59 protein-coding genes and 2 pseudogenes (1 of these 61 cut by a window edge) are annotated in these 54,808 nt (G+C 63.9%); 30 read left to right on the top strand and 31 right to left on the bottom strand.

Going from position 1 to position 54,808, the window contains the following annotated elements; genetic code table 11:
* The 3 genes in view from P9236_RS17300 to P9236_RS17290 are tightly spaced (at most 12 nt apart) and all read right to left on the bottom strand, a layout consistent with a single transcriptional unit that may run on beyond the window.
* Positions 1-331: the start of an alanine racemase gene (locus P9236_RS17300; RefSeq protein ID WP_278075852.1), read on the bottom strand. It extends 806 nt beyond the left edge of the window; the window shows 331 of its 1,137 coding nt (coding positions 1-331); it begins with the start codon at positions 329-331; its stop codon lies off the left edge, out of view.
* Positions 328-1,608: a D-arabinono-1,4-lactone oxidase gene (locus tag P9236_RS17295; protein WP_278075851.1), complete on the bottom strand. Its 1,281-nt coding sequence runs from the start codon at positions 1,606-1,608 to the stop codon at positions 328-330. The genes P9236_RS17300 and P9236_RS17295 overlap by 4 nt, the downstream gene beginning before the upstream one ends.
* 12 nt (positions 1,609-1,620) lie before the next feature.
* A complete protein-coding gene (locus tag P9236_RS17290; RefSeq protein ID WP_278075850.1) occupies positions 1,621-2,805 on the bottom strand; it encodes an MFS transporter in 1,185 nt (394 codons plus the stop codon).
* Positions 2,806-2,924: 119 nt separating this feature from the next.
* Between P9236_RS17290 and P9236_RS17285 the strand changes: the two genes are divergently transcribed.
* Positions 2,925-3,545 (top strand): TetR/AcrR family transcriptional regulator, encoded by a 621-nt coding sequence (locus P9236_RS17285; RefSeq protein ID WP_278075849.1) that lies wholly within the window; start codon positions 2,925-2,927, stop codon positions 3,543-3,545.
* Between the two features lie 87 nt (positions 3,546-3,632).
* Here the strand turns inward: P9236_RS17285 and P9236_RS17280 are convergent, their stop codons facing one another.
* Positions 3,633-4,529, bottom strand: a complete 897-nt coding sequence (locus P9236_RS17280; protein ID WP_278075848.1) for a LysR family transcriptional regulator — start codon at positions 4,527-4,529, stop codon at positions 3,633-3,635.
* A 104-nt stretch (positions 4,530-4,633) separates the two neighbouring features.
* Here P9236_RS17280 and P9236_RS17275 point away from each other — a divergent pair, with 104 nt between their 5' ends.
* The 3 genes from P9236_RS17275 (at position 4,634) to groL (ending at position 7,704) form a co-directional block, all read left to right on the top strand.
* Positions 4,634-5,395: an SDR family oxidoreductase gene (locus P9236_RS17275; protein ID WP_278075847.1), complete on the top strand. Its 762-nt coding sequence runs from the start codon at positions 4,634-4,636 to the stop codon at positions 5,393-5,395.
* Between the two features lie 297 nt (positions 5,396-5,692).
* A complete protein-coding gene (gene groES, locus P9236_RS17270) occupies positions 5,693-5,989 on the top strand; it encodes a co-chaperone GroES (RefSeq protein ID WP_040975262.1) in 297 nt (98 codons plus the stop codon).
* Between the two features lie 62 nt (positions 5,990-6,051).
* Positions 6,052-7,704 (top strand): chaperonin GroEL, encoded by a 1,653-nt coding sequence (gene groL, locus P9236_RS17265; RefSeq protein ID WP_278075846.1) that lies wholly within the window; start codon positions 6,052-6,054, stop codon positions 7,702-7,704.
* 144 nt (positions 7,705-7,848) lie between these two features.
* Here the strand turns inward: groL and P9236_RS17260 are convergent, their stop codons facing one another.
* Positions 7,849-8,457 (bottom strand): TetR/AcrR family transcriptional regulator, encoded by a 609-nt coding sequence (locus tag P9236_RS17260; RefSeq protein WP_278075845.1) that lies wholly within the window; start codon positions 8,455-8,457, stop codon positions 7,849-7,851.
* A 108-nt stretch (positions 8,458-8,565) separates the two neighbouring features.
* On the opposite strand from P9236_RS17260, the gene P9236_RS17255 reads away from it, so the two are divergent.
* The 3 genes from P9236_RS17255 to P9236_RS17245 are packed head-to-tail and all read left to right on the top strand — an operon-like array spanning position 8,566 to position 10,439.
* A complete protein-coding gene (locus tag P9236_RS17255; RefSeq protein WP_278075844.1) occupies positions 8,566-9,576 on the top strand; it encodes an NAD(P)-dependent alcohol dehydrogenase in 1,011 nt (336 codons plus the stop codon).
* 22 nt (positions 9,577-9,598) lie between these two features.
* The gene (locus P9236_RS17250; protein WP_278075843.1) at positions 9,599-10,033 is read left to right on the top strand and encodes an OsmC family protein; all 435 of its coding nucleotides are present in this window, start codon (positions 9,599-9,601) and stop codon (positions 10,031-10,033) included.
* Positions 10,034-10,052: 19 nt separating this feature from the next.
* Positions 10,053-10,439, top strand: coding sequence for a nuclear transport factor 2 family protein (locus P9236_RS17245; RefSeq protein ID WP_278075842.1), 387 nt, complete (start codon positions 10,053-10,055; stop codon positions 10,437-10,439).
* A gap of 75 nt (positions 10,440-10,514) precedes the next feature.
* Here P9236_RS17245 and P9236_RS17240 read toward each other — a convergent pair whose 3' ends face one another.
* Both P9236_RS17240 and P9236_RS17235 read right to left on the bottom strand, forming a co-directional pair.
* Positions 10,515-11,030, bottom strand: a complete 516-nt coding sequence (locus tag P9236_RS17240) for an OsmC family protein (RefSeq protein ID WP_278075841.1) — start codon at positions 11,028-11,030, stop codon at positions 10,515-10,517.
* Positions 11,031-11,084: 54 nt separating this feature from the next.
* Positions 11,085-11,510: a GFA family protein gene (locus tag P9236_RS17235; RefSeq protein ID WP_278075840.1), complete on the bottom strand. Its 426-nt coding sequence runs from the start codon at positions 11,508-11,510 to the stop codon at positions 11,085-11,087.
* 378 nt (positions 11,511-11,888) lie between these two features.
* Here P9236_RS17235 and P9236_RS17230 point away from each other — a divergent pair, with 378 nt between their 5' ends.
* Entirely contained in the window at positions 11,889-12,920 is a 1,032-nt protein-coding gene (locus P9236_RS17230) for an AraC family transcriptional regulator (RefSeq protein WP_278075839.1), read from the top strand.
* Here P9236_RS17230 and P9236_RS17225 read toward each other — a convergent pair.
* The 6 genes and pseudogenes from P9236_RS17225 to P9236_RS17200 all read right to left on the bottom strand — a co-directional run bounded on the left by P9236_RS17225 (position 12,917) and on the right by P9236_RS17200 (position 17,043).
* On the bottom strand, positions 12,917-13,528 hold the full coding sequence (locus tag P9236_RS17225) for a LysE family translocator (protein WP_278075838.1): 612 nt from the start codon (positions 13,526-13,528) through the stop codon (positions 12,917-12,919). The two genes, P9236_RS17230 and P9236_RS17225, sit on opposite strands and share 4 nt — an antisense overlap.
* Before the next feature lie 258 nt (positions 13,529-13,786).
* Positions 13,787-14,125: pseudogene (locus P9236_RS17220) on the bottom strand (YkgJ family cysteine cluster protein); the annotation flags it as partial.
* A 197-nt stretch (positions 14,126-14,322) separates the two neighbouring features.
* Positions 14,323-15,093 (bottom strand): SRPBCC domain-containing protein, encoded by a 771-nt coding sequence (locus tag P9236_RS17215; RefSeq protein WP_278075837.1) that lies wholly within the window; start codon positions 15,091-15,093, stop codon positions 14,323-14,325.
* Positions 15,093-15,428, bottom strand: a complete 336-nt coding sequence (locus tag P9236_RS17210; RefSeq protein WP_278075836.1) for a metalloregulator ArsR/SmtB family transcription factor — start codon at positions 15,426-15,428, stop codon at positions 15,093-15,095. The genes P9236_RS17215 and P9236_RS17210 overlap by 1 nt, the downstream gene beginning before the upstream one ends.
* Before the next feature lie 87 nt (positions 15,429-15,515).
* Complete coding sequence (locus P9236_RS17205; protein WP_278075835.1) at positions 15,516-16,271, bottom strand: SDR family NAD(P)-dependent oxidoreductase; 756 nt, start codon at positions 16,269-16,271, stop codon at positions 15,516-15,518.
* Between the two features lie 112 nt (positions 16,272-16,383).
* A complete protein-coding gene (locus P9236_RS17200; protein ID WP_278075834.1) occupies positions 16,384-17,043 on the bottom strand; it encodes a glutathione S-transferase family protein in 660 nt (219 codons plus the stop codon).
* 222 nt (positions 17,044-17,265) lie between these two features.
* Between P9236_RS17200 and P9236_RS17195 the strand changes: the two genes are divergently transcribed.
* Complete coding sequence (locus P9236_RS17195) at positions 17,266-17,445, top strand: CsbD family protein (RefSeq protein WP_278075833.1); 180 nt, start codon at positions 17,266-17,268, stop codon at positions 17,443-17,445.
* Positions 17,446-17,477: 32 nt separating this feature from the next.
* Here the strand turns inward: P9236_RS17195 and P9236_RS17190 are convergent, their stop codons facing one another.
* Positions 17,478-18,608 (bottom strand): metallophosphoesterase, encoded by a 1,131-nt coding sequence (locus P9236_RS17190; RefSeq protein ID WP_278075878.1) that lies wholly within the window; start codon positions 18,606-18,608, stop codon positions 17,478-17,480.
* Between the two features lie 264 nt (positions 18,609-18,872).
* Between P9236_RS17190 and P9236_RS17185 the strand changes: the two genes are divergently transcribed.
* A complete protein-coding gene (locus P9236_RS17185; protein WP_278075832.1) occupies positions 18,873-19,466 on the top strand; it encodes a hypothetical protein in 594 nt (197 codons plus the stop codon).
* 61 nt (positions 19,467-19,527) lie between these two features.
* Here P9236_RS17185 and P9236_RS17180 read toward each other — a convergent pair whose 3' ends face one another.
* Complete coding sequence (locus P9236_RS17180; RefSeq protein WP_278075831.1) at positions 19,528-20,187, bottom strand: TetR/AcrR family transcriptional regulator; 660 nt, start codon at positions 20,185-20,187, stop codon at positions 19,528-19,530.
* A 248-nt stretch (positions 20,188-20,435) separates the two neighbouring features.
* On the opposite strand from P9236_RS17180, the gene P9236_RS17175 reads away from it, so the two are divergent.
* Positions 20,436-21,206, top strand: coding sequence for an NIPSNAP family protein (locus P9236_RS17175; RefSeq protein WP_278075830.1), 771 nt, complete (start codon positions 20,436-20,438; stop codon positions 21,204-21,206).
* Between the two features lie 66 nt (positions 21,207-21,272).
* Here P9236_RS17175 and P9236_RS17170 read toward each other — a convergent pair whose 3' ends face one another.
* Positions 21,273-21,752: a sulfocyanin-like copper-binding protein gene (locus P9236_RS17170; RefSeq protein ID WP_278075829.1), complete on the bottom strand. Its 480-nt coding sequence runs from the start codon at positions 21,750-21,752 to the stop codon at positions 21,273-21,275.
* 179 nt (positions 21,753-21,931) lie between these two features.
* Complete coding sequence (locus P9236_RS17165; RefSeq protein ID WP_278075828.1) at positions 21,932-22,903, bottom strand: LysR family transcriptional regulator; 972 nt, start codon at positions 22,901-22,903, stop codon at positions 21,932-21,934.
* A 103-nt stretch (positions 22,904-23,006) separates the two neighbouring features.
* Between P9236_RS17165 and P9236_RS17160 the strand changes: the two genes are divergently transcribed.
* The 4 genes from P9236_RS17160 (at position 23,007) to P9236_RS17145 (ending at position 26,574) form a co-directional block, all read left to right on the top strand.
* The gene (locus P9236_RS17160; protein WP_278075827.1) at positions 23,007-23,486 is read left to right on the top strand and encodes a cupin domain-containing protein; all 480 of its coding nucleotides are present in this window, start codon (positions 23,007-23,009) and stop codon (positions 23,484-23,486) included.
* Between the two features lie 136 nt (positions 23,487-23,622).
* Positions 23,623-25,020 carry a class II fumarate hydratase gene (fumC, locus tag P9236_RS17155; RefSeq protein ID WP_278075826.1) on the top strand — a complete coding sequence of 466 codons (1,398 nt, stop codon included), beginning with the start codon at positions 23,623-23,625 and terminating at the stop codon, positions 25,018-25,020.
* A gap of 508 nt (positions 25,021-25,528) precedes the next feature.
* Complete coding sequence (locus P9236_RS17150) at positions 25,529-25,951, top strand: DoxX family protein (protein WP_278075825.1); 423 nt, start codon at positions 25,529-25,531, stop codon at positions 25,949-25,951.
* A 200-nt stretch (positions 25,952-26,151) separates the two neighbouring features.
* Positions 26,152-26,574, top strand: a complete 423-nt coding sequence (locus tag P9236_RS17145) for a DoxX family protein (protein ID WP_278075824.1) — start codon at positions 26,152-26,154, stop codon at positions 26,572-26,574.
* 22 nt (positions 26,575-26,596) lie between these two features.
* Here P9236_RS17145 and ppx read toward each other — a convergent pair whose 3' ends face one another.
* Positions 26,597-28,132, bottom strand: coding sequence for an exopolyphosphatase (ppx, locus tag P9236_RS17140; RefSeq protein WP_278075823.1), 1,536 nt, complete (start codon positions 28,130-28,132; stop codon positions 26,597-26,599).
* The gene (locus P9236_RS17135) at positions 28,129-30,324 is read right to left on the bottom strand and encodes an RNA degradosome polyphosphate kinase (RefSeq protein ID WP_278075822.1); all 2,196 of its coding nucleotides are present in this window, start codon (positions 30,322-30,324) and stop codon (positions 28,129-28,131) included. The genes ppx and P9236_RS17135 overlap by 4 nt, the downstream gene beginning before the upstream one ends.
* Before the next feature lie 237 nt (positions 30,325-30,561).
* Between P9236_RS17135 and P9236_RS17130 the strand changes: the two genes are divergently transcribed.
* The 3 genes from P9236_RS17130 (at position 30,562) to P9236_RS17120 (ending at position 33,194) form a co-directional block, all read left to right on the top strand.
* Positions 30,562-30,807: a zinc-finger domain-containing protein gene (locus P9236_RS17130; RefSeq protein ID WP_278075821.1), complete on the top strand. Its 246-nt coding sequence runs from the start codon at positions 30,562-30,564 to the stop codon at positions 30,805-30,807.
* 28 nt (positions 30,808-30,835) lie between these two features.
* A complete protein-coding gene (locus P9236_RS17125; RefSeq protein ID WP_278075820.1) occupies positions 30,836-32,056 on the top strand; it encodes an FAD-dependent monooxygenase in 1,221 nt (406 codons plus the stop codon).
* 377 nt (positions 32,057-32,433) lie between these two features.
* Positions 32,434-33,194 (top strand): IS5 family transposase gene (locus tag P9236_RS17120; RefSeq protein ID WP_278075819.1). Its coding sequence is split into 2 segments (ribosomal slippage): positions 32,434-32,773 and positions 32,773-33,194, totalling 762 coding nucleotides; the frame shifts between segments, so codons are not numbered across the junction.
* Positions 33,195-33,357: 163 nt separating this feature from the next.
* On the opposite strand, the gene P9236_RS17115 is transcribed toward P9236_RS17120, so the two are convergent.
* From P9236_RS17115 to P9236_RS17100, 4 genes are all read right to left on the bottom strand, one after another.
* Positions 33,358-34,161 carry an amino acid ABC transporter ATP-binding protein gene (locus P9236_RS17115; RefSeq protein ID WP_059186423.1) on the bottom strand — a complete coding sequence of 268 codons (804 nt, stop codon included), beginning with the start codon at positions 34,159-34,161 and terminating at the stop codon, positions 33,358-33,360.
* 77 nt (positions 34,162-34,238) lie between these two features.
* A complete protein-coding gene (locus P9236_RS17110; RefSeq protein WP_278075818.1) occupies positions 34,239-35,396 on the bottom strand; it encodes an amino acid ABC transporter permease in 1,158 nt (385 codons plus the stop codon).
* Between the two features lie 4 nt (positions 35,397-35,400).
* Positions 35,401-36,588 carry an amino acid ABC transporter permease gene (locus P9236_RS17105; RefSeq protein WP_278075817.1) on the bottom strand — a complete coding sequence of 396 codons (1,188 nt, stop codon included), beginning with the start codon at positions 36,586-36,588 and terminating at the stop codon, positions 35,401-35,403.
* A 63-nt stretch (positions 36,589-36,651) separates the two neighbouring features.
* Positions 36,652-37,680, bottom strand: coding sequence for an amino acid ABC transporter substrate-binding protein (locus tag P9236_RS17100; protein WP_278075816.1), 1,029 nt, complete (start codon positions 37,678-37,680; stop codon positions 36,652-36,654).
* 558 nt (positions 37,681-38,238) lie between these two features.
* Between P9236_RS17100 and P9236_RS17095 the strand changes: the two genes are divergently transcribed.
* From P9236_RS17095 to P9236_RS17065, 7 genes are all read left to right on the top strand, one after another.
* Positions 38,239-39,408 (top strand): cystathionine beta-lyase, encoded by a 1,170-nt coding sequence (locus P9236_RS17095; protein WP_278075815.1) that lies wholly within the window; start codon positions 38,239-38,241, stop codon positions 39,406-39,408.
* A gap of 216 nt (positions 39,409-39,624) precedes the next feature.
* Complete coding sequence (locus tag P9236_RS17090) at positions 39,625-40,710, top strand: HPP family protein (RefSeq protein ID WP_278075814.1); 1,086 nt, start codon at positions 39,625-39,627, stop codon at positions 40,708-40,710.
* A gap of 90 nt (positions 40,711-40,800) precedes the next feature.
* Positions 40,801-41,505: an RNA polymerase sigma factor gene (locus P9236_RS17085; protein WP_278075813.1), complete on the top strand. Its 705-nt coding sequence runs from the start codon at positions 40,801-40,803 to the stop codon at positions 41,503-41,505.
* 325 nt (positions 41,506-41,830) lie between these two features.
* Positions 41,831-42,355, top strand: coding sequence for a DUF4142 domain-containing protein (locus P9236_RS17080; RefSeq protein ID WP_278075812.1), 525 nt, complete (start codon positions 41,831-41,833; stop codon positions 42,353-42,355).
* Positions 42,352-42,660 (top strand): cupredoxin family copper-binding protein, encoded by a 309-nt coding sequence (locus P9236_RS17075; RefSeq protein ID WP_278075811.1) that lies wholly within the window; start codon positions 42,352-42,354, stop codon positions 42,658-42,660. The genes P9236_RS17080 and P9236_RS17075 overlap by 4 nt, the downstream gene beginning before the upstream one ends.
* 148 nt (positions 42,661-42,808) lie before the next feature.
* Positions 42,809-43,393, top strand: a complete 585-nt coding sequence (locus P9236_RS17070) for a TetR/AcrR family transcriptional regulator (RefSeq protein WP_278075810.1) — start codon at positions 42,809-42,811, stop codon at positions 43,391-43,393.
* 58 nt (positions 43,394-43,451) lie between these two features.
* A complete protein-coding gene (locus tag P9236_RS17065; RefSeq protein WP_278075809.1) occupies positions 43,452-44,168 on the top strand; it encodes a hypothetical protein in 717 nt (238 codons plus the stop codon).
* On the opposite strand, the gene P9236_RS17060 is transcribed toward P9236_RS17065, so the two are convergent.
* On the bottom strand, positions 44,106-44,975 hold the full coding sequence (locus tag P9236_RS17060; RefSeq protein WP_278075808.1) for a tetratricopeptide repeat protein: 870 nt from the start codon (positions 44,973-44,975) through the stop codon (positions 44,106-44,108). The two genes, P9236_RS17065 and P9236_RS17060, sit on opposite strands and share 63 nt — an antisense overlap.
* Positions 44,976-45,171: 196 nt before the next feature.
* On the opposite strand from P9236_RS17060, the gene P9236_RS17055 reads away from it, so the two are divergent.
* The 4 genes from P9236_RS17055 to P9236_RS17040 all read left to right on the top strand — a co-directional run bounded on the left by P9236_RS17055 (position 45,172) and on the right by P9236_RS17040 (position 49,083).
* Positions 45,172-46,032, top strand: coding sequence for a xanthine dehydrogenase family protein subunit M (locus P9236_RS17055; RefSeq protein ID WP_278075807.1), 861 nt, complete (start codon positions 45,172-45,174; stop codon positions 46,030-46,032).
* Positions 46,032-46,508 (top strand): (2Fe-2S)-binding protein, encoded by a 477-nt coding sequence (locus P9236_RS17050; protein ID WP_278075806.1) that lies wholly within the window; start codon positions 46,032-46,034, stop codon positions 46,506-46,508. The genes P9236_RS17055 and P9236_RS17050 overlap by 1 nt, the downstream gene beginning before the upstream one ends.
* A gap of 3 nt (positions 46,509-46,511) precedes the next feature.
* Entirely contained in the window at positions 46,512-48,776 is a 2,265-nt protein-coding gene (locus P9236_RS17045; protein WP_278075805.1) for a xanthine dehydrogenase family protein molybdopterin-binding subunit, read from the top strand.
* A 61-nt stretch (positions 48,777-48,837) separates the two neighbouring features.
* The gene (locus P9236_RS17040; protein WP_278075804.1) at positions 48,838-49,083 is read left to right on the top strand and encodes a MoaD/ThiS family protein; all 246 of its coding nucleotides are present in this window, start codon (positions 48,838-48,840) and stop codon (positions 49,081-49,083) included.
* A gap of 33 nt (positions 49,084-49,116) precedes the next feature.
* On the opposite strand, the pseudogene P9236_RS17035 reads toward P9236_RS17040, so the two are convergent.
* Positions 49,117-49,302, bottom strand: a pseudogene (locus tag P9236_RS17035) (DUF488 domain-containing protein); the annotation flags it as partial.
* Positions 49,303-49,940: 638 nt separating this feature from the next.
* On the opposite strand from P9236_RS17035, the gene P9236_RS17030 reads away from it, so the two are divergent.
* A complete protein-coding gene (locus P9236_RS17030) occupies positions 49,941-50,651 on the top strand; it encodes a hypothetical protein (protein WP_278075803.1) in 711 nt (236 codons plus the stop codon).
* 89 nt (positions 50,652-50,740) lie between these two features.
* Here the strand turns inward: P9236_RS17030 and P9236_RS17025 are convergent, their stop codons facing one another.
* The 6 genes from P9236_RS17025 to P9236_RS17000 form a co-directional block, all read right to left on the bottom strand.
* On the bottom strand, positions 50,741-50,896 hold the full coding sequence (locus tag P9236_RS17025) for a DOPA 4,5-dioxygenase family protein (protein ID WP_278075802.1): 156 nt from the start codon (positions 50,894-50,896) through the stop codon (positions 50,741-50,743).
* Between the two features lie 40 nt (positions 50,897-50,936).
* Complete coding sequence (locus P9236_RS17020) at positions 50,937-52,199, bottom strand: hypothetical protein (protein WP_278075801.1); 1,263 nt, start codon at positions 52,197-52,199, stop codon at positions 50,937-50,939.
* Positions 52,183-52,587 carry a hypothetical protein gene (locus tag P9236_RS17015; RefSeq protein WP_278075800.1) on the bottom strand — a complete coding sequence of 135 codons (405 nt, stop codon included), beginning with the start codon at positions 52,585-52,587 and terminating at the stop codon, positions 52,183-52,185. The genes P9236_RS17020 and P9236_RS17015 overlap by 17 nt, the downstream gene beginning before the upstream one ends.
* Before the next feature lie 340 nt (positions 52,588-52,927).
* The gene (locus tag P9236_RS17010; RefSeq protein ID WP_278075799.1) at positions 52,928-53,191 is read right to left on the bottom strand and encodes a DOPA 4,5-dioxygenase family protein; all 264 of its coding nucleotides are present in this window, start codon (positions 53,189-53,191) and stop codon (positions 52,928-52,930) included.
* Between the two features lie 16 nt (positions 53,192-53,207).
* Positions 53,208-54,089, bottom strand: a complete 882-nt coding sequence (locus tag P9236_RS17005) for a metal-dependent phosphohydrolase (protein WP_278075798.1) — start codon at positions 54,087-54,089, stop codon at positions 53,208-53,210.
* Between the two features lie 110 nt (positions 54,090-54,199).
* Positions 54,200-54,637: a DOPA 4,5-dioxygenase family protein gene (locus P9236_RS17000; protein WP_278075797.1), complete on the bottom strand. Its 438-nt coding sequence runs from the start codon at positions 54,635-54,637 to the stop codon at positions 54,200-54,202.
* Positions 54,638-54,808: the final 171 nt, after the last annotated feature.

Raw genomic sequence — 54,808 nt, 5'->3', positions numbered from 1 at the left:
CGCCGCCCCTAGTGAGCGCGGCGCCGGCCGCACCGGCCGGCATCGGCTTGCCGAAGAGCAGTTCGCCCTCGGGAAAGGCGTCGAGCACGGCCTGCGTCACCGGCGGGTGGAAGGTCATGAAGCGGTTGGTTTCAAGCGCGCTCGCAATATAGGAAAGCAGCGGCAGGCAGGGCAGCGACTTGTCGACGAGGCGCACGGCAAGGCCCGGCGCCAGCCTTTCCTTCACCAGCGCGATGTTGGCGTCCAGCCGGTCACGGTCGAGCACCAGACAGGGCCGAAAGATATCGGCCGCCTTCAGCGCCTTCGACAGCTCGGCGAAATAGGCGCTCATAACTCGATGCCGAACAGGCCGGCCATGTAAGGCGACACGAGACGGTTCTCGGGGTCGATGTCGCGTCGCACCGCCATCGCATCGACCCAGCGCGGATAGAGCTTTTTGAAGTCCGCCGCCTTCAGGTTGTGCATCTTTCCCCAATGCGGCCTGCCGCCATATCTCAGGAAGATCGGCTCGGCGGCGCGCATGAATGGCAGCGGGTCGTTCGCCGCATCGTGGTGGATGGCGATCGAGCAGGTCAGCCTCTTGTGGAAGGGCGAGAGCCAGAATTCGTCCGGCGCGACCGAGCGCACCTCCATCGGGAAATAGACTTCCGGAAAGTGCTTTTCCGTCAGCGCGATGATCTCGGCCAGCGCCTTCGGACCGTCCTCGTAAGGCAGGTGGTACTCCATCTCGTTGAACCGGGTGCGGCGGTCGCTGACATAGACGTTGAGCCAGTCCTGCACATAGTCCTCGGACGGCACCTTTCTCACCGCGCCCCTGATCAAGGCGCGGCGCAGCGACGGCAGCCAGCGCAAAACGGTGCGCAGCTTGCGCAACGTCGCCAGCCCCTCCTCGTCGTCCTCGGTGGGCCGCGGCGTGGGCGCGGCGTCGCTTAGATCGCTAGCTATGAATTGCGCGTAGCCGGAAAACGGGATGTAGTAGAACTCGGCCGAACGGTGCGCGGCCATCATCGTCTCGAAGCTTTTGAGCATGTCGCCGATCGGCAGCACCCATTTGCGGCGGCGCAGCCGGTAGGTCGCGATGTTGTTCATTGTCACTTCGGTGAGCACGCCGAAAGCGCCGAGCGCGACGCCTGTGGCATGGATCATATCCGGATCCCCTGCCCGGCTGTATTCGCGCAGTTTTCCTTGTCCGTCGACGAACTGCACCGTCTCGAGCTGCGTGTGATAGGCGCCCAGCGTCGGACCGGAGCCGTGCGTCGCCGTGCCGAGAGCGCCGCCGATCGCCTGGCGGTCGATGTCGCCCATATTGGGAAGGCCCTGGCCGATGTCTTGCAGGATCTGCATCAGCGCGCCGAGGCGCGTGCCCGCCCTCACCCGCGCCCGGTTGGCGCCGGCGTCGTGCGAGACCAGCCCCTCGATCTTCTCCAGCGAGACGATGGTGCCGTTCGACTGCACCAGCGGCGTGAAGGAATGGCCGGCGCCGGCAACCCGCAGCGGACCGGGCGCCGAGCGCACCAGCTCGGCCAGCTCGCCCGCATCGGCGGGGGTAGCGATGAGCTGGGGGGCGGCTGTTACGAAACCCGACCAGTTGCTCCAGGAATTCGCCATCGTCACCTCCGCTCAGGCTGGAACGCGCCGCCGCCCGGCCAGCACGAAAACGCCGAGCAGCGCCACGCTGGCCAGCGCGCTTGCCGCGGCGAATTCCGGCACCGGCCAAAAATTCTCGCCGTCGATCAGCAGCGACGCGGCGATCGGGCCGATGGCGAGGCCGAAGAGCTGCGCGGCCGGCACCAGGAGCACCGCCGTTCGCGTCTCGTCGGCGGTGATCGCCATGCGGATCTGATAGGGCACGATGAAGAGCAGGATGAAGCCCATCACCAGCACGACAGCCCAGAAGACCGAAAGCTCGGGGCCGGACGCGAGGACCGCCGAGCTGATCGCAGCCACAGCGCCGATGCCGGCGATGGCGAAGCGGTAGTCGATACGCGCTTCGAACACGGTCGCGGTCATGGCGCCCACCACCTGCGCGGCGAGGCTTGCCGAGACCATCAGGCCGACGGTGCGGCCGTCGATACCGAACTCGGCGCCGAGCGGCTCGAGGAAGGCCCAGACGGCGCCGAAGAACATGAAGTAGCAGAAGATCGACAGCAGCGCGGCGATGGCCGGCACGGTGAGCACGTTGGAAAGATGCTCTTCCTTCGGCAGATCGGCATAGTCGTCCGGCACGATCCATGCGGCGATAAGCGACAGCAGGCAGACGATGCCGAGTGCGATGAAGCCGCCGGCAGAGCCAGCCGCAGGCACCGCATAAAGCGCGAGCAGCAGCGCCAGCGCGCATTGAGCCAAGGTCTGCAGCGTGACGAAATAGCCGCCGATACGCTCGGCTCGGCGCGAGCGGGCGATCAGCTCGGTGGCGACGGCGACCAGGCCGCCCTCGGCAAGGCCTGCGAGCATGCGCGCGCCGATCAGCGCATTGGGACTTCCAGCATAAGCCGTCCAGAAATTGGCGAGCGCCAGCAGGATGAGGAGCAGAGCGCTCTTCCAGCGCATGTTGCGAGCCGGCAAGAGCATCGCCACGATCGCCGATCCGATGGCGATCGCGATCATCTCGGCGGTGGCGACCAGTGCCAGTTCGTCGCCGGTGACATGGCCTTCCGCGTAGAGCGCGCCGAGCAGCACTGGCTGGAGTCCCAGGATGAGCAGGCCGACCGAACCGATCCACAATGCCGAGGCGAGTTGCAGGCCGGTCGGATTGCCGACCAGCCAGTCGCCGTTTTCGGCTTGCGCGACATCGGTGACGGTCACGAAGCGCCTCCCTTGCAGCCCGAATGAAAAGCTGACAAGTTGTCAGCATTTCACGAAACTGATACTTGATCAGTTTCCTGTCAACCGAGAATTCACAGCTCTCGCGAGAGATTTGGTGGATGAGAGAAGCAAAGGCGACGGAACCCAGGCGCAGGCCGAAGCAGGAGCGCAGCCGCGAGCGCATCGATGCGATCCTCGCCACGACCATGCGGCTGATCGGCGAGAAAGGCATCGACGCGGTGACGATGAAGGAAGTCGGCGCGCTGGCCGGCGGGCCGATCGCCACGGTCTATCATTACTTCCCGAGCAAGTCGGCGATCCTGGCCATGCTCTACGAGCGCTTCTCGGAAGAGAGCCGCGCGCGGCTCTCCGAGATCATCGCTGATGTGCGGCACCGCGACGACGTGATGCCGGCTGCGGACCGGCTGCTCGACGACTATCACGGCCGCGTCGCCGGAGATCCTGCGATCCAGGACCTGCAGAACGCGATCCAGGCCGACAAGGCGCTCAAGAATCTCGACATCGCCGAAACGAGGCGACAGGCGGAGATGTTCTGCGATCATGTCAGCCCGCTGATCGAGCCGGAGCGGCGCGAGGCTTTCGCACGCATAGTCTTCCTCATCTTCCAGCTCGCCGGCGGCGTCGTGCGGCTGGCGCTGACCCAGGACGAAGACGAGGGGCGGCGCACGATCGAGGACTACCGCTCGATCATCCATGCGCAGCTGCGGTTGTTTTTGTAGAACAGTTCGCAGCCCGCAAACGCCGGCGCTCACCCCCCTCTGGCCTGCCAGAGAGGGGTGTAGTCCCTCCAGCGTCAATAAGATCGCTCACGAATCCAGCTTCGGTCCGAGAATCTCCACCAGCCAGTCGACAAACACCCTCACCCTTGGCGACAGTTGCCGGCTGCGCGGATAAAGCACCGAGATCGGCGTCGGCGTCGGCGGAAAATCCGAAAGCACCTCGACCAGCCGCCCGGCCGCGATATCGTCCGCATATCGAAGTTTTGGCGCCTGGAACAGGCCGAAGCCCAGCCGGACCAGCGCAGCACTGGTATCCGAATTCGACACCGTGACCCGCGACGGCAGCACGATCTCGCGGACCTTGCCGTCGACGGTGAATTCCAGCGGCATCACCTGCCGGGTGCGGGAGGAGATGAAGCCGATCATCATGTGACCGGCCAGATCGTCCGGCGTGCGCGGCACGCCGTGGCGTTCGAGGTAGGCGGGGCTCGCGACGGTGATCTCGCGCGCGATGCCGAGACGGCGCACGATCATGTCGCTGTCGGGAAGTGTGCCGGCCCGGATGACGCAATCGACGCCTTCGCGCACGAGATCGACAAAGCGGTCGCCTTCGCCGATATGCACCGTCAGGCCCGGATGTCTGGCGAGCAGCGCCGGCAGTTCCGGCAGCAGGAAGGTGCGCGCCATGTGGCCGTTGACATCCACACTCAGCCTTCCGCGCACCTCATGCGCTCCGAAGCCGCCTTCGGCATCCTCGATATCGGCGAGGATGCCGATGCAGCGCTGGTAATAAGCCTCGCCGTCGAGCGTGGTCGTGACGTGGCGCGTGGTGCGGCGAAGCAATTGCACGCCGAGCCGCTCTTCGAGCTGCTTGATCGCGGCGGTGGCGCTGGAGCGCGGCAGGCCAAGGTCGGCGGCAGCCGCGGTGAAGCTTCGCCTTTCCACGACGCGGGTGAAGAGTCGCATGCTGTCGAACCTGTCCATCGATGATTGTTCGCATAATCTGAATAGAGTTGGCAATCCTGGCCAGATTATATCGCTCACTCAGCCGAATATATGGATCTCCATCACAAAGAGGAGATTTCACCATGGCCATTCGCCCCATCGCTCTCATCACCGGCGGCAGCCGCGGCCTCGGCCGCAACACCGCGCTGAACCTCGCCCGCAAGGGCGTCGACGTCGTCCTCACCTATCGCTCGCGCGCCGACGAGGCGAAGACCGCCATCGCCGAGATCGAGGCGGCCGGCGGCCGCGCCGCGGCGCTCGAGCTCGACACCGGCGCCGTTGCCAGCTTCCCCGCTTTCGCCGCGGCGCTGAAGAAGACGCTCAGGGAAATCTGGCAGCGCGACCGCTTCGACTATCTCGTCAACAATGCCGGCACCGGCCTGCGCAAGCCGATCGCCGAGACGACGGAGCAGGAATTCGACACGCTGATGAACATCCACCTCAAGGGCGTGTTCTTCCTCACCCAGGCGCTGCTGCCGCTGATCAACGATGGCGGCCGCATCATCAACATCTCGAGCGGGCTGGCGCGCTTCTCTGTCCCGGGTTCGGCCGCCTATGCGATGATGAAGGGCGGCGTCGAGGTGTTCACGCGCTACCTCGCCAAGGAACTGGCCGCCCGGGGCATCACCGCCAACACCGTGGCGCCCGGCGCGATCGAGACCGATTTCAACGGCGGCCATGTGCGCGACGACGCCGAGATCAACCGCATGGTGGCGAGCGTCACCGCGCTCGGCCGCGCCGGTGTCGCCGACGACATCGGCCCGATGATCGCCTCGCTGCTGTCGGAGGACAATCGCTGGGTCAACGCCCAGCGCATCGAGGTGTCCGGCGGCATGAACATCTAACGCGGACTTATCCGCTCCGGTCCGCCCGTCATTCGCATCGCGCCGTGCTTCGCCGCTGTTTGCCGGCTAAACACGGCGCTTCTATTTTGACGGCACCTGCGATCCGACTTTTTCGGCATAGTGTCATGGCGAGAAAAATTTCGCGCCGTTGCCCCTTGCAACGCGCCTTGACACTCGCAAGCCGCCAGCCTATTTCAGCGCCACGTTAGCACTCGCCCCAGGTGAGTGCTAACTTATATCCGGCGACCTCGCCGGATGGAGGAACAGTTCTCACCGTTCTCATTCGAGGAAGACAACATGGCAAAGTCCAAGTTCCGCCCGCTTCATGACCGCGTGGTCGTTCGCCGGGTCGAATCCGAATCCAAGACCGCCGGCGGGATCATCATCCCGGATACGGCGAAGGAGAAGCCGCAGGAAGGCGAGATCATCGCCGTCGGCTCCGGCGCTCGCGACGAAAGCGGCAAGCTCGTGCCGCTGGACGTCAAGGCCGGCGACCGTGTCCTGTTCGGCAAGTGGTCGGGCACTGAAGTCAAGCTCAATGGCGAGGACCTTCTGATCATGAAGGAATCCGACATCATGGGCATCATCGGCTGATCATCGGCCTCTCCATCAACTGAATTTTCGGGCTCTGTCCGAGCCCCTGTCAGGAGCTAACTATGGCTGCAAAAGACGTAAAATTCTCCCGCGACGCCCGTGAGCGCATGCTGCGCGGTGTCAACATCCTCGCCGACGCGGTGAAGGTGACCCTCGGTCCGAAGGGCCGCAACGTCGTCATCGACAAGTCGTTCGGCGCGCCGCGCATCACCAAGGACGGCGTCACCGTCGCCAAGGAGATCGAACTCGAAGACAAGTTCGAGAACATGGGCGCGCAGATGGTGCGCGAGGTCGCCTCGAAGACCAACGACATCGCCGGCGACGGCACGACCACCGCGACCGTTCTCGCCCAGGCCATCGTCCAGGAAGGCAACAAGGCCGTTGCCGCCGGCATGAACCCGATGGACCTGAAGCGCGGCATCGACCTCGCCGTCGGTGAAGTCGTCACCGCTCTCGGCAAGGCGTCGAAGAAGATCAAGACTTCCGAGGAAGTCGCCCAGGTCGGCACGATCTCGGCCAATGGCGACGAGTCGGTCGGCAAGATGATCGCGGAAGCGATGCAGAAGGTCGGCAACGAAGGCGTCATCACCGTCGAGGAAGCCAAGACCGCCGACACCGAGCTGGAAGTCGTCGAAGGCATGCAGTTCGACCGCGGCTACCTCTCGCCCTACTTCGTCACCAACGCCGACAAGATGGTCGCCGATCTGGAAGACGCCTACATCCTGCTGCACGAGAAGAAGCTCTCCAACCTGCAGGCCATGCTGCCGGTCCTGGAAGCCGTCGTTCAGACCTCGAAGCCGCTGCTCATTATCTCGGAAGACGTCGAAGGCGAGGCTCTGGCCACGCTCGTCGTCAACAAGCTGCGCGGCGGCCTGAAGATTGCCGCCGTCAAGGCTCCGGGCTTCGGTGACCGCCGCAAGGCCATGCTGGAAGACATCGCCATCCTCACCGGTGGCCAGGTCATCTCGGAAGACCTCGGCATCAAGCTCGAGAACGTCGGCCTCAACATGCTCGGCCGCGCCAAGAAGGTGTCGATCTCCAAGGAGAACACCACCATCGTCGACGGCGCCGGCAAGAAGGCCGAGATCCAGGGCCGCGTCGCCCAGATCAAGCAGCAGATCGAGGAGACCACCTCGGACTACGACAAGGAGAAGCTGCAGGAGCGCCTGGCCAAGCTCGCGGGCGGCGTCGCGGTGATCCGCGTCGGCGGCGCGACCGAGGTCGAGGTCAAGGAAAAGAAGGACCGCGTTGACGACGCTCTGAACGCGACCCGCGCGGCCGTGGAAGAGGGCATCGTCGCCGGCGGCGGCGTCGCCCTGCTGCGCGCTTCGGGCAACCTCAAGGCCACCGGCGCCAATGCCGACCAGGAGGCCGGCATCAACATCGTTCGTCGCGCGCTGCAGGCTCCGGCCCGCCAGATCGCGGCCAACGCCGGTGCCGAAGCCTCGATCGTCGCTGGCAAGATCCTCGAGAACAAGGGCGGCACCTTCGGCTTCAACGCCCAGACCGGCGAGTATGGCGACATGATCGCCATGGGCATCGTCGACCCTGTCAAGGTCGTGCGCACCGCTCTCCAGGACGCGGCCTCGGTCGCCGGCCTGTTGGTCACCACCGAGGCCATGATCGCCGAGGCTCCGAAGAAGGAAGCCGCCGGCGGCATGCCGGGCGGCATGCCTGGCGGCGGCATGGGTGGCATGGGCGGCATGGATTTCTGAGGAAATCCATAAGCACGCCCATCAACTAACAATGCTCAAGCCCGCAAGCGGGCTTGAGTGGCGGCATGGATTTCTAATCCAGGCTATCTGGCTAATGCATACGGAAAGGGCGCCGAGCGGCGCCCTTTTTGCTAGGGCCGCTGCTTACGCGGCGCCCTCCGCCTGCTGCGCAGCCTTACCGGCCAGCACTGCGGCTTCAACCAGCGCAGCGACCTCGTCGGCAACCGTCGAGACCGGCGTGCGGTCGCGGGTGGCGCGGGCGATCACCATCAGGCCCTCGAGCGAGGATTCGACCAACAGCGCCAGCGCCTGCGCGCGCCGCTCCGGCACCCCTGCCCTGACGAATGCCTGGCGCAGCAGGCCGATCCACTGCTCGAAGGCGGAGCGGCAGATCTCGGCCAGGTCCGGAACATCGTTCGGCGCGTCGAGCACGACGGGCGCGACCGGACAGCCGAGCGAGAACTCGTTGTCCTCCAGCATGCGCGCGACCGACTGATAGATGTGATGGACGGCAACGGCTGGATCGCTTTCCTCTGACAGCGCCGCGCCCAGCCGCTCGGTCACATCGGCGACGCTGGCGCGCGTCACCTCGATGACCAGTTGGTCCTTGCCGCCCGGGAAGTGGAAATAGAGCGAGCCGCGCGGCGCGCCGCTGGCGCTCAGAATGTCGTTGAGGGAGGTGCCGTGATAGCCGCGCTGCCTGATGAGCAGCGCCGTCGCCTCGATCATGCGGGTGCGTGTGTCCGTCGCCACATCAACCTCAATGTCAACCTCTGTCAGGAGTGCGCATTATAGGGCTTGCCGAGAATATGACAATCGGTCTACATAATATGTAAATCGGTCTACATACTGGAGGCGAAAATGCGAACCTATCGACTGGAGGGGCAAGGCGGCATCGACAAACTGTCGATGCGCGAGGAGCCGGCGCCTGAGCCTGGGCCGCATCAGATCGTCGTGCGGGTACGCGCCACCTCGCTCAACCGCCGCGACACGATGATCCTCAACGGCACGTATCCGCTGACGCCGCAGCCCGGCATCGTTCCGCTGAGCGACGGCGCCGGCGAGGTGACGGCGATCGGCGACGGCGTCACACGCTTTGCGGTCGGCGACCGCGTCACCGGCAGCTATTTCGCGCGCTGGGTCGACGGCCGCATGCATCCGGGCGTCGTCGACCAGCTCGGCTGCACGCTGGACGGCATGCTCTCGGAATATGCCCTGCTCGACGAGCAATGGGCCGTGCGGTTGCCCGACCATCTCTCATGGCAGGAGGGTGCCACCTTCACCTGCGCCGGGTTGACCGCCTGGAGCGCGCTGACCGCCGCCGAGATTCCGAAGCCCGGACAATGGGTTCTGGTCATCGGCTCAGGCGGCGTCGCAGTGTTCGCGGTGCAGTTCGCCAAACTCATGGGCTGCCGCGTCGCCGCCGTCACCTCGCGCGACGAGAAGGCCGACAGGCTGCGGGCGCTTGGCGCCGACCTCGTCATCGCCGCGGCCGAAACACCGGAATGGGGCATGAAGCTGCGCGAGGCGACCGGCGGCATCGACCTCGTCGTCGAGACCGGCGGTCCGGCCACCTTCGCGCAATCGCTGATCGCAAGCTCCCTTTACGGACGCATCGTGCTGCTCACCGTGCAGGACCAGAAAGGTAGGTCGGTCGAGATTCCAGGCCCCGTCTACCAGCGCAGCCTCGCCACCATAAGCCGCATCTTCGTCGGCAGCCGCAGCGCTCTCGAGACGATGCTCGCCGCCGTCGCCACGCATCGGCTGAAGCCCGTCATCGACGGGATCTTCCCCTTCGCCGAGGCGCGCGAGGGCTACCGCCATTTCCAGCGGGGCGACGTCTTCGGCAAGGTCGTCGTCGACGGCGCCTGACCGATCAGAGAGGAGAACAGCAATGACGATCCGCGACGCTTCGGCCGAATGGCAAGGCACGCTCAAAGAGGGATCCGGCCGGTTGCGGCTGGGCAGCGGCGTGTTCGAAGGTGCCTATTCCTTCCCATCCCGCTTCGAGAACGGTCCGGGCACCAATCCGGAGGAACTGATCGCGGCCGCCCATGCCGGCTGCTTCTCGATGGCGCTGAGCGCCATTCTTGGCCGCGAAGGTCACATCCCGGCGAGCATCCACACGATTGCCAAGGTGCATCTGGGCGCCACCACGGCCGGGCCGACCATCACCCGCATCGAACTGGAGACGGAAGCGCGCGTCGCCGGGCTGGCCGCGGATGATTTCGAGCGGCTCGCGCAAGCCGCCAAGGCGACCTGCCTGGTCTCGAGGGCGCTGGCCGGCGTCGCTGCGATCACGCTCAAGGCGAGCCTCATAGACAGCTGAAATGGAAGGAGAATATCCAATGACCCAGGAATTGGTCCTCGACGTCGCCACGGCCAAACGCTCTGCCGAAACGGCCGAGATCATGCGGCGCTACAACGACGTCTTCCAGCGTCACGACCCGTCCGCGCTCGTCGAACTGGTGGCGGATGACTGCGTGATCGAGAACACGACCCCGGCGCCGGATGGCGCCCGCCGGACCGGCAAGGCCGCCTGCGTCGAGCTGTGGTCGGCGATCGCCACCGCGCCCGGCACGCGCTTCGATCTCGAAGAAACTTTCGTCGCCGGCGACCGGGCGACGATCCGCTGGCGCTTCTGGAGGGCCGACGGCAACTCGCTGCGCGGCGTCAACCTGATGCGCGTCGCGGACGGACGGATCGTTGAAGCCATGGGCTATGTGAAGGGATAGGGCCTGGCGCGGAAGGCCGCGCTCGGGCCCCGCCCGAAATCCCCCCGCCAAGGTCAGGATTCCGGGCAACTCGCTTTACCGCGCGATCCTGTTGAGCTTCACGAAGGTCTTGGGGCTGCGCTGGATCGTCTGGAAGATCACGCAGTAGCGGTCGGTGAGCTCCATCAGCTGGGTCAGCCGGTTTTGCGGAGCGTCCGTCTCGATGTCGAAGCGCAGGCGGATCTCCTTGAAGCCGACCGGCACGCCTTCGGTGACGCCCAGCGTGCCGCGAAGATCGACGTCGCCCTCGGCGGAGATTTCGGCCGACTGGATCGGAATCTCCAGCACGGCGGCGGCAGCCCGCATCGAGACGCCGGCGCAGGCGATCAGCGCCTCCAGCAGCATGTCGCCCGAGCAAAGCTCCTGCCCACTGCCGCCGGCCTTCGGATGGATGCCTGCCAGAGCGAGGCCGCGGCCGGTCTCGACCTTGCATGTCACCTTGGAGTCGTCGGCGCTGCCCTTGGCCTTCAGCGTGAGAAGCGCCGCCCGGGCATCCTTGCGATAAAGATCCTTGATCGGCTCCTGCGTGGCGCGAAATGTCGCGATGTCCATGCATATTCTCCTGTCGTTGAGTGTGGTTCGTGGAGGTCGTGCGTCATCGCCGGGCTATTCCGGCAGGCTCACGCCGGAGCCGCCGAGCTCGACCGGAAAATCCTTGAGCTTCGGCAAGCCGTCCTTCATCGGCAGGACCGTCTCGGCGTAATTGACATGGACGCCCGGCGTGAATGCCACCGTCGGTATGGTGGCCGCATAGACGTCGACCAGGCCGAGCGGCGGGTGATCCGTCATCAGATGACCGCCGCATTTGGTGCAGAATTGGCGCTCGCTCATCTTCGACTTCCCGAAGCCGGACAGGAACTCGGCACCCTTGGTGACCTTGACGTTCTGCGGCTTCCACAACGTGAAGGCGTTCACGGGAGACGCCGACCACGAACGACAGGAACTGCAGTGGCAATAGCCCATCGCCTCGGCGGTTCCGTGCACTTCGATCTCCACGGCGCCGCAAAAACACCCGCCCTTGTGTACCGTCATGACTTACATCCTTCCTTGAGTTCGATTGCGCTCGAGCGTCCGGTTTGGGGACGAAGCTCGGCACCGGCAGGGTTTAAAGCTTCCGGCCACGAACGGAATGACGCGGCGTCCGCCTCGCTTGACAGCGCGTCCGGAACTCGAAAGGGATGTCGCGCGGCTAGAGCGTTTCACCGTTTCACGGAAACGGCGAACCGCTCTATCTTCTTGTTTTGACGCAATTCCGGACGGAAAACCGCTCACACTTTTCCTGGAATTGCTCTAGAGCGTTTCACCGTTTCACGGAAACGGCGAACCGCTCTATCTTCTTGTTTTGACGCAATTCCGGACGGAAGACCGCTCACACTTTTTCTGGAATTGCTCTAGCGGGACTTGGGTGGAATGGCCGGGGACGCTCTGTCTGACCTGTTGAAAACGGTGCGCCTTACCGGTGCGACGTTCTTCGACATCGAGGCTCAGGACCCATGGGCGGTCTGCTCGCCCGCCCCTGCTGCGATATTGCCGAGGATCCTGCCCGGCGCGGACCACCTGATCTCCTACCATGTGCTCACCGAGGGCCGCTGCTTTGCCCGCATCATCGGCAAGGAGGCGATTCCCGTGGAGGCCGGCGAGGTCGTGGTCTTCACCAACAGCGACCCGCATATCATGTCGAGCACGCCCGACGTTCGGGCCGATCCGCCGACCGCGGATGTGCTGGAGATCGCGGCCGCCAGCCAGACGCCGTTCCCCATCAACTTCGTCAAGGACGGATCGTTGTCGGCTCGCCTGGTGTGCGGCTATCTCGCTTGCGACGCCCTGCCCTTCAATCCGCTGCTCGAGGCGCTGCCGCCGGTCATCAAGGCCGGGGACGTGAAGGGCGATGGCGGCTGGCTCGGCCAGTTCATCAAGCTCGCCGTATCGGAGGTCGCGGAAAAGCGGGCGGGCAGCGAGACCGTGCTGACCAAGCTCAGCGAGCTGATGTTCGTCGACGTCCTGCGCCGCTACGTGGAATCGCTGCCGCCGCAGCAAACCGGCTGGCTGGCGGGCCTGCGCGATCCGCATCTGAGCAAGGCGTTGGCGCTGATCCACGACCGACCGGCGCATAACTGGACGGTGGAGGCGCTGGCGCGGGAAGCCGCGCTGTCGCGCACAGTGCTCGCCGAACGATTCACCAGGCTCGTCGGCATGCCGCCGATGCACTATCTTGCCAAATGGCGTATGCAGATCGCCTCTGAGCTGCTCAGCGCCGGCAACATCAACGTCGCGAGCATCGCCGCGGATATCGGCTACGAATCCGAGGCGGCGTTCAGCCGAGCCTTCAAGAAGATGATCGGCGTGCCGCCCTCGGCCTGGCGCCTTGGCGTTCGGCCCGCGCCTGGTTTCGGAAGCCTCGTCGCTTCCGAAACCGATGGCGAGCCGGCCGCTGCGAATTAGCGATCCGCCAGCGCCAGCTTGGCGCCGAGCATCACGAAGGCGCCGGCGAAGGTGCGGCGCATCCAGGTCAGCACCATCGGCCGCGACACGACGTGGCTGCGCACCGAGGCGGCGAACACGCCGTAGATCGCGAAGACGACGAAGGTCATCAGCATGAAGACGCCGGAGAGCTCCAGCATCTTGCCGAGCGCGTGCGGCTCCCCGATGCTGACGAATTGCGGCAGGAAGGCAAAGAAGAAGATCGACAGTTTCGGGTTGAGGATGTTGATCAAGATGCCGGAGGTGACGATCCTGGCGGCGGAGCGCGGGGCGACGTTCTCGTCGACGCTCAAGCCGCCTTTCTCCTTCAGCGTGTTCCAGGCCATGTAGAGCAGATAGGCGACGCCGAGATATTTCAGCGTCTCGAAGGCGACGGCGCTGGTGTGCAGCACCGCGGCAAGGCCGGTGACGGCGGCCGCCATATGCGGGATGATGCCCAGAGTGCAGGCGAAGGCGGCGACGATCGAGGCGCGCGCGCCGCGCGAAAGGCCGGCGCTCAGCGTGTAGAGAACGCCGGTGCCGGGCGAAGCGACGATAATCAGCGACGTCAACAGGAATTCGATGCTCACGGTTTCCTCCACGGCCCTGCCCGCGCGGCAAGGTACCGGGAGGTGTGAAGCTGGGCAAGCGGGCGCGAGAGCGTAATCTCCCCCCAAGTGGGGGAGATGGCCGGCAGGCCAGAGGGGGCGCGAAGGATCGCTACCTCTGCCCTCTTGGCCGAGAATCTACTCCGGTGTGCGACGGAAGCTCAGTTGAGACGCCGGCGGGACAGCGCCCTCCTCTGCCCTGCCGGGCATCTCCCCCACGAGGGGGGAGATTGGCAGTTCGAGCGCCAGCCCATACGCCGCCCTTGCCATCAGGCAGTCGTCGCCGCCGGGCATGCAGGCGCGGCAGACATGCGGGCGGACTTCGTAGATCGCGCAGGCCGTTCCCTTGCCCACCTCGCCGCCAAGCGCGGCACAGCGGCCGCCCTCGCAACGCATGCCGGACTGATCGGCGGCGACCAGCTCTTGCGGGATGCGATCCAGCTCGGCATCCTCCTCGGTGGAGAAGCGCGGCCAGTCGGCCGAATAGGCGCAGCAGGCGCCGCAGCTCTGGCAGTCGAAGGCGGCGGATGCGTCCGTCAGGCTCAGGAAGGAATGGTCGTGCGGCAAGGCGATCCTCATGTGGGCAGTGCCTTTAGCACAGAGCCCGGAAACGCGCCCACGCCGACCGAACAAGATTTTTTTATTTTGCCGGGAACCCTTTCGCCGGCTGCGAGTTTTGGCCCTGTCGCTAGCAGTTCACGAGCAATCGAGAAAGGCTGACGACAAAGACGCCTCCCGCGCCGTGAAAAGCGCGAGAGGCGTTTTTGCTTTCGGCCTCACATGATCGTGCTCATCATCGGCAGGATCTCATAGCGGAAGCCGCGGCCCGAACGCACCGTCGGGTCGCCGTCGGTCACCGCTCTGGCCTCGGCCTCGCTGCCGACGCGCAGGATCAGCAGGCCCCAGGGATCGGCGATAGGTCCGGCCAGCATCATAGTGCCGGCGCGAAGCTGGCCGCGCAGATAGTCGGCATGCGCGTTCATCAGCGCCCTTTCTTCCTCCGTCATGGTGAAGGCGAAATCCGGCCTTGGCGGGATCATCCGGCAGTGAAAGACCGACGGCGGTTTGGCACAGGTCTCCTTGGACAGAAAATCGCCGAGCCAGCCCAGCACGCGTTCCCAGCCGGAGCCGTGGTCGCGGCAGGATTCCTTGCGCGAACCGAAGCCGTCGTGGCGCAGCGTCAGCCGGGTGCCGTTTTCCACCGGCTCCAGCGTGTAGGTGACGGTCGTGACGTTGTCGCCATCCCACGGCGCTATCCAGGTCATCATTAGGCGGTGCGGCGGCTCGACCTCGATATGTTCGCCGCCGACATTGAAATCGCGGCCATCTGCGCCCCTGCCTTCCGAGCGCCAGGCGCCGCCAGGCCGGACATCGGCCGTATGTTTCGTCGTCCGGTACATGTCGTCGGCGCCCCACCAGAGCGGGATCTGGTCCTCGGCGGTGATGGCGCAAAAGACGCGCTCGGGCGGCGCGGCGATCGTCACGGTGGCAAGGATGGTGCCGGCGGAGATATCGGCGATCGCGCGCGGACTGTCGCTGCTGGCCATCAGTCTTCCTCCCGATTGGCGCTCTCCAGATAGGATTTCAGATTGCCGAGGCTGTGCTGCCAGAAATCGCGGTAAGGCAGGATCCAGTCGGCGACATCCTTCAGTTCGGCCGGCTCCAGCCGGTAGACGCGCTCGCGCCCCTGCCGTTGCTCGGAGACGACGTTGAGCTCGCGCAGGATCCTCAGATGCTTGGAAATGGCCGGCCGGCTTTGCGAGAAGGCGGAAGCCAGTTCGTTGACCGGCGCCGGCCCCTGACGCAACCGGTCCAGGATGGCGCGCCGTGTCGGGTCGGCGATGGCGCGGAAGACGGAACGGTCCTGCTCAGCTTGCGGCATGATACGTATCCATTTGGTTACGTATTATGCCGAAACGCGGCACCGGTCAATTCTTCTTGCCCAGTGCCATCCGCGCTTGAAAGCAATTCAGCGCTCCTGATCGGTCGGGCGGATCAGGATCTCGTTGATGTTGACGTGCGGCGGCTGGCTCACGGCATAAAGGATGGCGTTGGCGATATCCTCGGCGGTCAGCGCTTCCATCGTGGCGAGGCGGTGCTCGAGTCCGGCCTTGAATTCCTCGTTGGTGATGTGGTCGGCGAGCTCGGTGCGCACAAGGCCGGGCTCGATGACGGTGACGCGCACCTTGTCGGCATAGACCTCGCGGCGCAGCGACTCCGAAAAGGCGACCACGCCGAACTTGGTCGCCGCATAGCCGCTGGCGCCGGGATTGGCGACGCGACCGGCGACCGAGGAGACGTTCACGATGTGCCCCTTGGCGGCCTTGAGATGCGGCAGCGCCGCCTTGGTGGTGGCCATCAGGCCGATCAGGTTGAGCTCGATCATGCGGCGCCAGTCGTCGAGATCGGCCTCGGCCGCGGGCGCCAGCAGCATGACGCCGGCGTTGTTGACGAGGATGTCGAGCCGGTCCCATTCGGAAACGACCTTGTCGACCATGGCGGTAACGTCGCCGCCCTTGGCGATGTCGGCTGCGATGGCGAGCGCGGTGCCGCCGGCTTTGTCGATGCGGCTAGCCAGCGTCGCCAGGCGATCGATGCGGCGGGCGGCAACGGCCACCTTCGCGCCGGCGGCGGCAAGTGCGGCGGCGGTCGCTTCGCCGATGCCGGATGAGGCACCGGTGACGAGCGCGACCTTGCCGGCGAGTGAGGAGTTAGAGGATGTCATGTGAAATCTCCGGAATCCGCCCGACCCTTCACATAGGCCGTGCCGGAGTTTCTTGAAGTCCCGCCATCAGAGCAGTTGACGCAATTGCGGCGAAACCGCCGCGCGCTGAGAGCTAATCCTGCTCGTGAGGCCCTGGTTCGGGCCAGGGCTCCCTGGCGGCCTCCGCATACCAATGCCGCATCGCCGGCGTCGCCAAAATCGCATCGACATAGGCGCGGGTGACGGGCGCGAGCTCCCCGCCATAGGTGTCGAAGCGGGTGACGATGGGCGCATACATGGCATCGGCCGCGGTGAAATGGCCGAACAGGAACGGGCCGCCCCGGCCATATTGCTCGCGGCATTGCCGCCAGATCGCCTCGATCCTCGCCCGCTGCGCCTCGCCCTCGGCATCGAGCGGCTTATGGGCCTTCGGCCGGCGCAGATTCATCGGCCAGCCATAGCGAACCTCGCGGAAGCCGGAATGCATCTCGGTCGCCACCGAGCGCGCCAAGGCACGGGCGCCGAGATCGTCCGGCCACAGCTTTTTCTCCGGAAAGAGCTCGGCCAGATATTCAAGGATGGCAAGGGTTTCCCAGACGATCCTGCCATTGTGATTCAACATCGGAACGAGGCCAGTCGGCGAGACCTTGGCGAGATTGGCCGCGGTCTCCGGCGTGCGCAGCCGCACGAAGCTCTCCTCGAAGGGTATTTCCAGGTGTCGCATCGCCACCCAGGGCCTGAGCGACCAGGACGAAAAGCACTTGTTGCCGATGTATAGGGTGAACTCAGCCACGGTGTCTCCTGATGCCGATTGCGGCGTCAAGCTAAAGCAATTCCAGAAAAAGTGTGAAACGGTTTTCCGCCCGCAATTGCGTAAACAAGAGATAGCATAGGCTTCCCGCCGAAAGTCCCGCCGCGAGCCGGCAGGTCGGCGGAACCCGAACGTTGTCGGTTCGTTGTCGTGTCGGATGCGGCCTTCGCATCCATCTCCATTCCAGGCCCAGGAGATGCGGATATGGTGAACAGGGATCAGGTCGTCGGAGTTGCCAAGCAAGTGAAGGGCTCGGTCAAGCAGGCGGCCGGCAAGGCCACGGGCAACCGGCGCATGCAGGTGGAAGGCGTGTCGGAAAAGATTGCCGGCAAGGTGCGCAAGGCCTATGGCGACGTGAAGGACAAGGTCCGCAAGGCGCTCTGATCCCGCAAAAGGCCGCCTCCAGGCGGCCTTTTTCATGCCTCGAACTGCTTGGAGAACGCATTGGTGAAGGCGACCTCGCCATGGTCACCGGCCGCCTCGCCCAGTACGACATCGAGGTTGTCATCGGTCACCCGCGCCAGCGCGAAGCCGCCCATATAGGCGGCCTTCGGCTTGATGAGGTCCAACCCGTCGCGCTGGTAGATCATCGGCACCTCGTGCTGATGGCCGTGGAAGATGGCAATCACATTGTAGCCTTTCAGCACGCCGACCAGCGCCTGGCGGTCGGCCTCGCCCCACCAATGCGGGCGGCCGATGCCGTCGTCGTCATAAGCGCGTTTTGCCGGATCCCAGCGCTCAATCGAGAAGGGGTCCCAGCCGTAATGCTGGAACAGGATCACCGGGCGGCCGTCGGCGGCATAGGTCGCCAAATCCTGCTTCAACCAAGGCAGGCTGCTCAGCGCGCCATGGCCGGTATCGCCGGCGAAGCGATGCGTCTGGACGAGGTGCAGGCCGCCCCAGTCCCAGGAATAGCAGTCGGTGTCGACGTCATAGTTCGTCGCCGGCACCGGCGGCTTGAAGAAGACGCCTGGGCGATGGTTGACCTCGACATAGTCGCGCATCTCGCGACGGTACCAGTCGACATGGCGCTTCGGTCCATTCTGGTCGAGATCGTGATTGCCGAGCCCGACATAGACCGCAATGTGAACGCGATCCGGCCCGATGCCTTGCTGGTAGCGCTGGCTGAACTGCAGGAGTTGCGTGCCCTCGCTCGGCTGGGTGATCTGGCCGCCGCCGTCGTCGGTGATGTCACCGCCGGTGACGAGGCCGAGCGGCGTGCCGATGCGCCTGCCTGCCGAATGCAGGCCGGTGGCGGCGCCGCTGATCTCGACCGGCCACTCTTTGTCCTCGATTGCGTTCAGCGCCGCCACATTGCGCAGCAGCGCGGCGTCGGTCTTGCCTTCCTGCTCGCAATGTGGGTTCAGCTTGCGCGCCATGCGGCAGGCATGGATGTCGGCGATGAACAGGAAGGTCGAGTCGATCGGCTGGATGCGCCGGCCGGTCTGGGCGAGAGCCGCGCGCGGCAAGCCGGCGGCCATGGCGATGCCTCCCATCCGCATGAGGAAAGCGCGGCGCGAGGTGGTTGCTGGCAAGCGGCGATTCATCGTCACACGATTGAACATCGCCGATCACGCTTCGTCCAGTTTTGCCCTCCGGTTTTGCCGCTAGGAGCTTTTCATGCCAGGGCATGAAAAGCTCCTAAAGCGCCTCGCGATCTTTCAGATCGCTCCATCGCTTAGGTCTCCGATTTTACGCATGTCCTTGTCCCGAAATCGGTTCCCACTTTCGGGAGACATGCTTTAGGTCGACAGGGCAGCCGCGGTCTGGCATTGCTCACCAGGCAACCAGGGCGGGCAGAGGAGGACGCCATGAAGACCACCACGATCGGCTTCGTGTTTGCCATGCTGGCGCTGGCCGGTTCCGCCAAAGCAGCCGACTGCGTCGACGCCAATGCCGCCAAGGCCGGCTTCGTGCTGGAGAAACCCGGCATCCGCAGCGAGTTCCGGCCGGCGCCGGGCGGCATGGTCGCGGTCGTCAACGACTACCAGTCGCAATCGCCGCAGACGCAGTATCTCTATGCCGGGCTGATCGAGGTCTTTCGCGATAGCGACACCGGCCGACTGTCGATGATCCCGCTCGGCGACATCAAGAAGCTGTTTCCGCTGAAGGCCGGCGCCAAGAGCAAGACCGAGTTCGTGCGGCTCTCGGCGAAGAAGACGCCGAAGGGCACGGAAACGCTGGCGCTGAACGTCAAGGGCAGGGAAACCTACAAGCTCGGCGACTGCAAATACAACGTGCTGGCGGTAAACGAGACGATCGCCGGCGATTCCGGCGCGGTGGTCGACAGCTTCACCGCGCTCTATTCGCCGGATCTGCAGGCAGTGCTGGCGCGACGCTATGACGAAGGGAGCAACGCGCAGAGCGAGGTAGGATTCGAGACGATCAAGCCGCTGAAGGAGTGAGGTCTGGCCGCAGGGCGAGCAATGAGACGTCGGCAGACCCGGAGGGGTTGTCCCGCCAACTTCAGCGAATTGGCTGCCGTCGCAACACTCTGCGGCGTCGCTTCTCTGGCAATGCGCTCTGCGACGGCGACGACCCGGAACTCTCCAACCCCGCTAGACACTCCCGCAACACGCCAGCGTCCTGCGCCGTCTTGGCCATCGACATGGCGCCGGAGTAAGCCGCGACGGTCAGCGCCGCGAAGCGGTCCGGATCGGTCCCGCCCTCCCTGCCAATCCGCTGATCGTCCCGCACCTTGTCGGCGATCGCCTGCCGCCAGCCGGCGAAGATGGCGGCCAGCGCCAGACGGAAATCGGCGTCGGCGAGCGATAGTTCGTGCGCCAGGTTGTTGAGCGGGCAGCCGCGCACAAAGCCCTGCTGTTCGAGGTCCGCCGCCACCGCCTCGAACACGGTACGCACACCCTGGCGTGCCGAAGGCGCCGCCCGCAGCGGAGCGACCCAGGTTTCCTCGACCGCTGCCGCCACGCGTTCCTCGATCACCGCCAGCGCCAGCGCCTTCTTGGTCGGGAAATGATGATGCAGCGCACCGCCGGTGACGCCGGCCGCCGCCATCAGGTCGCCGAGGCTGGAAGCGTGATAGCCGCGCGCCTGGAAGGAGTCTTCCGCCACGTCGAGCACGCGGCGGCGCATGCCCTCGGGATCGTTGGTGCGTTTTTTGCGCATTGCCATCTCCTCCTGCTCCCCTGTGGGCCCCTGTGGGAGAAGGTGCCTGAACGAAGTGAAGGCGGATGAGTAGTGCTCCAGCTTGGCAAGGATAGCGACCCGCCCAGCACCCTTATCCGTCTCAGCGCTGAGCGCCAATCCACCTTCTCCCAAAGGGGGAGAAGGGAAAGGAACGATAGCAGATTGACAAAACAGGACAACCGGTTTGTTTTGCGAAACAGGACAAACACCCTGTTTTGGAGTCGACAATGAATCTTGCTCGAAATGCCGCTCGCCTTGCATCGCCGGTCGTCGAACTCCGGCAATACACTCTCAAGCCCGGCCAGCGCGAAACGCTGATTGCGCTGTTCGACCGGGAGTTCGTCGAGACGCAGGAGGCGACCGGCATGACGGTCATCGGCCAGTTTCGCGACCTCGACCGCCCCGACATGTTCGTCTGGCTGCGCGGCTTCGAGGACATGGAGACCAGGAAGAACGCGCTCACCGCCTTCTACGAAGGCCCGGTCTGGGCCGAGCATCGCGACGCCGCCAATGCGACGATGATCGATTCCGACGACGTGCTGCTGCTGAAACCGGCATGGCGGGGTGCGGGCCTCGACCTGTCAGGGTTGCAGCGGCCGAGCGTCATGGAAGCCGGAAAACCAAGCCAGGATGCCGGATTAGCCGGAATCGTTGAGATTTCGATTCATCATATGCGCGCAGGCACCGAGGCCAGCTTCGCGGAACGTTTCCGGACGGAGGCGGTTCCGCAGCTCGCGGCAAATGGCGCGCGGCTGCTCGGCGCCTTCGTCAGCGAGCATGCCGAGAACACTTTTTCACGCCTGCCGGTGCGGGTCGGCGAAAATGTCTTCGTCGCCGTCACCGGTTTCGACGACGAAGCGGCGCACGCCCGATGCCAGGCCGCCCTCGCCGGTTTGCCGGCATGGCAGGATCTGCGGAAAGCTTTGGAGCCGGCCCTGAGGAAGCCAGCCCAGGTGCTTCTGCTTTCGCCGACATCACGGTCACTGCTCGGCCGGTGATCCCTTTCAGGAAGGCAGCCTGCCGACGGATGCGCGAGGCAGGCCACCTCAACGCCGGTTCGGCTGCTACGGCTTGACGGTAAGCTCGGTCCACATGCCCGTGGCGAAGTGGCCGGGGACATTGCAGATGAGCACGTATTTGCCGGGTTTCAGGTTCACGGTAAGCGTGCCCGAGGCGCCCGGGTCGAGTTCGGAAACCTCTCCCTTGTCGCCGGCCTTGTCCTCATCGACCCGGTTCTCGGCATCAATATAGGGAAGCGGGTCCTTGGGATTCGCTCGATACATCACGATCATTTCGTGGATGGTATCCTTGGACGTATTCTTCACCTTGAACGTGATCTTGCCGGCCTTCACCGTCGCGGGCTTGGCCGTCATCCCCATGGTTGCCTTCGACATGTCGAGATTTGGCGTTCCATAGGCGAAGCCGGTAGTCATGGGCGTGTTCGCCCCTTTGTCCCACAACGAAACCTCAACGGTGCTGGCGGCCTGGGCCGTAGCAGCCATCGCAACAACCGCGGCAAACCCCAGTGCCGCACTCTTCACCATCGTCCTCACAGCGAAATCCTCCCGGCAGGCACCGATGGAACCGACACCGGCAATCGACCGCTTAAGGGCCGTGAAACCAACGAGCAGCCCAACGGTGGCCTAATAGTTGCACCTACGGCCAAACTCAGCCTTGCGCTGGATCAAACACCGGGCGACGGCGGCTATACCGCGAATGAGGCCTAAGCCCGCGAGCCGCGGTCTTCGGTGTTGCCCCACTCCTTGAATCCGAGCTGGCTGACCTCGGCGAGGATCTGCTCTCGGATCCAGCGATGCGGCGGCTCGTCGTCGTGGCGGGCGTGCCAGTACATCCTGACTTCCGGCACGGCGATGCCGAGCGGCGGCTCGTAGAGCATGATCGGCAGGCTCCTGGCCGCGGAGACCGCGAATTGCCTGGGGACTGCGGCGATGTAGTTCCCGCTGGCCACCGCCAGCACGACAGCCTGGAAATGCGGCAAGGCAAGGCTCACTCGGCGCTTTCGCCCGATCCTGTCGAGCGCCTCGTCGGTGGAGCCCGACATCGAACCGTCGATGGACCGGAGAACATGAGGCAGATCGCAGAACAGATCCATCGGTAGAACTCCGCCATCCGCGATCCCGGCCTGCCCGACCGCGGCGTTGTCCTTTGCGGCAATGATCACGAACGGCGAATGGAACAAAGGCGTACTAGAGACCCAATCGGCAACCTCCAGCGGACGTTCGAGCGCGGCGTCGATCTCATCCTCCTGCAGCAGCTTCGAAACGTCGCCGCGCGCGCTGTCCAGAAATCGCAGCGACACGGCCGGCGCCATCGCCGCGATGCGCGCGGCAAAGGGCGGCATCAAGAGCATGGAGAAGAAATCCGCGCCCATGAAAGTGAAGGTCCGTTCCAGTCTCGCCGGATCGAAGTCCTTCGCCGGCTGGAAGGCACGCTCGATCTCGCGCAGCGCCGCTCGCACCGGCCCGGCCAAGCTTTCGGCACGCGGGGTGGGCACCATGTCGTTGCCGCGGCGGACGAAAAGCTGGTCGTTCAGCGCGTGGCGCAGTCGGTTGAGCGCGGCACTCACGGCAGGCTGGCTGAGGCCGATCTGTTCGCCGGCGCGCGTCACGCTTTTTTCGCGCAAAAGCGCGTCGAGCACCCTCACCAGGTTGAGATCGAGCGCATTCAAATTCATCGCATCAATTCAGCCCATACGATCATTCGATTTCCGTCGCCCGCCCCTCCCTGGTTATGTCGCTCAGACGCCGCTTGGCGGTCCAACACAAGGCAGAGACAGCATGACAATGATCAACAGCGCCATCGCAGGCAAGGAACTCCTTTGGTTCAACAACACGCTCGTCGCCGTCCAGGTTTCGTCGGCTGACGGCGAGGACGGCATCTGCGTCATTGAGCACCGGCTGCCTTACGGCGATTCCCCGCCGCTGCATGTGCACAGGAACGAGGACGAGGTGTTTCACATACTGGAAGGACGCATGCGCTTCGTCATCGACGGCCGCGAGCGGATCGCCAGCGTCGGCGGAACGATCATCGCCCCGAAAGGGCTGCCGCACACATATCGGGTCGAGTCCCCGGACGGCGCGCATACGCTTACGGTCACGCGCGGTTCGGATTTCGAGACTATGGTTCGCCAGGCAAGCCGGCCGGCAGAACGGCCCGAACTGCCGCAGCCGACGGTGCCGACGCCCGAGATGATCGCGACGCTGACGAGCCTTTGCGCGGAAAACGGCATCGATCTCGTCGGGCCACCGCTGGGGTGAGAGCCGATCCTCCCCCTTGTTGGAGAGATCAGCCAGCCTTCAAACCGATTTGCATTCCCCTCGCCTTCAATCTCCGCTTGATGCCATTTGTGCAACGCGATACGCCCTTGCGCAAATCGACAACCGGAGACTTGCCGTGGGCGCTGAAACGACCAGAACCGAAACCGATACATTCGGTCCCATCGAGGTGGCGTCCGGCCGCTACTGGGGCGCGCAGGCGCAGCGTTCGCTGGGCAATTTCAAGATCGGCTGGGAAAAGCAGCCCGCCTCCATCGTGCGCGCGCTCGGCATCGTCAAGCGCGCGGCAGCCGAGGTGAACATGGAGATGAAGCGGCTCGACCCGGTTATCGGCAAGGCGATCGTGGACGCCGCGCAGGAAGTGATCGACGGCAAGCTCGACGAGCACTTCCCACTGGTCGTCTGGCAGACGGGTTCCGGCACGCAGTCCAACATGAACGCCAATGAGGTGATCTCCAACCGGGCGATCGAAATGCTCGGCGGCGTGATGGGCACCAAGAAGCCGGTGCATCCGAACGACCACGTCAATATGAGCCAGTCGTCGAACGACACCTACCCGACGGCCATGCACATCGCCTGCGCCGAGCGGGTCGCGCATCATCTGATCCCGGCGCTCCACCACCTGCACAAGGCGCTCGACGCCAAGGCCCGCGCCTTCAACCACATCATCAAGATCGGCCGCACCCACACGCAGGACGCCACGCCGCTGACGCTTGGCCAGGAATTCTCGGGCTATGCCGCTCAGGTCGCCTCCTCGATCAAGCGCATCGAGCAGACGCTGCCCGGCCTGCAGGAGCTGGCGCAGGGCGGCACCGCTGTCGGCACCGGCCTCAACGCGCCTGTGGGTTTTGCGGAAAAGGTCGCGGACCGGATCGCCGCCATCACCGGCATTTCGTTCGTCACCGCACCGAACAAGTTCGAGGCGCTGGCGGCACATGATTCCATGGTGTTCTCGCATGGCGCGATCAACGCGGCCGCCGCCGCACTCTTCAAGATCGCCAACGATATCCGCCTGCTCGGCTCCGGCCCGCGCTCGGGCCTCGGCGAGCTCTCGCTGCCGGAAAACGAGCCCGGCTCCTCGATCATGCCCGGCAAGGTCAACCCGACACAGTGCGAGGCACTGACACAGGTCTGCGTGCAGGTGTTCGGCAACAATGCCGCGCTCACCTTTGCCGGCAGCCAGGGCCATTTCGAGCTCAACGTCTACAACCCGCTGATGGCCTACAATTTCCTGCAGTCGGTGCAGCTGCTCGCTGACGCTTGCGTTTCCTTCACCGACAATTGCGTGGTCGGCATCGAGGCGCGGGAAGACAACATCAAGGCGGCGCTCGAGCGCTCGCTGATGCTGGTGACGGCGCTCGCCCCCAGCATCGGCTATGACAACGCCGCCAAGATCGCCAAGACCGCGCACAAGAACGGCACCACGCTGCGCGAGGAGGCTCTTGCCACCGGGCTGGTCAGCGAAGCCGACTACGACCGGCTGGTGCGGCCCGAGGACATGACGCATCCGGGGTAGTTTGCTCGACGCAGCAAATCGCAGACGTTCGCGATTGGCCGAGCCGCCTCAATGTCGTCATCCCAGGGCGAAGCAGGAGCGAAGCTCCGTCGCGAAGACCCTGGGATCCATGCCATTACCTGGATCAAAGGCGCGACGGAGCAAAAATTCTGAACCGTAGCAAAGCGTTAAGGGCACGGAATGGATCCTCGGGTCTTCGCCGCGTCGCTTCGCCCCTTGCTTCGCCCGTGGATGACGAAGCGAGGGACGTTTCGGCCAATCTCCAAGGATGCGACTCCCCAACGCAAGCACGATGCGACCGCCGCCAATTGCCCGTGCTGGGAAGCAAGGCATTTTGGCCGCGGGAAAATTTCCTCCCGGGGGCGAAGTCCCGCGACATGAATTTCGCGTCGGCGGCGAAAACCTTAGAACATAAAATCTGTGAACGATGTGTCGCCACATAAGCGGCTTTGGTGAACAGTCTCCATCGTCTATCTGACAGGGCATTCAACCCGCTCGGAGACTCGCCATGTCCATCAACACTTCTACCGCCGGCGCCGGCACCGCGTCCAACAGTTCCGTCACGATCCTGCTCGGCCGCATCCTGCTCGCCGTCATCTTCCTGCTTTCCGGCTTCGGCAAGCTGACCGCCATTTCAGGCACTGCCGGCTACTTCGGCGCCCTCGGCCTGCCTCTGCCGACCGTGACGGCCGTTGTCGTCGGCCTGATCGAGCTGCTCGGCGGGCTTGCCATCCTCGTTGGCTTCCAGACCCGCGTCGCCGCCTGGGTGCTCGCCATCTTCACGATCGCCACCGGGCTGGTCGCTCACACCGGCTGGGCCGACCAGATGCAGATGATCCAGTTCCTCAAGAACCTCGCCATCACCGGCGGCTTCATCCTGCTCGCCTCCTCGGGCGCCGGTGCCTACTCGATCGACGCCAAGCGCGGCTGAAGGTTTTGCTTGACGCAATTCCGAACGGAAGGCGACGGCGAAGTCGCCGCGCCTAACCGCTTCACACTTTCCTGGAATTGCTTGGCCCTCCCCGGCCTGAAATGAAGGCGGCGCGTAATTTTCCGCGCCGCTTTTTCGTTCTCCGGGGCAGGCGTAGACTGCGCCCGCAGCCGGCATGACGCCGGCAAGGGAGGTGGCAAATGCCCCGCAACGCACTGCTTCTCATCTCGCGGCTCCTGCTTGCCGGGCTTTTCGTGCCTTCCGGCTTCCAGGCGCTCACCAAGATCGCCGGCACGACGAGCTATTTCGCCGGCCTCGGCCTGCCGCTGCCGACTTTAGCCGCCTGGGGCACCGGCCTGTTCGAGCTGATCGCCGGATTGCTGATCCTGATCGGCTTCCAGACGCGGATCGCAGCACTTCTGCTTGCCGCCTTCTGCATCGTCGCCGGCTTCATCGGCCATTACGGCCAGGGCGCCGACGACGCGACGCTCGCCTTCTTGCACCAGCAGATGCTGATGAAGGACGTCGCGATTGCCGGAGGATTCCTGGCGCTCGCCATGGCCGGCGCGGGTGCATGGTCGGCGGACGGGCGCGGCTTTGGTATCGGCGCCGAGGTCACTTGATCCGCTACTTTACCGACACGCCCTATTTCACCGACACGCTCGGACCGCCTTCGACGGCCAGCACCAGGCGGCGGTTGGTGATGCGCGCCAGCTGCGCCAGCCGGCCGGCCGGACGCTCGCCATAGAGGTCGGCAAGCGAAGCCGGCAGCACGAGCGCCAGCGCGCCGTTGCCGCGGCTTTCCCATTTCAGCCGGGGCATCACGCCCGGCATTGCCGCCGTCAGCAGATAGATGACGCGCATCATCGCCGCCAGCACGCGGGCGCGCTCGAGCATGCGCGGCGGCGCCAGCGCCTTGATCTCCGGCGCGATGCCGTCGTTGAAGATACCATCATGGCGATAGGCGCTGGCCAAGGCCAGATAGGCGCGGCCAGGATGGTCGACGCCGATGAAGGAGGCATGCGCGATGATGTTGAGCGACTGCCTGCCGCGATATTCGGGATGCGCGCGCCAGCCGATATCGGCGAGCAGGCAGGCGGCATGGCGATAGCGCGCCTCGTCCACAGTCTCGTCAATGCCGAAGGCCTTGAAGGCCTTGCCGGTCCATTCGACGAGGTCATGCGCATGATGGACCGAACGCGAACGCAGCACTGCCAGCTCTTCGGCCGCCGAGATCAGCGGATCGGCCTTCTGCTCGGCCACGTCGAGCAGCGAATAGAGGAAGCCCTCGCGCACGCCCTGCGCCGAGACGACGATCTTGGAGGGCTGCATCGCCGCCATGATCTCCTGCAGCACGACGGCGCCGTAAGGCAGAAGCGAGCGGCGGTTCTTGGAGACACCCTCGATGCCCCTGACTTTCTCGACCTCGCCCTTGGCCACCTGCCTGAGGAAATTCTGGGCACTGTCGGCGGCAATCTCGTAATGATGCATGACGCCGAGCGGGTAGTTGTTCATCTCCATGTGCAGCCGGGCGAGGTTTCGCCAGGTGCCGCCGACGGCATAGAAGACCCCGCCCTGCCCGCCCTTGAGCAACTTCGCCCGCGTCAGTTCCTGGCGCGCGATCTTCTGCGCCTGGACGAGCGAGTTCTTGGCCATGTCCTGCAGGCGCAGGCCGCCGAGCGGCAGCGTGATGCCGTCGCCGATCGCTTCGCCATTGATGTCGATCAGCTCAAGGCTGCCGCCGCCAAGGTCGCCGGCGATGCCGTTGGCCGGGTGGAAGCCGGAGATGATGCCGAGCGCCGAATAATGCGCCTCCTGGCGGCCGGAAAGCACGCGGATCTCGGTCTTCAGCACGTCCTCGGCGCGGTGGATGAAGTCCGGGCCGTTGATCGCCTCGCGCGCCGCCGCGGTCGCCAGCACATACATGTGCTCGGCGCCGGCCTGATCCGAAAGCGCTCGAAAACGGCGGAACTCCTCCATCGAGCGCGTCACCGCCTCTGGGTCGAGCTTGCCCGTCGAAACGATGCCGCGGCCGAGGCCGGCCAGCATCTTTTCGTTGAACAAAAGCGTCGGCGAGCGCGCCAGCCCTTCATAGACGACGAGGCGGATCGAGTTCGAGCCGATGTCGATGATCGACAGCGGCCGCCGGTCCTGGAGCCGGCCCTGGGAGACTGAAATCACGCGGCGGCGTTCTTCTTGCGGCGCTTGAACTGGGCGATGCGCCTTGGCGCATGCGATTTCAGCGCGTCACCCCGTCCGGAGAGGCTCGGATTGGTCATGAAATATTCCTGCGCATTGAACGGTTCCTCACCCTCCTCCAGCACGACGCGCCGGGAGGTGCCGTCAGCCAATACGTCGAAACTTTGCTGGTTGTCCATGACGTTGCCGAGCATGATCTGACCAAGCACCTGCTCATGCACAGTTGGATTGGTGATCGGCACCAGGGTTTCGACGCGGCGGTCGAGATTGCGCGGCATCATGTCGGCGGACGAGATGTAGACGATCGCTTCGTCGGACGGCAGGCCATGGCCGTTGCCGAAGCAGAAGATGCGGCTGTGCTCCAGGAAGCGGCCGACGATCGACTTCACCCTGATGTTCTCGGACAGGCCCGGCACCTGCGGCCGCAGGCAGCAGATGCCGCGCACGACGAGGTCGACCTCGACGCCGGAGCGGCTGGCGTCATAGAGCGCGTCGATGACGATCGGGTCGACCAGCGCGTTCATCTTCATCCAGATGCGGGCCGGCCGGCCCTCGCGCGCATGGGCGATCTCATCGGAGATGTGTTTCAGGATGCGGTTGCGCAGCGTGAAGGGCGACACGGCAAGGCGCATCTCTTCGGCCGGCTCGGCATAGCCGGTTATGAAATTGAAGATCTGCGCGACGTCGCGCGCGATCGTCGAATCGGTGGTGAAGAAGGATAGGTCGGTGTAGATGCGCGCCGTGACCGGATGATAGTTGCCGGTGCCGAGATGCACGTAGTTGCGCAACCTGCCGTCCTCGCGGCGCACGATGAGCGACATCTTGGCGTGGGTCTTCAACTCCAGGAAGCCGAAGACGACCTGGACGCCGGCGCGCTCGAGGTCGCGCGCCCAGCGGATGTTGGCCTCCTCGTCGAAGCGCGCCTTGAGTTCGACGAGCGCCGTCACCGACTTGCCGGCCTCGGCCGCGTCGATCAGCGCGCGCACGATCGGGCTGTCGTTCGAGGTACGGTAGAGCGTTTGCTTGATCGCCACCACTTCCGGATCCGCCGCCGCCTGGCGCAGGAACTGCACCACCACGTCGAAGGATTCGTAGGGGTGGTGGACGATGATGTCCTTCTCGCGGATAGCGGCCAGGCAGTCGCCGCCATGCTCGCGGATGCGCTCGGGGAAACGCGGATTGTAGGGCGTGAATTTGAGGTCGTCGCGCGGAATGGCGACGATCTCGGAGATCTGGTTGAGCGCCAGCGGACCGGTGAGCACACTGATACGGCTTGCCGAAACGCCGAGTTCGCCGGCGACGAACTCGCGCAACTCGGCCGGCATCAGCGTGTCGAATTCGATGCGGATCACGGACCCGCGACGACGGCGTTTCAGCGCCGTCTCGAACAGGCGCACGAGATCCTCCGACTCTTCCTCGACCTCGATATCGCTGTCGCGAATGATGCGGAACGTGCCGGAGCCCTTGACCTCATAGCCGGGGAACAGCTTGGAGATATAGATGCCGACCGCTTCCTCGAGCGGGATGAAGCGCACGTGGTGCTTGCGGTCGGGCAGACGGATGAAGCGCCGCAGCGCCACCGGCAGGCGCAGCAGCGCGCTCATCTCCTCGCCGTTCTTGCGGTGGCGCAACTGCAGCGCCATCGAGAAACCGAGATTGGGGATGAACGGGAACGGATGCGCCGGGTCGATGGACAGCGGGGTCAGCACCGGGAAGACCTGTTCCTGGAAATGCTCTTCCAGCCAGGCCTTCTCGTCCTTGCTGAGCGCGTCGCGGGTGATGCTCTCGATGCCTTCCTTGTTGAGCAGCTCCATCAAGGTCGACAGGCTCTTCTGCTGGTCTTCCTGCAGACGCTCGACCTCGCGCAGCAGCTGCTCGAGCTGTTGCTCGGGCGTGCGGCCGTCCGGACTCTTCAGCACAATGCCCTCGCGCACCTGGCCGGCGAGACCGGCGACGCGGACCATGAAGAACTCATCGAGATTGGCGGCCGAGATCGACAGGAAGCGGACGCGCTCGAGCAGCGGATGGCGCTCGTTCAGCGATTCCTCCAGCACGCGCCGGTTGAACTGCAGCCAGGAGAACTCGCGGTTGACGAAACGGTCGGGATTGCCGCCGTCGGGGCTTGCCGCCTCGACGGTGATGAATTCGCTCTGTACCGGCTTCAGTTCGTTCATGGTTCCTTGCCCGCAACCGTCCCTTTTGGAGCGCCATACACCGCCGGACGCGTGACCGACGCTCTAACATGCTTTCATGACGCATGATGTCACGGAATCGGTTGTTCCCCGAGGTCATGCGCTTAACCGGCTCAACTTATCCTCTGCCAGCCTTTTGCGACAGTTTCATTTCATCGATCTTGCAAACTGGCAGGTTATGATCCAGATGCAAACGGGTCCGAACTGAAGGAGACGACGATGGCAGGCGGTTCCATTCCCCATTTCCAGAACGATGCGGGCCATCCGGTCATCGACATCGGCGTCAAGGAATTCATGTGCACCGGCGCCAACCCGCCCTTCGACCATCCGCATGTGTTCCTCGACATGGGCGACGACAATGAGAAGGTCTGCCCCTACTGCTCGACGCTCTACCGCTATTCACCGAAGCTGAAGGCGACGGAAACAGAGCCTGCCGGCTGCCTCTATATCGACCAGGCCGCCTGACTAGCAGATCGCGGATGACTGCCAGATCATGACTGAAGCGCGGTCCCGGCAGGTCGTCATCGCCGGGGCTGGTGTCGCTGGGCTGACTGCGGCGCTCGCCTTTGCCGAACGCGGCTATGCCGTGACCGTGCTGGAACAGGCCAAGCAGCTCGAAGTGGTAGGCGCCGGGCTCCAGCTTTCCCCCAACGCAACCCGCATCCTGCGCCGGCTCGGCGTGCTCGAACGCTTGGCGGCGAGCGCCGTCAGGCCGGAAGCGGTGCTGCTGAAGGACGCCGCCACCTTGCGCGAGCTGGCGCGGGTACCGCTGGGCCAGGCTGGGGAGAACCGCTGGGGCGCGCCCTATCTGGTCGCGCATCGCGCCGATCTGCAAACGGCGCTGACAGCGCGGGTGGCCGAGCGGCCCGAAATCCAACTCATCACCGGCGCGCGGGTGACGGACATCACTGTCGAGCCGCAAAACATCGCCGTCACAGCCGAAACCGATGGTGGCAAGATTGAGATCGCCGGGGGACTGCTGATCGGCGCCGACGGCGTCTGGTCGACGGTTCGCAGGCAGCTTGCGGGCAAAGACTTGGCTTTCGGCAGAAACCGCTTCTCCGGCGAGCTGGCCTGGCGCGCCACGGTGGCGACGGAAAGCGCCGCCGGCCAGGCCTTTGCGGCGGTCGGCGCGAGCGACTGCGTCACCACCTTCCTGCATCCGGGCTTCCACATGGTCGCCTATCCGGTGAGCAGGGGCAGCGCCGTCAACCTGGCCGCCTTCACCAAGGGCGAGCGCATCGCGGAAGGCTGGTCCGGCCGTGCCGACCCCGCCATTCTTGCTGGCGCCATGCGCGGCACGTCGGCGGCGCTGGCGAGGCTTGCCGCGCTCGCCGGAGCATGGACAGCGTTTCCGATCCACACCGTCGAGCAACGGCGTTGGACGATGCCGGAGGGCATCGCGCTGATCGGCGATGCCGCGCATGCCATGACGCCGTTCGCGGCGCAGGGCGCGGCGATGGGAATTGAGGACGCCTCGATGCTCGCCAGCGTGATCGCAGCCAGCGATCCGAAGCAAAGCCTCACCACCTGGGAAAAGCTCAGGCGCCCGCGCATCGAGAAGGTGCTCGGGCGCGGCGCGCTCAACCGCCTCGCCTGGCATGCCTGGGGCCCGGTCGCGATCGCCCGCAACCTGGTGCTGGCGACGCGGCCGGCGGAAAAGCTCGCCGCGGATCTGGATTGGCTTTACGGGTGGGAGGAGCCTAGGTGGTGAGGCGGTAGGGGCTTTTAGTGGGTGGCCGACAAAATTGGATTGGCCGGCGGGACAGAGGGGGGTGTGAAGGAACGCGGCGTTCGCATTAGACGACATACCCGCGCGTATTAAGAATGAACTATGGCTAAGCTCATCCGACACACCATCGATCCCGCAAATCCGCCACCACTGACGGAAGCCAGAAAGCGGAAATCGCTGCACCGAAAGTGCGATCGGAGGGCGATGTCGATACGAGCGATATTCCTGAACTGACCGAAGAATTCTGGCAGAGGGCGTAGTTCGGCGCAGAGCGTACTAAGCGGTAGTGACGATTTAACGGGTTTGGGATTCCCAAGGAGGTGCAAATCGGATTCAACGCTGATTTTTGGAGATCGGCGATGGACTGCGATGCGCTTCGGGACGACCAGTGGGAACGGATCAAGGGTTTTGTGCCCGGCGGCACAAAGGGTAAGCGTGGGCCGCGCACGGATAACCGCAAGTTCCTGGACGCCCTGCTGTGGATGGCGCGTTCGGGAGGACGCTGGCGGGACCTGCCGGAGCGGCTTGGCGACTACCGTTCAGTGAAGCGGCGCTATTATCGCTGGATCGAGATGGGTGTGTTGGACGACATGCTCGAAACGTTGGCTCGCGAAGCTGACCTGGAGTGGCTGATGATCGACTCGACCATCGTGCGAGCGCACCAGCATGCCGCCGGTGCCCGCAAGGTCAAAGGGGGGCGCATGCCCAGGGCCTGGGCCGGTCTCGAGGCGGCCTGAGCACCAAAATCCACGCCGCAACCGAAGCTCTCGGCCTTCCCGTCCGCCTGATCGGCTCGCCCGGCCAGCGCAACGACATCGCCTTGGCCCATGACCTGATTGACGGTATCGACGCCGAAAACACCATCGCCGACAAAGGTTATGACGCCGACCATCTCGTCGACAGCATCGCCGAAAGCGGCACCGAGGTCGTTATCCCGCCCAAGCGCAACCGAAAGGTTCAACGCCCCTACGACGTCGACCTCTACAAGGAGCGCAACCGTATCGAGCGCTTCTTCAACAAGCTCAAGCAGTTCCGACGTGTCGCAACCCGATACGACAAGCTCCTCGCCAACTTCATGGGCTTCGTCAAACTCGCCGCTATCGCAATATGGCTAAGGTAGTTAAATCGTCACTACCGCCTAGGCCCGGAAAATCGGCACTCAGTTATACAAACGCATCGAAATCCCCAGCAAGACCAGCAGCGGACTCCACCAGCCGATCGCCCAAAAACAAGAAACCCGGGCGTTTCGCGGCCGGGCTTCTCAAAAATCGCTCTCCGATCGCTCAGTGCAGGATCTGCGACAGGAACAGTTTCGTGCGCTCATGGCGCGGATGGTCGAAGAACTCGGCCGGCGTGTTCTGCTCGACGATCTGACCTTGATCCATGAAGATGACGCGGTTGGCGACCTTGCGGGCAAAGCCCATCTCGTGGGTGACGCAAAGCATGGTCATGCCTTCCTCGGCCAGCCCCACCATCGTCTCCAGCACTTCCTTGATCATTTCGGGGTCGAGCGCCGAGGTCGGCTCGTCGAACAGCATGATGCGCGGGTTCATGCAGAGCGAGCGGGCGATCGCCACGCGCTGCTGCTGGCCGCCGGACAGCTGGCCGGGGTATTTGTTGGCCTGCTCCGGGATCTTGACGCGCTTCAGGAAATGCATGGCGATTTCCTCGGCCTGCTTCTTCGGCGTCTTGCGTACCCAGATCGGGGCCAGCGTGCAGTTCTCCAGGATGGTGAGGTGCGGGAACAGGTTGAAGTGCTGGAACACCATGCCGACCTCGCGGCGCACCTCGTCGATCTTCTTCAGGTCGTTGGTGAGTTCCTTGCCGTCGACGATGATCTTGCCCTTCTGGTGCTCTTCCAGCCGGTTGATGCAGCGGATCATGGTCGACTTGCCGGAGCCGGACGGGCCGCAGATGACGATGCGCTCGCCGCGCATCACCTTGAGGTTGATGTCCTTCAGCACATGGAACTCGCCATACCATTTGTGCATCCCGATGATGTCGATGGCGACATCGGTGGTCGAGATATGCATCTTCTTGGCGTCGACCTTGATGTCTTCGGCGCTGACGGCGTTTTCGGTGGCCATGGCCAATTCCCCTTTTATCGTTCGATTTGATGCATGTCGTTTAACCCAAAACCGCTACACGCTTTGGGCGACATGCATCAGCGTTTGTAGCCGGTGTCGAGCCGGCGTTCGGTATACATTGAATAGCGCGACATGCCGAAGCAGAACAGCCAGAACACGAAGGCGGCGAAGATCAGGCCGGACTTGGCGGTCTGCGGCGTCGCCCAGTTGGCGTCGGAGAAGTTCTGCTTGACCACGCCGAGCAGGTCGAACATCGAGATGATGAGGACCAGGCTGGTGTCCTTGAACATGCCGATGAAGGTGTTGACGATGCCGGGAATGACCAGCTTCAACGCCTGCGGCAGGACGATCAGGCCCATCTTCTGCCAATAGCCGAGGCCGAGCGAATCGGCGCCCTCATACTGACCCTTCGGAATCGCTTGCAGGCCGCCGCGCACCACCTCCGCCATATAGGCGGCGGCAAACAGCGACACGCCGATCAGCGCCCGCAGGAACTTGTCGAAGCTGACGCCGGCGGGGAGAAACAGCGGCAGCATGACGCTGGCGAAGAACAGCACGGTGATCAGCGGAATGCCGCGCACCGTCTCGATGAAGACGACGCACAACCACTTGATGATCGGCATTTTCGAACGGCGGCCGAGCGCCAGCACGATGCCCAAAGGCAGCGACACGGCGATGCCGACGAAGGACAGGCTGAGCGTGACGAGGAGCCCGCCCCACCGCGCGGTCTCGACATGCGGCAGCCCGAGCACGCCGCCGCTCAGCAGGAAGAAGGCAACGATCGGCAGCACCAGAAACAGCAGGATGGCGTTCAGTCCCTTGCGCGGCACGCGCGGGATCAGCATCGGCACCAGCAGCGCCACGAACAGGATGGCGACCAGGATCGGCCGCCAACGCTCTTCGATCGGATAGGTGCCGAACATGAACTGGCCGAACTTGGCGTTGACGAAGGCCCAGCAGGCGCCGGTCCAGCCGTCGGGCTGCACGCCGCCTTGCGAGACGGTGGCGCAGACGCTGCGGTTAGGCCCGCTCCACTGGGCGTTGATGAAGGCCCAGTTGATGACCTGCGGCAGGATCCAGGCGACGATGGCGATGCCGAGGATGGTGAGGATCGTGTCGCCGACCGAACCAATCAGGTTCTTGCGCACCCAGGCATAGGCGCCGCGCTCGGTGGGTGGCGCCGGCTGAGCCAGCGCCATCTCGGTGCGCACCCAGGACATATCGTGTTCCTGCATGGCTCTACCTCTCCACCAGCGCCATTCTGGCGTTGACCACGTTCATCACCGCCGAGGTGACGAGGCTCAGCACCAGATAGGCGATCATCATGATGAAAACGCCCTCGACCGCCTGCCCCGTCTGGTTGAGCACCGTGCCGGCGGTGGCGGTGAGATCGGGATAACCTATGGCGATCGCCAGCGACGAATTCTTGGTCAGGTTGAGATACTGGCTGGTGAGCGGCGGGATGACGATGCGCATCGCCTGCGGCACCACGACCAGGCGCAGGATCGGCCCGGAGCGCAGGCCGAGCGCGCCCGCCGCCTCGCTCTGGCCCTTGCTGACGCCCCTGATGCCGGCGCGCACGATCTCGGCGATGAAAGCCGCCGTATAGCAGGACAGCGCCAGATAGAGCGACAGGAATTCGGGTTTGACCTGGAAGCCGCCGGTGAGATTGAAGGTCGACTGCTTCGGGAGGTCGAAGGTGAGCGGCATCCCGGCAAGCAGGAAGGCGAGCGCCGGCAGGCCGACGATCAGCGCGACCGAAGTCCAGAACACGGGGAACTGCTGGCCGGTCGCCATCTGCCGCTGGCGCGCCTTGCGGGCGACGAACCAGGCCATTGCGAGCGCGACCAGGAAGGCGACGAAGATCAGCCAGGAGCCGTCGCCCCATACGGCGCGCGGGAAGTAGAAGCCACGCTGGTTGAGGAAGGAGCTGAACGGCAGATGGATGCTCTCGCGAGGCGGCGGCAGCACGGCCAGCACGCCCGAGTACCAGAAGAAGATGACCAGCAGCGGCGGGATGTTGCGGAAGATCTCGACATAGACCGTGCAGATCTTGCGGATCAGCCAGTTCTGCGACAGGCGGCCGATACCGATGATGAAACCGATGACGGTCGCGGTAATGATGCCGGCGATGGCGACAATGATCGTGTTGACGAGGCCGACAAGGATGGCGCGACCGTAGGTCGAATCGGACGTGTAGGCGATCGGCGTGTCCGAGATATCGAAACCGGCCCTGCCCTTGAGGAAGCCGAAGCCGGACGCGATATGCAGGCGCTGCAGATTGTCGATGACGTTATGGACGATCCACCAGATCGAGCCGAACACGAAGACGATGACCAGCGTCTGGAAGAAGAGGCTGCGTATTTTCGGGTCATTGATCAAGGAGCCGCTGCTCGGCCCCTCGCGAAGGATTTCCTGCGATGCCATGCGACCATCCCCTGAAAAGAGAAACCGGGAGGCAGACGACCTGCCCCCCGGATCACATTTCGATCAGCGGATCGGCGGAGCGTATTGCAGGCCGCCCTTGGTCCACAGAGCGTTGATGCCGCGCGCGATCTTGAGCGGGCTGCCGGAGCCGACGTTGCGGTCGAACATCTCGCCGTAGTTGCCCACGGCCTTGACGATATTGACGACCCAATCGTTGGAGACACCGAGATCGGTGCCGATCTTGGTGTCGGCCTCCTGGCCGAGGATGCGCTTGATCTCGGGATTGTCCGAGTTCTTCATCTCGTCGACATTGGCCTTGGTGATGCCGTACTCCTCGGCGTTGATCAGCGCAAAGAGCGTCCACTTGACGATGTGGTACCACTGATCGTCGCCCTGGCGCACGGCCGGTCCGAGCGGCTCCTTGGAGATGATCTCGGGCAGCACGACATGGTCGGCCGGCGCGCCCAGCGTCAGGCGGATGCCGTAGAGGCCCGACTGGTCGGTGGTGTAGACGTCGCAGCGCCCGGCATCATAGGCGGCGTTGACCTCTTCCAGCTTCTCGAACACGACGGGATTGTACTCCATCTTGTTCGACTTGAAGTAATCGGCAAGGTTGAGCTCGGTGGTGGTGCCGCTCTGCACGCAGACGGCGGCGCCCGAAAGCTGCAGCGCCGAGTTCACGCCCGGCAGCTTCTTGGCGTTGATCATGAAGCCCTGGCCGTCATAATAGGTGACGCCGACGAAATTCAGGCCGAGCGCGGTGTCGCGATTGATCGTCCAGGTGGTGTTGCGCGACAGGATGTCGACCTCGCCCGACTGCAGCGCGGTGAAGCGCTCCTTGGCGCTGAGCGGGGTGAACTTGACCTTGGTGCCATCGCCGAACACGGCGGCCGCGACGGCGCGGCAGAAGTCGGCGTCGATACCCTGCCATTCCCCCTTGTCGTCCGGCGCGGAGAAGCCGGCCAGGCCGGTCGAGACGCCGCACTGGATGAAGCCCTTCTGCTTCACGGTATCCAGCGTGCCGGCCGAAGCTGCCGATGCCGTGAACCCGAGCGCGGCGGCGCCGAGAATGCCGATTGCAATGTGTTTCATGACCCTCAGACCCTTTTCTGCTTACAGGCGCCCCTGCTTCCCAGGCAGCCCTGATCTTTTTTCATGCGTGAATGCAGCTCCCACTTCGGCCCACTCCCGGACCCGCATCGTTGCCGATACACTGCCTCCCATTCACGAAACGCATCGAAGGCGATTATTCCTGTGAGGTCAAGGGAAATGACCGAATTGCGACACGTTTGGAAACCGATTGCCGCGAATGACCGAATTGCAGCCAAAAGCGCCCACGAGTTGGTCAAGAGCTGCAACCGGAACCGGCAAATCAGGCCTCATGAAAATTTGGACGTTACCTGAATTCCGGCCGGTTACTACTGTCGCCCCGAACGGAAGGACTGGCATGATTCATGGCTGGAGGGTGGCGCGCCGGGCCGCCTTCGGCAGAGGGCGCACGCGAAGCGCGCAATGGGGGCGCAAACGATCAGCCGGCGATCTTCATTTGGCCCATCCAAACACCGTCGCTTGGCGGGTGCGGAGCGGTTGCGCCGCCAGTTCCGCCGCTCTATGGCTGGCCTCCTGACACACTACGACAGGCGACGAACCATGGCGACAGACGACAGCAAGACCGGCATCAATACGCGGCTTGCCCATTCCGGCAACAATCCGCGCGACTATTTCGGCTTCGTCAATCCGCCTGTCGTGCACGCCTCGACGGTGCTTTACCCCGACGCCGCCGCGATGGCCTCGCGCAATCAGAAATACACCTACGGCACGCGCGGCACGCCGACCATGGATGCGCTGACGCTCGCCGTTGACGCGCTCGAAGGCTCGGCCGGCACCATCGCCGTGCCGTCGGGCCTGGCGGCAGTCACGATTCCCCTGCTCACCTTCGTTTCGGCCGGCGACCACCTGCTGATCGTCGATTCGATCTATCACCCGACCCGGAATTTCGCCGACACCATGCTGAAGCGCCTCGGCGTCGAGGTCGAATATTACGATCCGCGCATCGGCGCCGGCATCGCCCGGCTGATCAAGCCCAACACGACCGTTGTATTCACCGAATCGCCGGGATCGAATACCTACGAGGTGCAAGATATTCCGGCGATCGCCAAGGCGGCGCACGCCGCCGGCGCGATCATCATGATGGACAACACGTGGGCGACGCCGCTCTATTTCAAGCCGCTCGATCACGGCGTCGACATCTCCATCCATGCTGCGACCAAATATCCGGCCGGCCATTCGGATGTGCTGCTCGGCACGGTGTCGGCCAACGAGGCCTGCTGGAAGAAGCTCTATGAAGGCTTCTGCACGCTGGGCTGCTGTTCCGGACCGGACGACGTCTACCAGGTGCTGCGCGGCCTGCGCACCATGGGGGTGAGGCTCGAGCATCACCAGAAGAGCGCGCTCGATATCGCGCGCTGGCTGGAAGAGCAGCCGGGCGTGGCAGAGGTGCTGCATCCGGCGCTGCCGAGCCACCCCGACCACGCGCTCTGGAAGCGCGACTTCTGCGGCTCGAGCGGCGTCTTTTCGATTGTGCTCAACGGCGGCGGCCAGAAGCAGCAGCACGCCTTCCTCGACGCATTGAAGATCTTCGGCCTCGGCTATTCCTGGGGCGGCTATGAGAGCCTTGCCGTGCCGGTCTTCCTCGGCGACCGCACCATCGCCAAGGGCTCCTATGCCGGCCCGCTGATTCGCCTGCAGATCGGGCTGGAAGATGTCGCGGACCTCAAGTCCGATATCTTGGGCGGGCTCAAAGCGGCGGCCGAAGCCTGAGTAACGGTACAGGCGCTCATCAATTGAATCGGCAAACGGCCACAACGCCTTGGCGCGATTGAGAAAGCCGAGGCCGCTGGCGGCACGCCGCTGCAACCTCTTCGCGAAATAATATTCTCCTCGGCCGCGAACATACGGATTGGCTTGGCTTCCAAGTGCGTGGGTTCGGCGGCATTGCGAGCAGCGCAAAATCACCCACTCTTCCCAGGACCCGCCATGGCGTTCCGCCTCTTCGTTCCGATCCTTGCCGGCGCGACGCTTCGCGAACGGCTCACCGCCTGCATCGGCGCCACCATCGGCATCGCATTGACCGGTGTGATCAGCGGGCTCGCCATGGGCAGCGGCCCGCATGTGGCGATGCTGGTGGCGCCGATGGGCGCATCCGCCGTGCTGTTGTTTGCCGTGCCTTCGAGCCCGCTGGCGCAGCCCTGGTCGATCATCGGCGGCAACACGATCTCGGCGCTGGTCGGCGTGACCGTGGCGCATTTCGTGCACAACCCGGTGATCGCCTCCGGCCTCGCCGTGGCGCTCGCCATTGCCGCCATGTCGTTTACGCGCTCACTGCATCCGCCGGGCGGCGCCGCGGCCCTCACCGGCGTGCTCGGCGGGCCTGCCGTGGCCGCAGCCGGCTTCGTGTTCCCCTTCGTGCCGGTAGCGCTGAACTCGATCATATTGGTGACGCTGGGTTTCCTGTTCCACAAGCTGTCGCGGCGCAACTATCCGCATGTGCATCAGCCCGCCGCCAACAGTCACGGCACCGCCGACCGGCCGCCGGCGGAGCGCGTCGGCTTTCGGCCCGAGGATGTCGATGCCGCGCTTGCCGCGCTCGACGAAACCTTCGACATCGACCGCGACGACATCGAAAGGCTGCTGCGCCAGGTCGAGCTGCAGGCGATGGTGCGTTCGCACCGCACGTTGCTCTGCAAAGACATCATGTCCCGCGACGTGATCTCGGTGCCGGAGAGCGCCACCGCCGACGAAGCGCGAAAGCAGCTTCTCGACCACAACATCCGCACCTTGCCGGTGGTCGACGCCGAGGCGAAACTCGTCGGCGCCGTCGGCCTGCGCGAGCTGACGAAAGCGACCGACACGGTGAAGGGCGTGATGTCGAAGGCCGGCACCGCCTCGCCCGACACGCCGGCGATGAGCCTACTGCCGGTGCTGACGGACGGCCACAGCCACGCCGTGGTGATCGTCGATGCGGGGCGGCATATTCTCGGCCTGATCACGCAGACCGACCTGCTGGCCGCCGCCGCGCGCGTGCAGGCTGCAGACAGGCCGCCGCTGAAAGCTGTAGCATAGCGCCTGCCGGGTCCGGAAAAGCCTGGGAACCTTTTGCCGGCAGCCGCGTCCAATTGTCGGATGCAACGCCTGTCGGGAGATCGAGGCGCGATGAGAAAGTCCGCACTGCAGGCCGCCGCGATTTCGGCGGCGGACGCTATCGCCGGCGACATGGCGCTGGTGCGCCGGGCGCTTGCCCGCGAGGCGGGCGCCTTCCGCTCGATCATCAAGACGCATAACCAGCGGCTCTACCGCATCGCGCGCGGCGTGGTGCGCAACGACGCCGAGGCCGAGGACATCGTGCAGGAAGCGTATATGCGCGCCTTCGCCGGCCTCGAGACCTTTCGCGGCGATGCCTCCCTGGCCACCTGGCTGTCGCGCATCGTCATCAACGAGGCGCTCGGCCGGCTACGCAAGCGAAAGCGTGTCGTGGCGATGCCTGAAAACCCGGAGGCGCAGATCATCCGGTTTCCCCTGAATCAAAGTGGTTCGAACCCAAGCGATGATCCGGAGCGGACGATGGCGCAGCGACAGATCCTCGGGCTCGTCGAACGGGCGACCGACAGCCTCCCCGACGTCTATCGCACGGTGTTCGTCGCCCGCGTCATCGAGGGGCTGAGCATCGAGGAAACGGCGGAGCTGCTGGGCATCCGGCCGGAGACGGTAAAAACCAGGCTGCACCGGGCGCGCGCCCTAGTGCGCAAGGCGCTGGACGACGAGATCGGCCCGGTGCTGCTCGACGCCTTCCCGTTCGCCGGCCGGCGCTGCGAGCGGCTGACGGCAGCGGTGATGAAGAGGCTGGGGTTCGAGGGCTGAGGCGCTTCGTCGTGGTCTGACGCTCGAAGCGCAGCGGGACAGCACCCCACTCTGGCCTGCCGGCCATCTCCTCCGCAAGGGGGGAGATCGGATGGCACTGCCGCTTTCGCCAATTGCCAACACTGCAAGAGGAGCGCCTGCAGCAAAGCTGCCAATCTCCCCCGCGCGGGGGAGATGGCCGCCAGGCCAGAGGGGGTGTGAAGGAACTCGGCGTAGAATGCTCGCTCCGCACTCGAATGTCGGGAACGTTTCGCTCCTCTCCGCATCCAATCTCCGTCAACCCCAGATGAAGCCCGCTGCCGATGTGCCGGGCGAAGGAGATGCCATGTTTATCCGACCGACCGCGGCCCTCGCCGCCTTCCTCCTCGTAAGCGCCGCGCCTTATGCACAGGCCGCCGAGAAGCCGACCGACCCGCAGATCGCCCACATCGCCTACACTGCCGGCACGATCGACATCGAGGCGGCAAAGCTGGCGATCAAGAAGTCGAGGACCAAGGAGGTCGTCGACTTCGCTAAGGACATGGAGCGCGATCATGAGGCTGTGAACAAGCAGGCGCTCGATCTGGTGAAGAAGCTGAAGGTCAAGCCTGAGGACAATGATACCAGCAAGGCTCTGACCAAAGCGGCGAAGGAAGAGCGCGCGAAGCTGGCGAAGCTCAAGGGCGCCGCCTTCGACAAGGCCTATATCGAGAACGAGGTGGCCTACCACAAGCAGGTCGACAGCGCGCTCGAAACCCTGCTCATCCCCTCGGCCAGCAATGCCGAGTTGAAGAGCCTGCTCGAGACCGGGCTCAAGATCTTCCAAGGGCATGAGCAGCACGCCGAACATGTCGCCGGTGCGCTGAAATGAGGGGGAGCCTGCTCCCGGCCGTCTTGACGCTGGCGCTCCTCGCTTCGCCGGCGCTCGCCGCCACGATCGAGGTGACGATCGACAAGCTGGTCTACTCGCCGGCGAGCGTCGAGGCCAAGGTGGGCGACACGATCGAGTGGACGAACAAGGACGTGATCGCCCACACCGCGACGGTGAAGGGCGGCTGGGACGTGATGATCCCGCCGAAGTCGAAGGGGAAGGTCACGCTCAAGCAGCCGGGAGCGGTCGATTATTTCTGCCGCTTCCACCCCAACATGAAGGGTCATGTCGAGGTCTCGCCTTGATCCGCCGCCCGGTCCAACGCGAGCGCGGCGCGCCGCGCCTCGCTTGGCCGGGCGACATGCATCCATGAACCGTCGCAAGCAGGCTGGCGGCCGCAAAGGGATCAGCTTTCTCCTTGTTTGTATATTCACTGGTCGGTATACTTCGCGGATGAGCGAAAAGGCCAATCCGACCAGAAAGCGCCTCGTCGACGCGGCGGCGAAACTCTTCTATGCCGAAGGCATCGGCCGCGTCAGCGTCGACGCCGTGGCGGAAAAGGCGGGGCTGACCAAGCGCACGCTCTACTACCACTTCAAGAGCAAGGACGAGCTGATCACGGCCTATCTCGACAGCCGCGACCAGCCGAATCTCAAACAGATGGCCGGCTGGTTCGAAGCCGCGGAAGGCGGCGCCGACAAGAAGGTCGCAGCGATCTTCACCCACCTGGCGCGCGTGGCGCGGCACGTCAAATGGAAGGGCTGCGGCTTCCTGCGCACGGCCGCCGAGCTCGCCGCGACGCCCGGCCATCCGGCGGTGAAGGCCGGCTCCCGCCACAAGAACAATTTCGAAAAATGGCTGGCGGGCGAGCTTTCGAGCCATGGCGTGCGCGAGCCGAAGATGCTGGCGCGCGAGATCGTGCTTCTGATGGACGGTGCCTTTTCCAGCATGCTGATCCACCACGATCCCGACTATATCACGGCCGCCGGTCACGCCGCCGCGACGCTGGTGCGGGCGCGATCCCAACACAAAGACTGACCAGCCGCCGCTTGGATAGCAGCCGGCAGGCGTGGTATCGCAATGCCGGGAGGCGGCGATGCGCGTCATTTTCAGATGTGATCCGATGCTGGTCGAGCACTTGCCGCGTCCGGTTCCGGCGCGCGGCGCTCTGCCGGATTGGCTGCGCGCGATGCCCGCCACGGCCTACTCGGCGATCCATGGCCGCGATATTCGCACGCTCAAGCAGTGCCCGCCGGTGGTCGACGCGATGACCTATGGCTTCATGGTCCTGCTGCCATGCGACGTCATCGTCGACAAGGGAAGGTTTTCCTGGGACTGGAAAATCCCGGACCCCGTCACCCGAAATCACCCGCGAGCGCCGCTGAGCTTCCACACGCCGGGGCAGCTCGCCGGCAGCCCGTTTGCCGACCCAGTCCAGGCCGCTCTCAAATTCAACAGCTTCTGGACCATCGAGGTCGAGGACGGCTGGTCGCTGTTCGCGACGCATCCGGTCAATCGCGAGGATCTCCCCTTCAGGCTGGTGACGGGCCTGGTGGATTGCGACCGCTTCAGCGATGGCGGCATCAATTTCCCGGCGGTCTGGAAAGAGCCCGAATTCTCCGGCGTGCTCAGCAAGGGAACTCCGGTCGCGCAGTGCTTTCCGGTTCCGCGGGCCGCGCCGCGGCTGGAATACGAAGTGTTCGACGAAAAAAGGCAGGTCGCCTACGCGCGGACGGTCGAGGACGTCTTGTCAACGCCGGGTGTCTACCGCAAGCGGTTTCGCGCCAGGCGCGGGCGCGCCGCCGGCGAGTGAGCGACGCAGCGCTTCCTCATCGAGCCATAGCCGGCCGCTTGGCGCCGAGGTGAGCGCCATGGCGATCACGCCGAAGGTCGATGGGCTGATGCGGTAGGCTTGCGAATAGGCCGCCATTGCTCCGTCGAGGTCGCCGGTTTCCTGCAGGACGACGCCCAGATTGACCGCGGCTTCCGCGGAGTCCGGACTCATCTCCAGCACGTGTCGATAGGCCTCGGCGGCGGCGCCGAACTTGCGCAAGTCCTGACGCACCAGCCCGAGGTCGAACCACGCGGCCGGATGCCCGCTGCTGGCGACGGCGCGTTCGAGGAAGCCCTCCGCTTCGATGGGCGCGCCGCGCTCCCATGCAAGGCGCCCGAGACGCGCCATTGCCTCGTCGGATTTCGGATTGCGTTGCAGGACAAGCGTCCAGGAAGCGACCGCCGCCGAGGCATCGCCCGCCCGATCGAAGGTGCGTGCCCGCTCGACGAGGATTTCCGTCTGGGATGACCGCCTTGCAGCGCGATCCAGGAACTGCAACGCTGCTTCGAACCGGCCTTCGGCCCGGGCAATCCTGCAGGCCAGGATCAAGGCCGGCACATTGTCCGGACGGGCGGAGAGGCTCGCCTCGATGCGTATCCGAGCGCCCGGCAGGTCCGCCCTGGCGAACAACACAGCCGCCAGAAGATGGCAGAGCGCCGAATCGCCTGGGCGCTGCCTCAGGCCCCGCTCGCACAGATCCATCGCCCGACCGTGATCGCCGGAATTGAAGGCGGCCACCGCGCGGCGGATCAAATCGTCGCTATCGCCTTGACTGGTGCCGGTCACTGAAATGAAGCTTCCTCCATGATGGCGCCGACCGCCGGCTCAACGCAAACGCGTGTTTCCTTCGCCCAAGCTCGGAAAAATAGACCGGAATTGGGGCAATGCACCTGACTTCGATGGTGCAACGCAGGAAGCGGATGGTCATTATAAGGAGAGTCTTTATAACGGTCGATCTGATCATGACCACCAAGGGGAGACGATGCGCTACATACGTCCGCAATCAATAGAAGAGGCCGCAGGCCTGCTGGCCGGCGCGACCGGCCCGGCCGCTATCCTCGCCGGAGGCAGCGACCTGCTGGTGAGAATGAAGGGCGGCTTCATCGAGCCGGAGCTGATCGTCGACATCAAGACGATCAAGGGCTTGAGCGACATCAAGGAAACGGCTGACGGCTTCAGCATCGGCGCCGCGGTGCCCTGCGCGGTGCTGGGCGAGAACGCGGCGCTGAAGAAGGCATGGCCCGGCGTCGTCGAGGCAGCGAAGCTGATCGGCTCCAAGCAGGTGCAGGGACGCTGCACCATCGTCGGCAATCTCTGCAACGCCTCGCCCGCCGCCGACAGCGTACCCGCGCTGGTGGCGGCCGGTGCCAAGGCGGTGGTGGCCGGGCCTTCGGGCAAGCGCACCATCGCCGTCGAGAGCGTGCCGACCGGGCCTGGCCGCACCTCTCTGGCCAAGGGCGAGATCATCGAGGCGATCCTGCTCGACAAGCGCGGCCCGCATTCCGGCGACGCCTATCAGCGCTTCATTCCGCGCACCGAGATGGACATCGCGGTGGTGAGCGCCGGCGTGGACCTGACCATAGATGAGCAAGGGGTGATCAAATCGGCCCGCGTGGCGCTGGGCGCCGCCGCACCCACGGTGCTGCTGGTCGAGGAGGCCGCGGAAGTCCTCATCGGCAGGAGGCCGGACGAGGCGACGCTGGAGCGGCTCGCCAAGGTGTGCTCGGGCGCCTGCCGCCCGATCGACGACAAGCGCGGAACCATCGAATTCAGACGGAAAGTCGCGGGCGTGCTGGCCAAACGGGTCGCAGAGCTCGCCTACAAGCGTGCAGGAGGCAAGTGATGGCCGGCGTAGCGGTTTCAACGACAATCAACGGCGATCACGTCGAATATCTCTGCCAACCCGACGAGACGCTGCTGGAAGTGCTGCGCGACCGGCTGGGCATGACCGGCGCCAAGGAAGGCTGCGGCACCGGCGACTGCGGCGCCTGCAGCGTCATCGTCGACGACCGGCTGGTGTGCTCCTGCCTGGTGCTGGGCGCGGAAGCCGAAGGTCGCCAGATCGAGACCATCGAGGGCATGGCCCATGGCGACCAGCTGCATCCGCTGCAGCAGAAATTCCTGGAGCACGCGGCGTTGCAATGCGGCATCTGCACGCCAGGTTTCCTGATTGCGGCGAAGGACCTTTTGGCGAAGAACCCCTCCCCGACCGAGGAGGAAATCCGCTTCGGGCTAGCCGGGAACCTGTGCCGCTGCACCGGCTATGACAAGATCGTGCGCGCCGTCCAGGACGCGGCAAACGTGATGAAGGGAGCGTAAGCCATGAATTTCGATCCGCGCTTTTCAGGCCGAAAATTCGCTTCCGTCGGCACGCGCCCGATCCGCCCCGACGGCGTCGACAAGGTGACGGGACGCGCCCGCTACGGCGCCGACTTCAACATGGCCGGGCAACTGGTGGGCCGGATCTTACGCAGCCCGCACGCGCATGCGGTGATCAGGAAGATCGACACCTCGAAGGCGGAAAAGCTCGCCGGCGTGAAGGCGGTGATCACGGCGAAGGACCTGCCCGACCTCACCGACGGCGATGCCGCCATGTTCGACATCCTCGACAACTGCATGGCGCGCACCAAGGCGCTCTATGACGGCCATGCCGTGGCCGCGGTCGCCGCGATCGACGCCCGCACCGCAAGGCAGGCGCTGAAGCTGATCGAGGTCGACTACGAGGTGCTGCCGCATGTGACCGACGTCGACGAGGCGATGAACCACCACGCGCCGCTCATCAACGACGCCATCTTCACCGAGGGGCTGGAGGAAAAGCCGGTCAAGCCCTCTAACGTCTGCAAGCGCACGCAATACGGCCATGGCGACGTCCATCAGGGCTTCGCCCAGGCGGATTTCGTCGTCGAACGCTCCTTCAAGACCGAGCAGACGCACCAGGGCTATATCGAGCCGCATGCCTGCGTGGCGAGCGTCAACCCCGACGGCACGGCGGAGCTTTGGGTCTGCACGCAGGGGCATTTCGTCTACCGCCAGCATTGCGCCCAGCTGCTGGGGCTGGAAGCCTCGAAGCTGCGCGTCACCTCTTCCGAGATCGGCGGCGGCTTCGGCGGCAAGACCCATGTCTGGGCCGAGCCGGTGGCGCTTGCTCTGTCAAGAAAGGCCGGCCGGCCGGTGAAGCTGGTGATGACCCGCGACGAGGTGTTCCGCGCCTCAGGCCCGACCAGCGCCACCTCGATCGACGTCAAGATCGGCGCCAGGAAGGACGGCACCATCACCGCCGCGGAAGCGACGCTGCGCTATAGCTGCGGCCCCTATGCCGGCATGTGGGCGGAGATCGGCGCCATGACGGCCTTTGCCTGCTACAAGCTCGAGAACGTCAAGACCGTCGGCTACGAGGTGCTGGTCAACCGGCCGAAGACGGCGGCCTATCGCGCGCCGTCTGCGCCGATGGCGGCCTTCGCGGTGGAAAGCGCGGTCGACGAGCTCGCCAAGGAGATCGGCATCGACCCGGTCGACTTCCGCATCAAGAACGCGGCGCAGGAAGGCACGCGCGCCTCCTACGGGCCGGTCTACGGCCCGATCGGCATCGGGCCGACGCTGGAAGCGGTGAAGGAGCATCCGCATATGCGCGCGCCGCTCGGCCCGAACCAGGGGCGCGGCATGGCCTGCGGCTTCTGGTTCAATTTCGGCGGCCAGACCTGCACCGATTTGAACATCGGCATGGACGGCTCGGTCTCTTTGGCCGTCGGCACGGTGGACGTCGGCGGTTCCCGCGCCTCGCTGTCGCTGGTGGCGGCGGAAGAGCTCGGCATCGACTACAGCCACGTGAAGGCGATCGTCGCCGACACCTCTTCGCTTGGCTACAACGACATGACCGACGGCAGCCGCGGCACCTTCTCCTCCTCGATGGCCACCATCTCGGCCGCCCGCAACGCGATCAAGGTGCTGCGCGAGCGCGCGGCGCAGATGTGGGACATCCCGGTCGACGACGTCGCCTGGGAAGCCGGCCACGCCGTCGCCAAGGGCGAGAAGCACGGCAATCTCGGCAAACTGTCGCTGAAGGAGATCGCGGCGCAGTCCGGCAAGACCGGCGGGCCGATCGCCGGCCACAGCGAGCTCGTCGCCGACGGCGCGGGCGTCTCCTTCGCCACCCATATCTGCGACGTCGAGGTCGACCCCGAGACCGGCTCGACCAGGGTGATCCGCTACACGGTGGTGCAGGACGCCGGCAAGGCGGTGCACCCGACCTATGTCGAGGGCCAGTATCAGGGGGGTGCGGCGCAAGGCATCGGCTGGGCGCTCAACGAGGAGTATATCTACGGCAAGGACGGGCGGCTGCAGAACCCCGGCTTCCTCGACTACCGCATCCCGGTCTGCTCCGACCTGCCGATGATCGACACGCAGATCCTGGAAATCCCCAACCCCAACCACCCCTATGGGGTGCGCGGCGTCGGCGAGACCTCGATCGTGCCGCCGCTGGCGGCGATCGCCAACGCGGTGTCGAACGCGGTCGGCGTGCGCATGAGCCACATCCCGATGTCGCCGCCGCGCATTCTCGCGGCGCTGGAGGCGGAACGGGAAGGCTGATGCTGAAAAGCGCGAAGCGTCTTTCAGCTGGCATCACCATCCCGATGAGGATCTGGGGATAATGGTCGAAGTCACGCTCTGGGGATCGCTAGGCGCGCTCGCCGGAGGCCAGAGCAAGGTCGAGGTCGAGGCCAAGGACATCAGGGAGCTGTTCCGGAAACTTTCGGAACAGTATCCCGGCCTCGAGCCCCTGATCGACCGCGGGATAGCGGTTTCGATCGACGGGACGATTTATAGGGATACGTGGTCGAAGGAATTGCCGGAGGGAGCGGAGATTTTCCTGCTCCCGCGGCTGGCGGGGGGGTGATGGGGCCTGAAACCTACTCCCGCGAAAGCGTGGCTACAGATGCCGCACTTTGAGGGGCGAGCCCCATTTTGAGTTTAGATATTCGCAGACTAGGCGCCTGTGACAATAATGCGGCGTCGCCTCAGAACACAGCAGGCATGTTCCATCGAACATGTCTGGCCGTAAGCGCTCTTCGATTTTTCGGCCTTCCATCAGCTGAGTGAACTGTCTTTCGTAAACGCTCCAGTTGCCGTCGGCATGCCGCTAGCCGGAAGGATGGAGGCGTCCTATGAAATTCTCGGCTAGTATTGTCGATCGCCCAAGCTGCCATTTCCCGCGTTCGGCATCACTCGACTCCTTTGAGAACCTCGTCTAGATTTCACCTTATGTTTCGGGGGTTAGGCCATGGACGATACTGGAAATCCAACTCTACCCAACTTGCAAAATGTGGAGCAGCTAAAAACGCCATCGGAACCGGCTGGCAAGCAGCGGGAGCTTAAATCGAGAAAGAGCACGTCTTCGCCAAAGAGACTGTCCCCCTCAGAGAAGGCATCCGTGGCAGAAAAGCCAGGGAAAAAGCACCCCCGCCATGGACATTTCCAAAGAATACTCTTGAGGATTCGATCAAGATCGCGCGCGCCATCGAAGAGCAAAACGCCGGAAATCCGATTAAACCTGATATGCTCTCGAAGGCAGTCGGGTACAATTCCACATCGGACTGGCGATTTCTCGATTTGCTTAGGTCTGCAAATCAGTACGGACTGGTAACCGGATCAGGGAAGATTTCCACTGTTTCATTGACTGACATCGGCCAAGATGTGGTTGCACCAAATTCTCCATCGGCGAGGCCAAGGGCACTTCAAAGAGCTTTTCGAAGTGTGGACGACTTCAAGAAAGTCGAAGAATTCTACAAGGGTAAAAAGCTACCAGAAGATGAGTTCTTTGAGAATACTCTTTTCAGGGAATTTTCTATTCCGCGAGAACGCGTTAAGGCCTTCATTGAAGTATTTACAAGCAATTTGAACTACTTACACGCGTTTCAGCCGGACAGGACGAATCCTGGTCCGGTCATTGAGAGCGAATTTCGGCCGCGCGAGCCCGACGTCCCCGGCCACGAGGACGGAAGTTCAGGGCGTCAGTTCTTGGACACATGTTTCGTTATGATGCCCTTTGGACAGTGGATGGATACTTACTACCGTGAAATATACGTGCCGGCGATAAGAGAGGCAGGGCTTGAGCCGGTTCGGGCTGATGAATTATTTTCTACGGGCTCGGTGATAGAACAGATTTGGGAGCAAATTTCTCGAGCCAAAGTACTTCTTGCCGACCTCACTGGAAAGAACGCCAATGTTTTTTATGAACTTGGGTTGGCGCATGCTGCGAATAAGCCGGTCGTCTTCACCACGGGGCAACTTGAGGATGTTCCATTCGATCTTCGACATCTAAGAGTCGCAATCTATGACGTTCGTGATCCGGCTTGGGGCGATAAGCTGAAGGTTTCCTTGGCTACATACCTGAGAGCGGCGAAAGCGGAGCCGGCCAAGTCTGTTCCTCAACCGTTTAGGAAGCAATTAGCGCTAACTGAATAGCCGAAGGAGTTGAGGGCAAATCCGTAGATCGTAGGCCAATGGAACATCGCCAGCGCCCGCCCCCTACACCCCCAGCGTCGGCTCTGTATTCACCTCCAGCGCCTCTTCGGCCTCGTCCTCCTCGCCAAGCACCCCCCCTTCACCGGAAGCGCTCGGCCGATCCAGATCGGGTCGACCAGATGGTCGCGCTTGGGGTTGGTGGTGTTGGGGTGGATAAGGATGCTCAAGCCTCCGTGGTTCAGCACTCCAACCGCCAACTCCGTCTCTTCGCTTCAAACCAATATTCTACGTCAAACAAGCCTGATCTATGCGTTCTCTATTCTCAATTTGGTGTTCGATGACCATAGGTGAAACCCCGAACTCATTTGCAATCGAATATTCATCACGCTCATCGCCCTGCATAGATCTAATCTCTTCGATCGGAGCAAGAAATTCGGCAGCAAAAGCACGACCGGCTGCTTGACGGTATGCGTCGCGCAAACGATTGATCGGTGAAGTCTGCGGTTCGGGGAAACAGGCAGCATCGCCGATCGCACGCGCTAGTGCGAACAAATGGGTCGCCGATGCACCATTAAAGTCTCCATGATTTCGGATGTGGATGTGTATGTCGTTTTGCGCCTCCCGACGCAATGCACTTATACCATCCACCTTAGGTGCAAGCATGTAGTTTTTGTTCGACCCAAGCAACCGCGCAAGATCTATAAAAGACGAAAACCGATGATGCTGTTTAAGTCCAAGCTCTATTCGTACGGCTCTGGCTCGACGATAACCAACGACCCATGCTGGCTGCCCAGGAACCAGAGGAACATCCTTGGAAACCTTATTAACAATAGGCCGGAGTTCGGAGAGCCTATAGCTTAGCCCTTTCATACGCATCATGCGATCGACCCAAGCGATCAGTCGAGACTGATCTATGTCGGCAGAACCCGACGTAAATTCGACAAGTGACTCCCTCTCAAAAATCGCTTCGGCTCTCTCGATGAAATCAGCCGTGCCATCAGCGATCTGATAAGGATCTAACCCGAGTGCTCCAGCTGCTTCGCAAAAAGCGAGCTCGCCGGATTGGTACGACGACTGGACTCGATGCCATCGCAGAGCGGCACCGGTTTCACGAACGCCTCGATCTTCTAATCGCGCAAGCACATCTTCGATCAACGACGACAGCCAAGCCTTGCCCTCCTCTTGCGAAAGTACCTCACGAGGCCCACCCCAAAATCGAAGATCCGGATCAGTGTAGATGCTTTGATGGGCTGATATCTCGAACGCCAGGCCATCAAAATTTAATCGTATATCCGGGATCAGATAGCCAGCCCTATATTTTCGAAGTGAAATTTCTCGGTCACGTCCTCCAAAGATGGCCCACCAGTCATGCACAAGCCCGTTGATCAACCCGTAAAGCGCGACAGTTACGGAATCACTAGTTACATTCTGGAGTATGTGCAGAGTCACATTTTTCTCGTTGAGAAAAATCCGAACATCGCCGACCGTCGCGCGCTCTTCGGGTGCTGCGTTGACAGCTTCGTTCTGCCACTCAATCGAATGTTTCATTCTTCTCCGCCTCGCTGATCGGCCACCCTTTATAGGTACCCGCCACCTGGTTTACTGCGAAGCCAAACCAGTGCTGACCCAGCTGATCTCTATACCAGATATACTTTGGATATATTTTGTCACCGTCAAAAAAGCGATACTGGCCCTCTCTAAGAGCAGTACGAACCCATCGGCTGGCCTCTTCACGCTCCTCGGCGGTGATCTTGCGACAAACGGTGGTATGCTCCTTTTTGGGTCTGCTAGCATTCCCGCTTTGATCCTCCCATGCGCCCGGCAAACCACCCCACCAGCGTTTCACCTTGTGTTCCTTGCTGCCAACATAACTTGCGGCCTCAATCTCTTCTTCTGACAAGGGCCGGCGGGTGGGGACTTGCTTCGGACGGGGCATCTTCGCTCAAACAATAGGCGTTATCATGACCATTTGTGGCTCAAGCTGCCCCGGCGCGGGATCGCCCTAGTGACACCCTGCCAGAGAGCCGAGATCATAGGGACTTTCGGTTGGCTAGCAGATTAGAAATCACCTTTAGCGAAATGTCGGGCTAAAACAAAGAGTTCTCGACTGGATAGGACGCTAGCCCGCCTATTGGCGGCGGCTGGTCATAGGTATCCAATAGCTTGGCCTGCCGCACTGAGGAACAGGGCGGAGCTTCAAACCGATTCGAGCCGTTTTCGGTGCAGGACACTCCGCCCTTTCAGATAGTGCCGGATCGACAAGCTCCCCTACACCCCTATCGTCGGCCCGTATTCACCTCCAGCGCCTCTTCCGCCTCCTCCTCGTTTCCGAGAACCTCGCCGTTCACCGCCAGCGCCCGCCCTATCCAGATCGGGCCGACCAGATGGTCGCGCTTGGGGTTGGTGGTGTTGGGGTGGATGAGGATGCTGAGGCCTCGTGATTTCGGCATCAGCCAAGGGACGAGCGTGGCGAAAACCCCGGTGACGAAGGAACCATGGTACCTGGCCTGGTGGCGCGCCGACCGCCCGCCGGTTTCCATCAAACGCCGAACCGCCCTAAGTTGCCGCCGAAAGGCTCGCCGGCTGCAGCGCGCCGGGGAACGGACCGATCCTGGCCGGGCGATGCCCGGACTGGAACAGGTTGCTGTGGAGGTTGGCGATCCACTGCTTGCCTTCGGTCGTCAGCTCCAGATAGCGCAGCGCGTCGCCGATATAGGGCTCGACCTCGAGCGTGAAGAAATCGGTGAAGATGGCGCCGAGATCGGCGGCGGTCCGGCAGCCGAGCTTTTCCACCATGCCGGTCTCGGAGAACTCGGCAAACAGCGCCGTCAGCTTGCGGTGGTAGAAGGGATCGGCGAGCTGGCCGATCAGGTCCGCGGCCCTGACCAGCGCCGGCTCGGTGTTGGTGACATGGTAGGCCGGATCCTTCGGCACCGGAAAGCGCGTCATCTCGATCGCCGCGGCAATGCGCTCCTCGTCGATGAACTTCGAGGACTTGAAACGCTGGCGCACATACATCTTGGCGCGGTCGACATGATAGGGCCCAAGCACCGCGTCGGAGGCGCCGCGCGGCGGCGTGCAGCGGTCGCCGGCCTCGTTGATGACGAAGCTGTCGTCGGTGTCGCCCTCGCACACGCCATGCACCATGCCGATGTCGTGGACAAGCAGCGCGCAGGTGTAATGCAGCCAGTCCTCGGGGGTCAGGGCTTGCGACAGCAGCCGGCCGCGGATGATCTGCTGGCCGGCGAGCGTGACCATCAGCGTATGCTCGATGTCGTGATAGAGCGCGTTCGAACTGCCGATGCGCTCCAGGACAAGGCGGGCCGCCCCGCCCAGGTAGCTCGCATATTCCGGATTGCGATGCGAAAAATATTGGAGGTAGAGTTCCGACAGATAGTCGCCGAGCCGGTTGGCCATGATGGAAATCGGATTGAGCATGACAATCGTTCCTGACCGCTTGGAAGCCTGACAAGTCGCGCCGCGCGGATATCCTAGCACGGTTCCGCCGCAGATTTGTGCCAGACCAAGGCCCCAGGCCCGCCCCTGATCTAAGCCCCCAGCGTCGGCTCGGTATTCACCTCCAGCGCCTCTTCCGCCTCGTCCTCCTCGCCAAGCTCCTCGCCGTTCACCGCCAGCGGGCGGCCGATCCAGATCGGGTCGACAAGATGGTCGCGCTTGGGGTTGGTGGTGTTGGGGTGGATGAGGATGCTCAAGCCCCCGTGGTTCAGCATCAGCCACGGAACCAGCGTCGCGAAAATCTCGTTGGCGAAGGAAACTTGGTACATGGCCTGCCGGTGCGGGCCGACCGGCTCGTCGCGCCAGTTGCCCAGGCGCACGCGGAAACGCTCGCCGACGCGCTGGCGCAGCCATTCGGCACGCTCCCGCTCGGCCGGTCCGCCGTAGTAGATGTGGGCGTGGTAGCTGGCGATCTCCGCAATCGGCCTTGGACTGGTAGAGCCGGTACTGACTTGACTGACTTCGTTCACGATGTTCCCTCTTCGATTGTGTCGCGCCCGGCGGAATTCTAGCCGAAGCACGGACGCCTTGGCAGGGACAATCGTTGACTTCTCGACGCGCGTAATGCCCAAGGGCTGGACAATCGCGAATGCAGCGCTGCCCCCGCGCCCGGGGGGGGGGGGGGGGGGGGGGGGGGGGGG

The organism is Mesorhizobium sp. WSM4884, from assembly GCF_029625675.1.
GTDB lineage: Bacteria > Pseudomonadota > Alphaproteobacteria > Rhizobiales > Rhizobiaceae > Mesorhizobium.
The sequence above is the reverse complement of the archived record's forward strand: the minus strand, read 5'-3'. Positions and strand labels throughout refer to the sequence as shown.

Coding starts and splice junctions, on each gene's coding strand:
- P9236_RS17135 (WP_278075822.1), bottom strand. CDS start 30,324: ATGAACGAACTGAAGCCGGTACAGAGCGAATTCATCACCGTCGAGGCG.
- P9236_RS17005 (WP_278075798.1), bottom strand. CDS start 54,089: ATGCTCAATCCGATTTCCATCATGGCCAACCGGCTCGGCGACTATCTG.
- P9236_RS17210 (WP_278075836.1), bottom strand. CDS start 15,428: ATGCCGCAAGCTGAGCAGGACCGTTCCGTCTTCCGCGCCATCGCCGAC.
- P9236_RS17110 (WP_278075818.1), bottom strand. CDS start 35,396: ATGCAGGAACACGATATGTCCTGGGTGCGCACCGAGATGGCGCTGGCT.
- P9236_RS17065 (WP_278075809.1), top strand. CDS start 43,452: ATGCGCGTCATTTTCAGATGTGATCCGATGCTGGTCGAGCACTTGCCG.
- P9236_RS17175 (WP_278075830.1), top strand. CDS start 20,436: ATGAATCTTGCTCGAAATGCCGCTCGCCTTGCATCGCCGGTCGTCGAA.
- P9236_RS17020 (WP_278075801.1), bottom strand. CDS start 52,199: ATGAAACATTCGATTGAGTGGCAGAACGAAGCTGTCAACGCAGCACCC.
- P9236_RS17130 (WP_278075821.1), top strand. CDS start 30,562: ATGGCAGGCGGTTCCATTCCCCATTTCCAGAACGATGCGGGCCATCCG.
- P9236_RS17045 (WP_278075805.1), top strand. CDS start 46,512: ATGAATTTCGATCCGCGCTTTTCAGGCCGAAAATTCGCTTCCGTCGGC.
- P9236_RS17160 (WP_278075827.1), top strand. CDS start 23,007: ATGACAATGATCAACAGCGCCATCGCAGGCAAGGAACTCCTTTGGTTC.
- groES (WP_040975262.1), top strand. CDS start 5,693: ATGGCAAAGTCCAAGTTCCGCCCGCTTCATGACCGCGTGGTCGTTCGC.
- P9236_RS17205 (WP_278075835.1), bottom strand. CDS start 16,271: ATGACATCCTCTAACTCCTCACTCGCCGGCAAGGTCGCGCTCGTCACC.
- P9236_RS17070 (WP_278075810.1), top strand. CDS start 42,809: ATGAGCGAAAAGGCCAATCCGACCAGAAAGCGCCTCGTCGACGCGGCG.
- P9236_RS17185 (WP_278075832.1), top strand. CDS start 18,873: ATGAAGACCACCACGATCGGCTTCGTGTTTGCCATGCTGGCGCTGGCC.
- P9236_RS17280 (WP_278075848.1), bottom strand. CDS start 4,529: ATGGACAGGTTCGACAGCATGCGACTCTTCACCCGCGTCGTGGAAAGG.
- P9236_RS17015 (WP_278075800.1), bottom strand. CDS start 52,587: ATGCCCCGTCCGAAGCAAGTCCCCACCCGCCGGCCCTTGTCAGAAGAA.
- P9236_RS17235 (WP_278075840.1), bottom strand. CDS start 11,510: ATGACGGTACACAAGGGCGGGTGTTTTTGCGGCGCCGTGGAGATCGAA.
- P9236_RS17285 (WP_278075849.1), top strand. CDS start 2,925: ATGAGAGAAGCAAAGGCGACGGAACCCAGGCGCAGGCCGAAGCAGGAG.
- P9236_RS17245 (WP_278075842.1), top strand. CDS start 10,053: ATGACCCAGGAATTGGTCCTCGACGTCGCCACGGCCAAACGCTCTGCC.
- P9236_RS17105 (WP_278075817.1), bottom strand. CDS start 36,588: ATGGCATCGCAGGAAATCCTTCGCGAGGGGCCGAGCAGCGGCTCCTTG.
- P9236_RS17010 (WP_278075799.1), bottom strand. CDS start 53,191: ATGGAAACCGGCGGGCGGTCGGCGCGCCACCAGGCCAGGTACCATGGT.
- groL (WP_278075846.1), top strand. CDS start 6,052: ATGGCTGCAAAAGACGTAAAATTCTCCCGCGACGCCCGTGAGCGCATG.
- P9236_RS17240 (WP_278075841.1), bottom strand. CDS start 11,030: ATGGACATCGCGACATTTCGCGCCACGCAGGAGCCGATCAAGGATCTT.
- P9236_RS17115 (WP_059186423.1), bottom strand. CDS start 34,161: ATGGCCACCGAAAACGCCGTCAGCGCCGAAGACATCAAGGTCGACGCC.
- P9236_RS17055 (WP_278075807.1), top strand. CDS start 45,172: ATGCGCTACATACGTCCGCAATCAATAGAAGAGGCCGCAGGCCTGCTG.
- P9236_RS17255 (WP_278075844.1), top strand. CDS start 8,566: ATGCGAACCTATCGACTGGAGGGGCAAGGCGGCATCGACAAACTGTCG.
- P9236_RS17170 (WP_278075829.1), bottom strand. CDS start 21,752: ATGGTGAAGAGTGCGGCACTGGGGTTTGCCGCGGTTGTTGCGATGGCT.
- P9236_RS17275 (WP_278075847.1), top strand. CDS start 4,634: ATGGCCATTCGCCCCATCGCTCTCATCACCGGCGGCAGCCGCGGCCTC.
- P9236_RS17165 (WP_278075828.1), bottom strand. CDS start 22,903: ATGAATTTGAATGCGCTCGATCTCAACCTGGTGAGGGTGCTCGACGCG.
- P9236_RS17125 (WP_278075820.1), top strand. CDS start 30,836: ATGACTGAAGCGCGGTCCCGGCAGGTCGTCATCGCCGGGGCTGGTGTC.
- P9236_RS17215 (WP_278075837.1), bottom strand. CDS start 15,093: ATGGCCAGCAGCGACAGTCCGCGCGCGATCGCCGATATCTCCGCCGGC.
- P9236_RS17075 (WP_278075811.1), top strand. CDS start 42,352: ATGAGGGGGAGCCTGCTCCCGGCCGTCTTGACGCTGGCGCTCCTCGCT.
- P9236_RS17195 (WP_278075833.1), top strand. CDS start 17,266: ATGGTGAACAGGGATCAGGTCGTCGGAGTTGCCAAGCAAGTGAAGGGC.
- P9236_RS17250 (WP_278075843.1), top strand. CDS start 9,599: ATGACGATCCGCGACGCTTCGGCCGAATGGCAAGGCACGCTCAAAGAG.
- P9236_RS17080 (WP_278075812.1), top strand. CDS start 41,831: ATGTTTATCCGACCGACCGCGGCCCTCGCCGCCTTCCTCCTCGTAAGC.
- P9236_RS17295 (WP_278075851.1), bottom strand. CDS start 1,608: ATGGCGAATTCCTGGAGCAACTGGTCGGGTTTCGTAACAGCCGCCCCC.
- P9236_RS17180 (WP_278075831.1), bottom strand. CDS start 20,187: ATGCGCAAAAAACGCACCAACGATCCCGAGGGCATGCGCCGCCGCGTG.
- P9236_RS17040 (WP_278075804.1), top strand. CDS start 48,838: ATGGTCGAAGTCACGCTCTGGGGATCGCTAGGCGCGCTCGCCGGAGGC.
- P9236_RS17190 (WP_278075878.1), bottom strand. CDS start 18,608: ATGAATCGCCGCTTGCCAGCAACCACCTCGCGCCGCGCTTTCCTCATG.
- P9236_RS17050 (WP_278075806.1), top strand. CDS start 46,032: ATGGCCGGCGTAGCGGTTTCAACGACAATCAACGGCGATCACGTCGAA.
- P9236_RS17230 (WP_278075839.1), top strand. CDS start 11,889: ATGGCCGGGGACGCTCTGTCTGACCTGTTGAAAACGGTGCGCCTTACC.
- P9236_RS17100 (WP_278075816.1), bottom strand. CDS start 37,680: ATGAAACACATTGCAATCGGCATTCTCGGCGCCGCCGCGCTCGGGTTC.
- P9236_RS17095 (WP_278075815.1), top strand. CDS start 38,239: ATGGCGACAGACGACAGCAAGACCGGCATCAATACGCGGCTTGCCCAT.
- P9236_RS17090 (WP_278075814.1), top strand. CDS start 39,625: ATGGCGTTCCGCCTCTTCGTTCCGATCCTTGCCGGCGCGACGCTTCGC.
- P9236_RS17145 (WP_278075824.1), top strand. CDS start 26,152: ATGCCCCGCAACGCACTGCTTCTCATCTCGCGGCTCCTGCTTGCCGGG.
- P9236_RS17150 (WP_278075825.1), top strand. CDS start 25,529: ATGTCCATCAACACTTCTACCGCCGGCGCCGGCACCGCGTCCAACAGT.
- P9236_RS17085 (WP_278075813.1), top strand. CDS start 40,801: ATGAGAAAGTCCGCACTGCAGGCCGCCGCGATTTCGGCGGCGGACGCT.